General features: G+C 55.3%; 60 protein-coding genes, 2 tRNA genes and 1 other RNA gene (2 of these 63 only partly in view). 24 read left to right on the forward strand and 39 right to left on the reverse strand.

The annotated features are described in order from the left end of the window. The 3 genes from rnpB to garL all read right to left on the reverse strand — a co-directional run. An RNA gene (gene rnpB / locus FHC48_RS06840) (RNase P RNA component class A) lies at window positions 1–10 on the reverse strand; it reaches 367 nt to the left of the window's first position. A gap of 59 nt (window positions 11–69) precedes the next feature. Further along, entirely contained in the window at window positions 70–960 is an 891-nt protein-coding gene (gene garR, locus FHC48_RS06845; protein WP_008501502.1) for a 2-hydroxy-3-oxopropionate reductase, read from the reverse strand. A 21-nt stretch (window positions 961–981) separates the two neighbouring features. Further along, on the reverse strand, window positions 982–1,752 hold the full coding sequence (gene garL / locus FHC48_RS06850; protein WP_059363822.1) for a 2-dehydro-3-deoxyglucarate aldolase: 771 nt from the start codon (window positions 1,750–1,752) through the stop codon (window positions 982–984). A 373-nt stretch (window positions 1,753–2,125) separates the two neighbouring features. Between garL and garD the strand changes: the two genes are divergently transcribed. Further along, window positions 2,126–3,697, forward strand: coding sequence for a galactarate dehydratase (gene garD / locus FHC48_RS06855; RefSeq protein WP_059363821.1), 1,572 nt, complete (start codon window positions 2,126–2,128; stop codon window positions 3,695–3,697). Between the two features lie 155 nt (window positions 3,698–3,852). Here the strand turns inward: garD and rsmI are convergent, their stop codons facing one another. Next, window positions 3,853–4,716: a 16S rRNA (cytidine(1402)-2'-O)-methyltransferase gene (gene rsmI / locus FHC48_RS06860; RefSeq protein WP_023294650.1), complete on the reverse strand. Its 864-nt coding sequence runs from the start codon at window positions 4,714–4,716 to the stop codon at window positions 3,853–3,855. Window positions 4,717–4,777: 61 nt separating this feature from the next. On the opposite strand from rsmI, the gene FHC48_RS06865 reads away from it, so the two are divergent. Genes FHC48_RS06865 through dolP form a run of 4 tightly spaced genes read left to right on the forward strand, consistent with a single transcriptional unit; the run spans window position 4,778 to window position 8,493 of the window. After that, window positions 4,778–6,943 carry a penicillin-binding protein activator gene (locus tag FHC48_RS06865; protein WP_059363820.1) on the forward strand — a complete coding sequence of 722 codons (2,166 nt, stop codon included), beginning with the start codon at window positions 4,778–4,780 and terminating at the stop codon, window positions 6,941–6,943. Then, window positions 6,901–7,296, forward strand: coding sequence for a YraN family protein (locus FHC48_RS06870; RefSeq protein WP_021242244.1), 396 nt, complete (start codon window positions 6,901–6,903; stop codon window positions 7,294–7,296). Before FHC48_RS06865 ends, FHC48_RS06870 begins: the two co-directional genes overlap by 43 nt. A 21-nt stretch (window positions 7,297–7,317) precedes the next feature. After that, on the forward strand, window positions 7,318–7,908 hold the full coding sequence (diaA, locus tag FHC48_RS06875) for a DnaA initiator-associating protein DiaA (RefSeq protein ID WP_003861754.1): 591 nt from the start codon (window positions 7,318–7,320) through the stop codon (window positions 7,906–7,908). Between the two features lie 9 nt (window positions 7,909–7,917). Further along, complete coding sequence (gene dolP, locus FHC48_RS06880) at window positions 7,918–8,493, forward strand: division/outer membrane stress-associated lipid-binding lipoprotein (protein WP_008501489.1); 576 nt, start codon at window positions 7,918–7,920, stop codon at window positions 8,491–8,493. Between the two features lie 65 nt (window positions 8,494–8,558). On the opposite strand, the gene FHC48_RS06885 is transcribed toward dolP, so the two are convergent. Both FHC48_RS06885 and FHC48_RS06890 read right to left on the reverse strand, forming a co-directional pair. After that, window positions 8,559–9,596 carry a permease gene (locus tag FHC48_RS06885; protein ID WP_008501488.1) on the reverse strand — a complete coding sequence of 346 codons (1,038 nt, stop codon included), beginning with the start codon at window positions 9,594–9,596 and terminating at the stop codon, window positions 8,559–8,561. A gap of 39 nt (window positions 9,597–9,635) precedes the next feature. Next, complete coding sequence (locus tag FHC48_RS06890) at window positions 9,636–10,280, reverse strand: NAD(P)H-binding protein (protein WP_021242246.1); 645 nt, start codon at window positions 10,278–10,280, stop codon at window positions 9,636–9,638. A gap of 128 nt (window positions 10,281–10,408) precedes the next feature. On the opposite strand from FHC48_RS06890, the gene FHC48_RS06895 reads away from it, so the two are divergent. Continuing rightward, a complete protein-coding gene (locus FHC48_RS06895; protein WP_008501486.1) occupies window positions 10,409–10,927 on the forward strand; it encodes a type 1 glutamine amidotransferase domain-containing protein in 519 nt (172 codons plus the stop codon). Here FHC48_RS06895 and FHC48_RS06900 read toward each other — a convergent pair. After that, on the reverse strand, window positions 10,907–11,341 hold the full coding sequence (locus tag FHC48_RS06900) for a YhbP family protein (RefSeq protein WP_021242247.1): 435 nt from the start codon (window positions 11,339–11,341) through the stop codon (window positions 10,907–10,909). The genes FHC48_RS06895 and FHC48_RS06900 overlap by 21 nt on opposite strands. Before the next feature lie 14 nt (window positions 11,342–11,355). Here FHC48_RS06900 and FHC48_RS06905 point away from each other — a divergent pair, with 14 nt between their 5' ends. After that, entirely contained in the window at window positions 11,356–11,685 is a 330-nt protein-coding gene (locus FHC48_RS06905; protein WP_008501484.1) for a GIY-YIG nuclease family protein, read from the forward strand. Here the strand turns inward: FHC48_RS06905 and FHC48_RS06910 are convergent. Together FHC48_RS06910 and FHC48_RS06915 are read right to left on the reverse strand one after the other, a co-directional pair. After that, a complete protein-coding gene (locus FHC48_RS06910; protein ID WP_008501483.1) occupies window positions 11,672–12,175 on the reverse strand; it encodes a GNAT family N-acetyltransferase in 504 nt (167 codons plus the stop codon). The two genes, FHC48_RS06905 and FHC48_RS06910, sit on opposite strands and share 14 nt — an antisense overlap. Next, window positions 12,169–12,693 carry an SCP2 domain-containing protein gene (locus tag FHC48_RS06915; protein ID WP_008501482.1) on the reverse strand — a complete coding sequence of 175 codons (525 nt, stop codon included), beginning with the start codon at window positions 12,691–12,693 and terminating at the stop codon, window positions 12,169–12,171. Before FHC48_RS06915 ends, FHC48_RS06910 begins: the two co-directional genes overlap by 7 nt. Before the next feature lie 211 nt (window positions 12,694–12,904). On the opposite strand from FHC48_RS06915, the gene FHC48_RS06920 reads away from it, so the two are divergent. From FHC48_RS06920 to FHC48_RS06930, 3 genes are all read left to right on the forward strand, one after another. Next, window positions 12,905–13,900: a peptidase U32 family protein gene (locus FHC48_RS06920; RefSeq protein WP_045415306.1), complete on the forward strand. Its 996-nt coding sequence runs from the start codon at window positions 12,905–12,907 to the stop codon at window positions 13,898–13,900. 7 nt (window positions 13,901–13,907) lie between these two features. Next, window positions 13,908–14,786 carry a U32 family peptidase gene (locus FHC48_RS06925; protein WP_025912548.1) on the forward strand — a complete coding sequence of 293 codons (879 nt, stop codon included), beginning with the start codon at window positions 13,908–13,910 and terminating at the stop codon, window positions 14,784–14,786. 78 nt (window positions 14,787–14,864) lie between these two features. Further along, window positions 14,865–15,872 (forward strand): LLM class flavin-dependent oxidoreductase, encoded by a 1,008-nt coding sequence (locus FHC48_RS06930; protein ID WP_021242251.1) that lies wholly within the window; start codon window positions 14,865–14,867, stop codon window positions 15,870–15,872. An 86-nt stretch (window positions 15,873–15,958) separates the two neighbouring features. Here FHC48_RS06930 and mtr read toward each other — a convergent pair whose 3' ends face one another. From mtr to FHC48_RS06990, 12 genes are all read right to left on the reverse strand, one after another. Next, complete coding sequence (mtr, locus tag FHC48_RS06935) at window positions 15,959–17,203, reverse strand: tryptophan permease (RefSeq protein WP_008501478.1); 1,245 nt, start codon at window positions 17,201–17,203, stop codon at window positions 15,959–15,961. 142 nt (window positions 17,204–17,345) lie between these two features. After that, window positions 17,346–19,241: a DEAD/DEAH family ATP-dependent RNA helicase gene (locus FHC48_RS06940; protein ID WP_021242253.1), complete on the reverse strand. Its 1,896-nt coding sequence runs from the start codon at window positions 19,239–19,241 to the stop codon at window positions 17,346–17,348. After that, window positions 19,234–19,314, reverse strand: coding sequence for a protein YrbN (gene yrbN / locus FHC48_RS23780; protein ID WP_100122156.1), 81 nt, complete (start codon window positions 19,312–19,314; stop codon window positions 19,234–19,236). The genes FHC48_RS06940 and yrbN overlap by 8 nt, the downstream gene beginning before the upstream one ends. 107 nt (window positions 19,315–19,421) lie before the next feature. Further along, window positions 19,422–20,306, reverse strand: a complete 885-nt coding sequence (gene nlpI, locus FHC48_RS06950; RefSeq protein ID WP_008501476.1) for a lipoprotein NlpI — start codon at window positions 20,304–20,306, stop codon at window positions 19,422–19,424. Window positions 20,307–20,414: 108 nt separating this feature from the next. After that, window positions 20,415–22,553 (reverse strand): polyribonucleotide nucleotidyltransferase, encoded by a 2,139-nt coding sequence (gene pnp / locus FHC48_RS06955; RefSeq protein WP_008501475.1) that lies wholly within the window; start codon window positions 22,551–22,553, stop codon window positions 20,415–20,417. 242 nt (window positions 22,554–22,795) lie between these two features. After that, window positions 22,796–23,065, reverse strand: coding sequence for a 30S ribosomal protein S15 (gene rpsO, locus FHC48_RS06960; RefSeq protein ID WP_003861789.1), 270 nt, complete (start codon window positions 23,063–23,065; stop codon window positions 22,796–22,798). A gap of 154 nt (window positions 23,066–23,219) precedes the next feature. Next, window positions 23,220–24,170 (reverse strand): tRNA pseudouridine(55) synthase TruB, encoded by a 951-nt coding sequence (gene truB / locus FHC48_RS06965; protein ID WP_059363818.1) that lies wholly within the window; start codon window positions 24,168–24,170, stop codon window positions 23,220–23,222. Beyond that, on the reverse strand, window positions 24,170–24,574 hold the full coding sequence (rbfA, locus tag FHC48_RS06970) for a 30S ribosome-binding factor RbfA (RefSeq protein ID WP_003024988.1): 405 nt from the start codon (window positions 24,572–24,574) through the stop codon (window positions 24,170–24,172). Before rbfA ends, truB begins: the two co-directional genes overlap by 1 nt. Before the next feature lie 89 nt (window positions 24,575–24,663). Next, window positions 24,664–27,351, reverse strand: a complete 2,688-nt coding sequence (gene infB / locus FHC48_RS06975; protein ID WP_008501472.1) for a translation initiation factor IF-2 — start codon at window positions 27,349–27,351, stop codon at window positions 24,664–24,666. A 24-nt stretch (window positions 27,352–27,375) separates the two neighbouring features. After that, a complete protein-coding gene (nusA, locus tag FHC48_RS06980) occupies window positions 27,376–28,878 on the reverse strand; it encodes a transcription termination factor NusA (RefSeq protein WP_059363817.1) in 1,503 nt (500 codons plus the stop codon). A gap of 28 nt (window positions 28,879–28,906) precedes the next feature. Beyond that, window positions 28,907–29,359, reverse strand: a complete 453-nt coding sequence (gene rimP / locus FHC48_RS06985; protein ID WP_014833432.1) for a ribosome maturation factor RimP — start codon at window positions 29,357–29,359, stop codon at window positions 28,907–28,909. Window positions 29,360–29,566: 207 nt separating this feature from the next. Then, window positions 29,567–29,643, reverse strand: a tRNA-Met gene (locus FHC48_RS06990). A 287-nt stretch (window positions 29,644–29,930) separates the two neighbouring features. On the opposite strand from FHC48_RS06990, the gene argG reads away from it, so the two are divergent. Further along, the gene (argG, locus tag FHC48_RS06995; RefSeq protein WP_023344982.1) at window positions 29,931–31,277 is read left to right on the forward strand and encodes an argininosuccinate synthase; all 1,347 of its coding nucleotides are present in this window, start codon (window positions 29,931–29,933) and stop codon (window positions 31,275–31,277) included. Window positions 31,278–31,455: 178 nt separating this feature from the next. Here argG and FHC48_RS07000 read toward each other — a convergent pair. The 6 genes from FHC48_RS07000 to rlmE all read right to left on the reverse strand — a co-directional run bounded on the left by FHC48_RS07000 (window position 31,456) and on the right by rlmE (window position 37,048). After that, window positions 31,456–31,542, reverse strand: a tRNA-Leu gene (locus FHC48_RS07000). Window positions 31,543–31,551: 9 nt separating this feature from the next. Continuing rightward, window positions 31,552–31,884: a preprotein translocase subunit SecG gene (secG, locus tag FHC48_RS07005; protein ID WP_021242256.1), complete on the reverse strand. Its 333-nt coding sequence runs from the start codon at window positions 31,882–31,884 to the stop codon at window positions 31,552–31,554. Between the two features lie 223 nt (window positions 31,885–32,107). Further along, entirely contained in the window at window positions 32,108–33,445 is a 1,338-nt protein-coding gene (glmM, locus tag FHC48_RS07010; protein WP_021242257.1) for a phosphoglucosamine mutase, read from the reverse strand. Next, window positions 33,438–34,286, reverse strand: coding sequence for a dihydropteroate synthase (gene folP / locus FHC48_RS07015; RefSeq protein ID WP_008501468.1), 849 nt, complete (start codon window positions 34,284–34,286; stop codon window positions 33,438–33,440). The genes glmM and folP overlap by 8 nt, the downstream gene beginning before the upstream one ends. 98 nt (window positions 34,287–34,384) lie before the next feature. Next, window positions 34,385–36,319 (reverse strand): ATP-dependent zinc metalloprotease FtsH, encoded by a 1,935-nt coding sequence (gene ftsH, locus FHC48_RS07020; RefSeq protein ID WP_013098921.1) that lies wholly within the window; start codon window positions 36,317–36,319, stop codon window positions 34,385–34,387. A gap of 102 nt (window positions 36,320–36,421) precedes the next feature. Next, window positions 36,422–37,048, reverse strand: coding sequence for a 23S rRNA (uridine(2552)-2'-O)-methyltransferase RlmE (rlmE, locus tag FHC48_RS07025; RefSeq protein WP_003861812.1), 627 nt, complete (start codon window positions 37,046–37,048; stop codon window positions 36,422–36,424). 127 nt (window positions 37,049–37,175) lie between these two features. Between rlmE and yhbY the strand changes: the two genes are divergently transcribed. Beyond that, complete coding sequence (yhbY, locus tag FHC48_RS07030) at window positions 37,176–37,469, forward strand: ribosome assembly RNA-binding protein YhbY (protein ID WP_003861814.1); 294 nt, start codon at window positions 37,176–37,178, stop codon at window positions 37,467–37,469. 151 nt (window positions 37,470–37,620) lie between these two features. Here yhbY and greA read toward each other — a convergent pair whose 3' ends face one another. Next, window positions 37,621–38,097, reverse strand: coding sequence for a transcription elongation factor GreA (gene greA / locus FHC48_RS07035; protein WP_003861815.1), 477 nt, complete (start codon window positions 38,095–38,097; stop codon window positions 37,621–37,623). A 228-nt stretch (window positions 38,098–38,325) separates the two neighbouring features. Between greA and dacB the strand changes: the two genes are divergently transcribed. The 3 genes from dacB to pmrB are packed head-to-tail and all read left to right on the forward strand — an operon-like array spanning window position 38,326 to window position 41,464. Further along, on the forward strand, window positions 38,326–39,759 hold the full coding sequence (gene dacB, locus FHC48_RS07040; RefSeq protein WP_023344983.1) for a serine-type D-Ala-D-Ala carboxypeptidase: 1,434 nt from the start codon (window positions 38,326–38,328) through the stop codon (window positions 39,757–39,759). Between the two features lie 2 nt (window positions 39,760–39,761). Further along, window positions 39,762–40,424: a two-component system response regulator PmrA gene (gene pmrA / locus FHC48_RS07045; RefSeq protein ID WP_008501465.1), complete on the forward strand. Its 663-nt coding sequence runs from the start codon at window positions 39,762–39,764 to the stop codon at window positions 40,422–40,424. Beyond that, complete coding sequence (gene pmrB / locus FHC48_RS07050; protein WP_045407062.1) at window positions 40,421–41,464, forward strand: two-component system sensor histidine kinase PmrB; 1,044 nt, start codon at window positions 40,421–40,423, stop codon at window positions 41,462–41,464. Before pmrA ends, pmrB begins: the two co-directional genes overlap by 4 nt. Before the next feature lie 34 nt (window positions 41,465–41,498). Here the strand turns inward: pmrB and cgtA are convergent, their stop codons facing one another. The 4 genes from cgtA to rplU form a co-directional block, all read right to left on the reverse strand. Next, on the reverse strand, window positions 41,499–42,674 hold the full coding sequence (gene cgtA / locus FHC48_RS07055; protein WP_059363816.1) for an Obg family GTPase CgtA: 1,176 nt from the start codon (window positions 42,672–42,674) through the stop codon (window positions 41,499–41,501). A gap of 15 nt (window positions 42,675–42,689) precedes the next feature. Further along, window positions 42,690–43,655 (reverse strand): DMT family transporter, encoded by a 966-nt coding sequence (locus FHC48_RS07060; RefSeq protein ID WP_008501462.1) that lies wholly within the window; start codon window positions 43,653–43,655, stop codon window positions 42,690–42,692. 96 nt (window positions 43,656–43,751) lie between these two features. Then, window positions 43,752–44,009, reverse strand: coding sequence for a 50S ribosomal protein L27 (rpmA, locus tag FHC48_RS07065; RefSeq protein ID WP_004385076.1), 258 nt, complete (start codon window positions 44,007–44,009; stop codon window positions 43,752–43,754). 19 nt (window positions 44,010–44,028) lie between these two features. Then, window positions 44,029–44,340 carry a 50S ribosomal protein L21 gene (rplU, locus tag FHC48_RS07070; RefSeq protein ID WP_003025032.1) on the reverse strand — a complete coding sequence of 104 codons (312 nt, stop codon included), beginning with the start codon at window positions 44,338–44,340 and terminating at the stop codon, window positions 44,029–44,031. 257 nt (window positions 44,341–44,597) lie between these two features. Here rplU and ispB point away from each other — a divergent pair, with 257 nt between their 5' ends. Together ispB and sfsB are read left to right on the forward strand one after the other, a co-directional pair. Next, entirely contained in the window at window positions 44,598–45,569 is a 972-nt protein-coding gene (gene ispB / locus FHC48_RS07075) for an octaprenyl diphosphate synthase (RefSeq protein WP_059363814.1), read from the forward strand. Between the two features lie 229 nt (window positions 45,570–45,798). Further along, window positions 45,799–46,086 carry a DNA-binding transcriptional regulator SfsB gene (sfsB, locus tag FHC48_RS07080; protein ID WP_008501460.1) on the forward strand — a complete coding sequence of 96 codons (288 nt, stop codon included), beginning with the start codon at window positions 45,799–45,801 and terminating at the stop codon, window positions 46,084–46,086. A gap of 60 nt (window positions 46,087–46,146) precedes the next feature. Here the strand turns inward: sfsB and murA are convergent, their stop codons facing one another. From murA to mlaF, 7 genes are all read right to left on the reverse strand, one after another. Further along, window positions 46,147–47,406: a UDP-N-acetylglucosamine 1-carboxyvinyltransferase gene (gene murA / locus FHC48_RS07085; RefSeq protein ID WP_008501459.1), complete on the reverse strand. Its 1,260-nt coding sequence runs from the start codon at window positions 47,404–47,406 to the stop codon at window positions 46,147–46,149. Between the two features lie 50 nt (window positions 47,407–47,456). Continuing rightward, window positions 47,457–47,711, reverse strand: a complete 255-nt coding sequence (gene ibaG / locus FHC48_RS07090) for a BolA family iron metabolism protein IbaG (RefSeq protein ID WP_008501458.1) — start codon at window positions 47,709–47,711, stop codon at window positions 47,457–47,459. A 126-nt stretch (window positions 47,712–47,837) separates the two neighbouring features. After that, window positions 47,838–48,131: a lipid asymmetry maintenance protein MlaB gene (mlaB, locus tag FHC48_RS07095; protein ID WP_021242262.1), complete on the reverse strand. Its 294-nt coding sequence runs from the start codon at window positions 48,129–48,131 to the stop codon at window positions 47,838–47,840. After that, the gene (mlaC, locus tag FHC48_RS07100) at window positions 48,131–48,766 is read right to left on the reverse strand and encodes a phospholipid-binding protein MlaC (protein ID WP_045353038.1); all 636 of its coding nucleotides are present in this window, start codon (window positions 48,764–48,766) and stop codon (window positions 48,131–48,133) included. The genes mlaB and mlaC overlap by 1 nt, the downstream gene beginning before the upstream one ends. Before the next feature lie 18 nt (window positions 48,767–48,784). After that, window positions 48,785–49,333 (reverse strand): outer membrane lipid asymmetry maintenance protein MlaD, encoded by a 549-nt coding sequence (gene mlaD, locus FHC48_RS07105; RefSeq protein WP_008501455.1) that lies wholly within the window; start codon window positions 49,331–49,333, stop codon window positions 48,785–48,787. Between the two features lie 4 nt (window positions 49,334–49,337). Continuing rightward, entirely contained in the window at window positions 49,338–50,120 is a 783-nt protein-coding gene (gene mlaE, locus FHC48_RS07110) for a lipid asymmetry maintenance ABC transporter permease subunit MlaE (RefSeq protein WP_008501454.1), read from the reverse strand. A gap of 7 nt (window positions 50,121–50,127) precedes the next feature. Further along, entirely contained in the window at window positions 50,128–50,940 is an 813-nt protein-coding gene (gene mlaF, locus FHC48_RS07115) for a phospholipid ABC transporter ATP-binding protein MlaF (protein WP_008501452.1), read from the reverse strand. Between the two features lie 227 nt (window positions 50,941–51,167). Between mlaF and FHC48_RS07120 the strand changes: the two genes are divergently transcribed. The 7 genes in view from FHC48_RS07120 to rpoN are tightly spaced (at most 47 nt apart) and all read left to right on the forward strand, a layout consistent with a single transcriptional unit that may run on beyond the window. Then, window positions 51,168–52,145: a calcium/sodium antiporter gene (locus FHC48_RS07120; protein ID WP_023326167.1), complete on the forward strand. Its 978-nt coding sequence runs from the start codon at window positions 51,168–51,170 to the stop codon at window positions 52,143–52,145. 13 nt (window positions 52,146–52,158) lie between these two features. Further along, on the forward strand, window positions 52,159–53,145 hold the full coding sequence (gene kdsD, locus FHC48_RS07125; protein WP_008501450.1) for an arabinose-5-phosphate isomerase KdsD: 987 nt from the start codon (window positions 52,159–52,161) through the stop codon (window positions 53,143–53,145). A gap of 14 nt (window positions 53,146–53,159) precedes the next feature. Beyond that, on the forward strand, window positions 53,160–53,726 hold the full coding sequence (gene kdsC / locus FHC48_RS07130; protein WP_008501449.1) for a 3-deoxy-manno-octulosonate-8-phosphatase KdsC: 567 nt from the start codon (window positions 53,160–53,162) through the stop codon (window positions 53,724–53,726). Then, window positions 53,723–54,298 carry an LPS export ABC transporter periplasmic protein LptC gene (gene lptC, locus FHC48_RS07135; RefSeq protein WP_021242266.1) on the forward strand — a complete coding sequence of 192 codons (576 nt, stop codon included), beginning with the start codon at window positions 53,723–53,725 and terminating at the stop codon, window positions 54,296–54,298. The genes kdsC and lptC overlap by 4 nt, the downstream gene beginning before the upstream one ends. Continuing rightward, a complete protein-coding gene (gene lptA / locus FHC48_RS07140; protein WP_008501447.1) occupies window positions 54,267–54,821 on the forward strand; it encodes a lipopolysaccharide ABC transporter substrate-binding protein LptA in 555 nt (184 codons plus the stop codon). The genes lptC and lptA overlap by 32 nt, the downstream gene beginning before the upstream one ends. Window positions 54,822–54,827: 6 nt before the next feature. After that, window positions 54,828–55,553, forward strand: a complete 726-nt coding sequence (lptB, locus tag FHC48_RS07145; protein ID WP_008501446.1) for an LPS export ABC transporter ATP-binding protein — start codon at window positions 54,828–54,830, stop codon at window positions 55,551–55,553. A gap of 47 nt (window positions 55,554–55,600) precedes the next feature. After that, window positions 55,601–55,624 carry the beginning of an RNA polymerase factor sigma-54 gene (gene rpoN / locus FHC48_RS07150; RefSeq protein WP_008501445.1) on the forward strand. It continues 1,410 nt past the right edge of the window, so 24 of the gene's 1,434 nt are visible here — the first part of the coding sequence; it begins with the start codon at window positions 55,601–55,603; its stop codon lies off the right edge, out of view.

Raw genomic sequence — 55,624 nt, forward strand, 5'->3', positions numbered from 1 at the left:
GGTCAGCTTCGGCGCGCAGTATAGAGGGTTTGCGCGCCGCTGTCACCCTCGGCTGTGGGTAAGCCGTGATTAACGCGCCACTTCCACCTTCGCCAGTTTTTCGTAGTAGCATGCAATTGCGCTGTGATCGGCCGTGCCCAGGCCATCGGCACGCAGCGCCTGCATCATCTCCATGACCGCCGCGGTCAGCGGCAGCTGTGCGCCCACGCCGTGGGAAGTGTCCAGCGCGTTCGCCAGATCTTTAATATGCAGGTCGATGCGGAAACCGGGTTTGAAATTGCGATCCATGACCATGGGCGCTTTGGCATCCAGCACCGTACTACCTGCCAGACCGCCGCGAATAGCCTGGTAGACCAGGTCCGGATTGACGCCCGCTTTGGTTGCCAGCGTCAGCGCTTCAGACATGGCGGCAATGTTGAGTGCCACGATCACCTGGTTTGCCAGCTTGGTCACGTTACCCGCCCCGATCTCCCCGGTGTGTACCACGGAGCCCGCCATCGCTTTCATCAGGTCGTAAAATTTATCGAAAATAGCTTTATCGCCGCCGACCATGACCGACAGCGTGCCGTCGATGGCTTTCGGCTCGCCGCCGCTGACCGGTGCATCCAGCATATCGACGCCCTTCGCTTTCAACGCCTCGCTGATTTCACGGCTCGCGAGCGGTGCGATAGAGCTCATATCGATCAGCACCAGGCCCGGTTTCGCGCCGTCGATAATGCCGTTTTCACCCAGCGCGACTTCTTTGACGTGCGGGGAGTTTGGCAGCATGGTGATGATGACATCGCACTGCTCGGCAATGGCTTTCGCGGTGGTGGCTGCTTCTGCGCCAGCCGCTATCACCTCAGCAACGGCCTGTGGATTATGATCGGAGACCACCAGCGAGTAACCTGCTTTGATGAGGTTCTTACTCATTGGTTTACCCATGATCCCCAGGCCAATAAAACCCACTTTCAGCGTCATAATCTGTTTCCTCAATGATGGTTATTTTTTAAAAGCGTCCGCTAATTTCTGCGTAGCCGAGCGGAAAACGCCGAGGTCGCTGCCGACAGCAACAAACGTGGCACCCCACTCCAGGTAGCGGCGGGCATCAGCCTCAACCGGCGCCAGAATGCCGCACGGCTTGCCGTGTGCTTTGGCGCGGGCAAAGATGTGCTGGATCGCGCGCTGCACGTCAGGGTGGCTGGCGTTACCCAGATGGCCTAAGGCGGCAGCCAGATCGCTTGGACCGACGAAGATCCCGTCCACGCCGGTTGTGGCGGCAATCGCGTCGACGTTATCGACGCCCTGCTGGCTCTCGATCTGAACCAGAATGGTGATGTTGCTGTTGGACTGCGCGAAATAGTCCGGGACGGTGCCAAACATATTGGCGCGGTGCGAAACGGAAACGCCGCGGATCCCTTCGGGAGGATAGCGCGTTGACGCCACGGCCAGCGCCGCTTGCTCTTCCGTCTCCACAAACGGGATCAGGAAGTTGTAGAAGCCGATATCCAGCAGACGCTTAATAATCACCGGTTCGTTGGTGGGGACACGCACCACCGGGGCACTGTTGCTGCCTTTCAGCGCCATCAGCTGCGGAATAAACGTGCTGATATCGTTTGGCGCATGTTCGCCGTCCAGCACCAGCCAGTCGAAACCGGCCAGGCCCAGCACTTCGGTGCTGATAGGGTTTGCCAGCGCGGACCAGCAGCCAATCTGAATCTTGTGCGCTGCGAGAGCCGCTTTAAATTTATTCGGGAAGATAGCGTTATTCATCGTATTTACCTTTTTAATTCCGCAGCCTTTTTCAGTATCGTTTTATTTATTCAGACACCGCGCCATCATGATATTTATTATTCGGACATATTCTGGCGTAATAAAATCGTCATTCAGTATAAGATGCAATCCACGGCCGCACATTGTTTTAATGCTCAGGTATCACGCTATTTTTTGATAAAAATTTTTGCATATGCACAAAGCACTGGGCGCTAATGCACAGAATCAAGGATTACGGGCTCGCGAGCGATCGGGATCACATTTTGATATTGAATCTGCTGACATGCTTTATTTCTGAAAGCCGCGTATTTATTTCTACCATCAGAAAAATGGCTGAACCTATTATCAGAATTTTGCTGGAGAATACTGACCAATGGCCGACATTGAAATTCGACAGGCACCGCCGACGGCGTTTTATATAAAAGTGCACGACGCCGATAACGTGGCGATTATCGTCAACGACAATGGCTTAAAAGCAGGAACCCGCTTCCCGGACGGGCTGGAACTGACTGAGCATGTTCCGCAGGGACACAAAGTCGCCCTGGTGGATATCCCTGCTGAAAGCGAAATTGTGCGTTACGGTGAAGTCATCGGCTATGCCGTTCGTTCGATACCGCAGGGAAGCTGGGTGGAGGAGTCGCTGGTGGCGCTGCCAGAAGCGCCGCCGCTGAACACGCTTCCGCTGGCAACCCGCGTGCCGGAACCGCTTCCCCCGCTGGAAGGCTATACCTTTGAAGGGTATCGCAATGCGGACGGCAGCCTCGGCACTAAAAATCTGCTCGGCATTACCACCAGCGTGCACTGCGTGGCGGGCGTCGTGGATTACGTGGTGAAAATCATCGAACGCGATCTGCTGCCAAAATACCCGAACGTCGACGGCGTGGTGGGACTGAACCACCTCTACGGCTGCGGCGTGGCGATTAACGCGCCCGCTGCGGTGGTGCCTATCCGCACCATCCACAATATCGCCCTGAACCCCAACTTTGGCGGCGAGGTGATGGTCATTGGCCTGGGCTGTGAAAAGCTCCAGCCCGAGCGCCTGCTGCAAGGCACGGAAGATGTCAAAGCCATTCCGACAGACGAGGCCAGTATCGTGCGCCTGCAGGACGAACGCCACGTCGGTTTTCGCTCAATGGTCGACGATATTTTGCAGGTGGCAGAACGCCATCTGAACAAGCTCAACCGCCGCCAGCGCGAAACGTGCCCGGCGTCGGAGCTGGTGGTCGGAACCCAGTGCGGCGGCAGCGATGCCTTCTCCGGCGTGACGGCCAACCCGGCGGTGGGCTTTGCATCCGATCTGCTTGTTCGCTGCGGCGCCACGGTGATGTTCTCCGAGGTGACTGAAGTGCGTGACGCCATCCATCTGCTGACGCCGCGCGCCGTTAATAAAGAGGTCGGCAAGCGACTGCTTGAGGAGATGGCCTGGTACGATAACTATCTCGATATGGGCAAAACCGACCGCAGCGCCAACCCGTCTCCGGGCAACAAGAAAGGCGGCCTGGCAAACGTGGTGGAAAAAGCCCTCGGCTCTATTGCCAAATCCGGGCAGAGCGCCATTGCAGAAGTGCTCTCTCCGGGCCAGCGCCCGACGAAACGCGGCCTTATCTACGCCGCAACGCCAGCCAGCGATTTTGTGTGCGGCACGCAGCAGGTGGCATCCGGCATTACGGTACAGGTCTTTACCACCGGGCGCGGCACGCCGTACGGCCTGATGGCGGTGCCGGTGATCAAGATGGCGACCCGCACCGAACTGGCAAACCGCTGGTATGACTTAATGGATATCAACGCGGGCACCATCGCCACAGGAGAAGAGAGCATTGAGGACGTGGGCTGGAAGCTGTTCCACTTCATTCTGGATGTCGCCAGCGGGCGAAAGAAAACCTTCTCGGACCAATGGGGATTGCATAATCAGCTGGCGGTGTTTAACCCGGCACCGGTGACGTGATTTTCCGTCCCACATCTATCCCGCATTTAGGTAACCCGTCGGACACGCCGCAAACCTTCCAGGTTGAGGCGATACCTGCTAGCTAAAAGACACATAACGATCCGTAGGTCGGATAAGGCGTAGCCGCCACCCGGCAAAAACCGGCAGGGGATGCCTTACTCCCCCTGCTGCTCCAGCGCATACTTATACAACGCATTTTTCTTCACGCCGTGAATTTCTGCCGCCAGCGCAGCGGCTTTCTTCAGCGGCAGTTCCGACTGCAGCAGCGCCAGCGTGCGCAGCGCGTCGGCAGGAAGGGCGTCTTCTTCCGCCTTGTGCCCTTCGACAATCAGCACCATTTCACCCTTGCGGCGGTTTTCGTCTTCCTTCACCCACGCCAGCAGCTCGCCCACCGGTGCGCCGTGGATGGTTTCCCAGGTTTTGGTCAGCTCGCGCGCCAGCACCACGTAGCGGCCTTCCCCCCAGACGGTCACCATATCTTCCAGGCTCTCCAGCAGGCGGTGCGTGGATTCGTAGAAAATCAGGGTGCGCGGTTCCGCTTCCAGCTCTTTTAAGACGTCGCGGCGGCCTTTGGATTTAGCAGGCAGAAAGCCTTCATAGCAGAAACGGTCAGACGGCAGACCTGCGGCGCTTAACGCCGCAATCGCGGCGCACGGTCCCGGCAGGGGCACAACGCGAATACCGGCTTCGCGACAGGTACGCACCAGGTGATAGCCCGGATCGTTGATCAGCGGCGTACCGGCATCGGAGACCAGGGCAATGTTCTGCCCCTCTTTCAGCTTCGCCACCAGCGTTTCGGCTTTTTGTTGCTCATTGTGATCGTGCAGCGCAAACAAACGGGCGTTAATCGCGAAATGTTGCAGCAGCAGGCCGGTGTGGCGGGTATCTTCAGCAGCAATTAAATCAACAGCTTGCAGTACGGTGAGCGCACGTTGGGTAATATCAGACAAATTCCCGATAGGAGTAGGTACAATATAAAGCTGGCCTTGAGAATTATCTGCCGTTTCGTGTTGTTTCATTGTTTCGTCCGTATTGCCGATTTAATATTGAGCATTGCGTAAAAAAATCACTGGATACAGTATGGTACCGTTAACGTTTCTTCGAAAAAAAGCCACGCGCAGCGTGCCGCTTCTGCTGGCAGCCCTGATCTTTGCAGGCTGTGGCACCCAGGCACCTGACCAGAGCACCGCCCATCTCCAGGGTTCTGCTCAGGCTGATTCTGGCTTTTATCTGCAACAAATGTCGCAGAGTTCAAATGATACCAAGACCAACTGGCAATTACTCGCCATTCGTGCACTGCTGAAAGAGGGTAAAACCCAGCGGGCAGCCGAACTGTTTAACCAGTTGCCAAAAGATCTTAACGACGCACAGCGTCGCGAGCAGAGCCTGCTCTCTGCCGAGCTGAAAGTCGCGCTGAAAGATTACGCCGCGGCGAAGAAGATCCTCGGTGATATCGACGTAAGCGCGCTGGATAAAATCCAGCAGGCGCGCTTCTGGCAGGCGGGTATTACCGCTGAGCAGGGACGCCCTTCCCTGACGTTGCTCCGCGCGCTCGTCGCGCAAGAGCCGCTGCTTGGCGGTGCTGATAAGCAGAAAAATATTGATGCCACCTGGCAAGCGCTGGCGTCGATGACGCAGGAACAGGCGCAGGCGCTGGTCATCAACGCCGATGAAAACGTCCTGCAGGGCTGGCTGGATCTGCAGCAGATGTGGTTTAACAACCGCAGCGATCCAAAAATGTTGAAAGCCGGCATTACGGACTGGCAGACGCGCTACCCGCAAAACCCGGGCGCGAAAATGCTGCCAACCCAGCTGGTGAACGTGCAGAACTTTAAGCCAGCTTCCACCAGCAAAATCGCCCTGCTTCTGCCGCTCAACGGCCAGGCGGCGGTGTTTGGACGTACCATTCAGCAGGGTTTTGAAGCGGCGAAAAACGGCACGACGTCGGTAGCCGGCAGCGCCGTTCCCGCTCAGGCAGCCCAGGCGGCTAATGTGAATAATGATGTTGTCAGCCCATCCGCCGCAGAGACCAGCGACCTGACCACGGCGCAAACGCCAGCGCAGGGCACGATGCAAAACCCTGTGACGGCCCCGACGACGCCTCCAGCTGAAGCTGCACCGGCTACAGCAGCACCTGCGGCCCAGGCTCCGGCCGAGACGCAAACGGCGCCAGCTCCTGCCACAACAGCAGAACAGCCTCAACAGCAGCCTGCACAACCCGCGGCTCAACCTGCCGCGCAGCCGCAGGCCGTGGCAACCACCAGCGCCAACCCGGGCGCTGAATTGAAAATCTACGACACCAGCTCTCAGCCGCTTGACCAGGTGCTGGCGCAGGTACAGCAGGACGGGGCGAGCATCGTTGTCGGTCCGCTGCTGAAGAACAACGTGGAAGAGCTTATGAAGAGCAATACCACGCTGAACGTGCTGGCGCTCAACCAGCCAGAGCAGGTTCAGAACCGGGCCAATATCTGCTACTTCGCGCTCTCTCCAGAAGATGAAGCCCGCGATGCGGCGCGTCATATTCATGAGCAGGGTAAGCAGGCTCCGCTGCTGCTCATCCCACGCAGCACGCTGGGCGATCGCGTGGCCAATGCCTTTGCCGATGAGTGGCAGAAGCTGGGCGGCGGCGTGGTGCTGCAGCAGAAATTCGGTTCCGTCTCTGAACTGCGCGCAGGCGTAAACGGCGGGGCGGGTATCGCGCTTAACGGTAGCCCGGTCACCGCGAGCCTGCCACAGCAGCAGGGCGTGACGATTGGCGGCCTGACGATCCCTGCGCCGCCAACCGACGCGCAGATTAGCGGTGGCGGTAAAGTGGATGCGGCCTATATCGTTGCCACACCGCAGGAGATCGCCTTTATCAAACCGATGATTGCAATGCGTAACGGCAGCCAGAGCGGCGCAACGCTCTACGCCAGCTCCCGCAGCGCACAGGGCACCGCAGGCCCGGATTTCCGTCTGGAAATGGACGGTCTGCAGTACAGCGAAATCCCGATGCTGGCCGGCAGCAATCCATCCCTGATGCAGCAGGCGCTGAGCGCGGTGCGTAACGATTACTCTCTGGCGCGTCTGTATGCGATGGGGGTTGATGCGTGGGCGCTGGCGAACCACTTTACCCAGATGCGTCAGGTGCCGGGCTTCGAGCTTAACGGCAACACCGGCGATCTGACCGCGACCCAGGATTGTGTGATTAACAGGAAGTTATCATGGCTCAAATACCAGCAGGGGCAGATCGTCCCGGCCAGTTAAGCCGCAAACAAACCGGCGATGCGTGGGAGTTAAAGGCGCGTCGCTGGCTTGAAGGCAAAGGACTGCGTTTTATCGCCGCCAACGTCCGCGGACGTGGCGGCGAAATCGACCTGATCATGAAAGACGGTCAGGTCATTGTGTTTGTTGAAGTGCGCTTTCGACAGTCCTCCCGTTTTGGCGGTGCTGCCGCCAGCGTGACGCTCGCCAAACAACATAAATTATTACAGACTGCCCACTTGTGGCTCGCCCGCCATAATGGGAGTTTTGATACTGTGGATTGCCGGTTCGATGTGATAGCCTTCACCGGAAATGAGATCGAATGGCTTAAAAACGCTTTTGGCGAAGACGCATAATTAAGATTTAAAAGGGATAACGTGCTCGAAAGAATTAAAGTGTGCTTCACAGAAAGCATCCAGACTCAGATTGCCGCGGCGGAAGCCCTTCCGGATGCTATCTCGCGTGCCGCAATGACGCTGGTGCAATCCCTGCTAAACGGCAACAAAATCCTCTGTTGTGGCAACGGCACGTCAGCCGCCAACGCACAGCATTTTGCTGCCAGCATGATCAATCGTTTTGAAACAGAACGCCCCAGTTTACCTGCCATTGCACTTAATACCGATAATGTGGTCTTAACGGCGATTGCTAACGATCGTCTGCATGACGAAATTTACGCAAAGCAGGTGCGAGCCCTGGGTCATGCCGGAGATGTGCTGCTGGCTATCTCCACGCGCGGCAATAGCCGGGATATAGTCAAAGCTGTTGAAGCCGCCGTCACCCGCGACATGACTATCGTGGCCTTAACCGGCTATGACGGGGGTGAACTGGCGGGTCTGCTTGGGCCGCAGGATGTGGAAATCCGCATTCCCTCTCACCGGAGCGCACGCATACAGGAGATGCATATGCTCACGGTGAACTGCTTATGTGACTTGATCGATAACACGCTTTTCCCTCACCAGGATGATTAAGGAGTTCTTATGAAGGCTTTATCGACCCTCGCAGTCCTTATGTCTGCATTACTGCTTCAGGGATGTATCGCTGCGGCCGTTGTGGGTACCGCCGCAGTAGGCACCAAAGCGGCAACCGATCCGCGCACTGTGGGAACACAGGTGGATGACGGTACGCTGGAGCTGCGCGTCAACAGTGCGCTGTCGAAAGACGAACAGATCAAGAAAGAGGCGCGTATCAACGTGACGGCTTATCAGGGCAAAGTGCTGCTGGCAGGCCAGGCGCCGAATATGGAGCTCGCCTCGCGTGCGAAACAGATTGCGATGGGCGTTGAAGGGACCACAGAGGTGTTTAACGAAGTGCGTCAGGGCAAGCCAATTGGCCTGGGTGATGCCTCTTCCGATACCTGGATCACCACCAAAGTACGTTCCCAGCTGCTGGGCTCGGACCAGGTGAAATCTTCCAACGTGAAGGTGACAACGGAAAACGGTGAAGTGTTCCTGCTGGGTCTGGTGACCGAACGTGAAGGGAAAGCGGCGGCCGATATCGCCAGCCGGGTGAGCGGCGTGAAGCACGTCACCACCGCGTTTACTTACATTAAATAAAAAAATCCCCTCAAGTGAGGGGATTTTTTTGTAGGCCCGGTAAGCGTAGCGCCACCGGGCGTTTTTCACAGAAGCGCAATGCTTCCCACCATCACCCCGCTCAACGCCACCAGCCCCGCGGTGAGCCACAGCGCTTTCGCCGGGAATGACTTACGCAGCATAATCAGCGACGGCAGGCTGATGGCTGGTAACGTGATGAGCAATGCCAGTGCCGGTGCGGTGCCCATGCCGGCCAGCATCATGGTCTGAACAATGGGAATTTCTGCGGCGGTAGGGATCACAAACAGGCAGCCTGCAACGGCCATCGCAATGACCCACAACAGCGTGTTGTCGATAGCGCCATCCGCATGCGGGAAGAGCCAGACGCGCGCCGCCCCGAGAACCAGCACCGCCAGGATATAGACCGGGATGGTGCTCCAGAAAAGCTGCCATAGCGCCCTGCCCCAGCGCGCAAAGAACCCGCCCTGCGGCTCGCTGACGTCCAGCTCAACAGACGCGGACTCTGGCGTCTTATCCTTCACCAGATTTTGCACCAGCGTCGCCACCACCAGCACGGTCAGCAGTCCGGCCACCAGACGAATGAACGCGAAATGCCAGCCCAGGACAAAACCCATAAACACCAGCGTTGCCGGGTTGAGCAGCGGGTTGCCCATCCAGAACGCCAGCGCGCCGCCCATCGACACGCGCTGGCGGCGCATCCCTGCCGCCACGGGCGCAGCGCAGCAGGAGCACATCATGCCCGGCAGGGAGAAGATCGTTCCCAGCAGCGTACCCTGAAAGCGCGGCTGTCCGAGGGTTTTCACCAGCCAGTTGCGCGGGATCAGCACCTGAATCAGTGAGCCCAGGATCACGCCCAGGACGGCAGCCTTCCAGACGGCAAGGAAGTAGACCATGGCATAGTCCCACGCCGCCTGAAGCGGGCTGGCATCCGCCTGAGCGAGAATAGATTTGCCGATGCTGTGCGTTTCGGCGGCGGTGAAGGCTTTGCCGTAGTACGGCTGCCATTTCACGTACCAAAGGCCAACAATGACCACGAGAAAGAAGAGTGCGGGCTTCCACCATTGAACAGGTGTTGCCGCCTGAGATGAAGACTGACCAGTCATAGCATTCCCCGGAGAGGATGAGTAATTAGCCGGGGGAGTTTACGCCTCGCCCTGCGCGATTTCACGCAGTTTTGCCGAAGGAATAATGTTTACGCCCGCTTTCGACGGAGCCAGTCCCTCTTTTAACATCGCACGCGCGACGTCCCGCGCCTCGATAGATTTCCAGTTGCCGGGCAGGATCCGAAACAGCGGGGCAAATATCGACTCGTTAAAGCGGCGCTCGTCCCGGTGGCCGATCAGCATTGAGGGGCGCACAATCGTCAGCTGCTCCCATTTCTGCGCAATCAGCGCATCCTCCATCTTGCCCTTCACCTTGTTGTAGAAGAAAGGCGATCCGGCACTGGCGCCCAGCGCGCTGACCACCAGAAAATGTCTGGCTCCCAGCTTTTTCGCCGTAAGCGCGGTGTCCACCACCAGCGTATAGTCGGCGTGGATAAATGCCTCTTTGCTCCCCGCCTCCCGCCGCGTGGTGCCCAGACAGCAAAAGGCGATATCAATCGGGTCCTGGACCTGCGCCAGCGCATCCGTCAGCTGGGGATCGTGCGGATTAAAGACGCCGGAGATGTCCGCCAGCGGTCGACGCGTCGGGGCGGCGATGTAGTTCACGCGGCGATCCTGAATCAGCAACCGCAGCAGATGATCGCCCACTAATCCGGTAGCACCGGTAATTAATACCTGACTCATCGTATCCCCTTTACAGAATTGTCCGTTTGCGAACTCGGCGTCGTCGACCACACTTAGAAGTCTGTTACAGGTAAGTATTTACCACAAGCGGAGAAAAATCAGTCTGAAGCCAAAACAACGGAGGAAGCATGGGCAAGAAAATCGCAGTCTTGATTACCGACGAGTTTGAAGATTCAGAATTCACCTCTCCTGCAGAGGCGTTCCGCAAGGCGGGACATGAGGTCATCACCATCGAGAAAGAGGCGGGCAAAACGGTGAAAGGCCATAAGGGCGAGGCCAGCGTGACCATCGACGAGACTATCGATAACGTGAGCCCCTCCGATTTTGACGCCCTGCTTTTACCCGGCGGCCATTCACCGGATTCCCTGCGCGGAGACGAGCGCTTCGTGACCTTCACCCGGGACTTTGTCTCTACCGGCAAACCGGTCTTTGCCATCTGTCACGGCCCGCAGCTGCTCATCAGCGCGGAGGTTGTACGCGGGCGTAAGCTCACGGCGGTGAAACCGATCGTTATCGATCTGAAAAATGCGGGCGCCGAGTTTTACGATCAGGAGGTGGTCAACGACAAAGACCAGCTTATCACCAGCCGGACACCGGACGATCTCCCGGCGTTTAACCGCGAAGCGCTACGCCTGCTCGGCGCGTAACCAGTGCAGCTTCTTGCCAAAGCCCAGGGTGTTGTCGGTAAATTTCAGCTCATCGAGGCGGATTTCCCACACCGGGGCTTTTAGCGCAGCGGCGACCGGAAAGCGGCGCGTGTAGTGCTTGCGACGCGCGTCGCTCTCTTCTCCGTCCAGGCGACGGATTTCCCCTTTAAACTGTACCCCACGGATCAGCGCGACTGTTTTCGGCTGGCCATTTACCGTGCCCGCGACTTTTGCCTGCTGGCCGGCCATCTGCGCATGACGCGTTTTGTCTTCGCTCATGACGTAAAATGCGACGCGCTCCGGATCGTAGTAGTAAAACGCGTTTGCGCACCACATCTCACCCTCGCTGTAGACGCACCAGGTGACGACGTGCTGCTTCGCCAGCCAGCGGTTAATGGCGGCCAGTGTTTCCATTTTCGTTCTCTCTCATGCTATGGTGCGTTCACCTTAACATACTGAATCTGTTTACCGTGTGCTGGTTTCTCTATCTTGTCCGAACCGCTGATAACGCACTCTACACCGGGATCACCACCGATGTGGCACGGCGTTTTTTACAACATCAAACGGGGAAAGGGGCAAAAGCGCTGCGGGGGAAAGGAGAATTACAGCTCGCCTTTTCGGCGCCCGTCGGTGACCGATCGCTGGCGCTCAGGCTGGAATACCGCATCAAACAGCTGACGAAGCGCCAGAAAGAGCGCCTCGTGACCGGAGACGGCTCCTTTGAGGCGCTACGCGAGAGCCTGATTAAAAGCGATTGAAATGGTCGTGGTATTCGACCAGACCATTGACGCCGTTGAGCGCGTCGTCCGCCAGACGGTGCACCTGGAACGCGGATTCCGTACCCGGCCAGCGGCAGCGCAGATCGTAATGCGCGGCCTGCTCGAAGCCCAAACGGCCATAGAATGCCGGATCGCCCAGCGTTACAACGGCCGCATAACCGAACTCATTGAGCGAATCCAGCCCTTCATAGACCAGCTGGCGCGCCAGCCCCTGCCCGCGATAGTTTTCATCCACCGCCAGCGGTGCCATACCGACCCACTGCAGCTCTTCGCCCTGAACGATGACCGGACTGAAGGCAACATAGCCCACCACCTGACCTTCATCATCGGTGGCAACCAGCCCCAGCGTGATCAGGCCGTCTTCACGGAGATCGTGGACCAGTTGGGCTTCCGCATCGCTCTCAAAAGCGCGGCGTAATAACGCATCGATACCCGGTGCATCAATCCCAATTTCGACTCGAATCAGCATGGCTCACCTACTGAAGTGTGTTTACTGTCCGGCGGGGTTTTCAGCCCGGCCTCAACGAAATCTGCCATTTGCATTAACATTACGCGCAGCGCTTTCGGCATCTGCTCCAGCTCAATGGCATCCATTAAATTCTTAACGTACAGGCCCAGCTCCGTGTCGCCTTCAATCACCAGACGGCGCTGGAAGAAGAGCGTATCCGGATCCTGCTTGCGCGCGGCGATCATCAGCAGATCGCTGGCGTTGGCGCTAAAGCTCACGTCCGCCTCGGCGGTTTCGCGGACGATCAGCTGGTCATTCTCAACGGAGGTAAACCAGCGCAGCCCGATGTCACGTACCTCAATGCTCAACCAGCGGCCTTCCAGGAATTCCAGCTCGCCATCCTGCAGCGCCTGGCGGAACTGCCAGCTCAGGACCTGCTCCAGCACCTGACGTTTAAGCGCGAACGGCGCCAGCTTTACCGGCACGCTCAGCATTGATGGGCCAAATTGTACGAGACGTGAACGCAGTTTATCCAGCACGAGCTTTACTCCCTGATATCTATAGTCCTGCTATTTTGCCATATCCGACGCATAACATAGCGGCGTAAATCAACAAACCGTCGTCCGGACAACCTCATTATTGGTGCCATCAATACGCCATTAGCTGCCTTAAATCAAAAATTGTCGCGTATGGGTTAATTAAAATCCCAGCTCGTTAACATTTTTGCGATCGACAACATCAGGATAAATTATGGAGCTGCTCTGCCCTGCCGGAAACCTTCCGGCGCTTAAGGCGGCCATCGAAAATGGGGCCGATGCGGTCTATATCGGGCTGAAAGATGACACCAATGCCCGCCATTTTGCTGGCCTCAACTTTACGGAGAAAAAGCTTCAGGAAGCCGTTAACTTCGTTCACCAGCACCGCCGCAAGCTGCATATCGCCATCAATACCTTTGCTCATCCTGACGGCTACGCCCGCTGGCAGCGCGCGGTGGATATGGCGGCACAGCTGGGTGCCGATGCGCTGATTCTGGCCGACCTCGCCATGCTCGAGTATGCGGCAGAACGCTATCCCCATATTGAGCGCCACGTCTCTGTTCAGGCATCTGCCACCAACGAAGAGGCCGTACGTTTTTATCACCGAAACTTTGACGTGGCCCGCGTGGTGCTGCCGCGCGTACTCTCTATTCATCAGGTTAAGCAACTCGCACGCGTCACGCCAGTGCCGCTGGAAGTTTTTGCCTTTGGTAGCCTGTGCATTATGGCCGAAGGCCGTTGCTATCTTTCCTCGTATTTAACCGGCGAGTCGCCAAATACCGTCGGGGCCTGTTCCCCTGCCCGCTTTGTCCGCTGGCAGCAAACGCCGCAGGGGCTGGAATCACGCCTGAACGAAGTGCTGATTGACCGCTATCAGGACGGTGAAAACGCCGGTTATCCCACCCTGTGTAAAGGCCGCTATCTGGTGGACGGCGAGCGTTACCACGCGCTGGAAGAGCCCACCAGCCTTAACACGCTGGAGCTGCTGCCGGAACTGCTGGCGGCCAATATCGCCTCGGTGAAAATTGAAGGTCGCCAGCGCAGCCCGGCGTACGTGAGCCAGGTGGCGAAAGTGTGGCGTCAGGCTATCGACCGCTGCCTGGCGGACCCGCAGAACTACGCGCCGCAGCAGGCCTGGATGGAGACGCTCGGATCGATGTCCGAAGGCACGCAAACCACGCTGGGCGCGTATCACCGTAAATGGCAGTGAGAAAATCATGAAATATTCATTAGGGCCGGTGCTTTACTACTGGCCAAAAGAGACGCTGGAAGATTTTTACCAACAGGCCGCCACCAGCAGCGCCGATGTGATTTACCTCGGCGAAGCGGTGTGCAGCAAACGTCGGGCGACGAAAGTGGGCGACTGGCTGGAGATGGCGAAAAGCCTGGCGGGAAGCGGCAAACAGGTGGTGCTTTCCACGCTCGCGCTGGTGCAGGCCTCTTCGGAACTGGGCGAGCTGAAACGCTACGTTGAGAACGGCGATTTCCTGCTGGAAGCGAGCGATCTCGGCGTGGTGAACATGTGTGCCGAGCGCAAGCTGCCGTTTGTCGCGGGTCATGCCCTGAACTGCTACAACGCGGTGACCCTGCGCCTGCTGCTCAAACAGGGGATGACGCGCTGGTGCATGCCGGTGGAACTCTCCCGCGACTGGCTGGCAAACCTGCTGACGCAGTGTGAAGAGCTGGGCATTCGCAACAAGTTTGAAGTGGAAGTGCTGAGCTACGGACATCTGCCGCTGGCCTATTCCGCCCGCTGCTTTACCGCACGCTCGGAAGACCGTCCGAAAGACGAGTGCGAAACCTGCTGTATTAAGTATCCGAACGGGCGCAGCATGCTGTCCCAGGAGAATCAGCAGGTGTTTGTTCTCAACGGTATTCAGACCATGAGCGGCTATGTCTATAACCTGGGCAACGAGCTGGCGTCGATGGACGGGCTGGTCGATATGGTGCGCCTGTCGCCGCTGGATACCGGCGTGTTCGCGATGCTGGATGCCTTCCGCGCTAACGAAAATGGCGCTGCTCCGCTGCCGCTGACGGCAAACAGCGACTGTAACGGCTACTGGAAGCGTCTGGCCGGGCTGGAACTGCAGGCCTAAAAAAGGCTCACTTTGTTAACAACGGTTATCATTTTTTAATGCAGTATTAAAGATTCACCGTCGACAAAGTGAGCTGTTATGACTGACAAAACCCTTCCGTTTTCGGTGCTGGATCTGGCGCCGATCCCACAAGGCTCCTCGGCAAGAGAAGCCTTTTCGCACTCTCTGGATCTGGCTCAGCTGGCCGAAAAGCGTGGCTATCACCGCTACTGGCTGGCCGAACACCACAACATGGTGGGCATTGCCAGCGCCGCCACCTCGGTACTGATTGGTTATCTGGCGGCAAATACCACCACGCTGCACCTGGGCTCCGGCGGCGTGATGCTGCCGAACCACGCCCCGCTGGTGATCGCCGAGCAGTTCGGCACGCTGAATACCCTCTATCCGGGCCGTATTGATTTAGGGATTGGCCGTGCGCCGGGTAGCGATCAGCCGACCATGCGCGCCCTGCGCCGCCATATGAGCGGCGATATCGACAACTTCCCGCGCGACGTGGCCGAACTGGTGGACTGGTTCGACGCGCGTGACCCGAACCCGCACGTGCGCCCGGTACCGGGTTACGGCGAGAAGATCCCGGTCTGGCTGCTGGGCTCAAGCCTCTACAGCGCGCAGCTCGCCGCCCAGCTGGGGCTGCCGTTTGCGTTTGCCTCGCATTTCGCGCCGGATATGCTGCATCAGGCGCTGCATCTCTACCGCACGCACTTCAAACCGTCCGAGCGTCTGGAGAAACCGTACGCGATGGTCTGTATCAACATTATTGCCGCCGACAGCAATCGCGACGCGGAATTCCTGTTCACCTCCATGCAGCAGGCGTTTGTGAAGCTGCGTCGCGGTGAGACGGGCCAGCTTCCGCCGCCGGTGGAGAATATGCATCAGCTGTGGTCAGCTTCAGAGCAGTATGGCGTACAGCAAGCGCTGAGCATGTCGCTGGTGGGTGATAAAGCGAAAGTGCGTCACGGGCTGGAGGCAGTGCTGCGCGAAACGCAGGCGGATGAAATTATGGTTAACGGCCAGATTTTCGATCACCAGGCACGTTTGCATTCGTTTGATTTGGCCATGCAGGTGAAAGAGGAGTTGGTGGGGTAGCCTTTTTGCCAGGTGGCGCTTCGCTTACCTGGCCTACGGGGACGCGTAGGCCGGATAAGGCGTAGCCGCCATCCGGCACAAAATGTTTACTGGTACACCGGCAACAGATTAAAACTCGACAGCACATGTACCAGGGCATTGCCCGCGCCAAACACCAGGATCAGCGCAATCATCGGCTTGCCGCCCCAGACGCGGAATTTCGGGCTGCCGAAGCGTTTACGTGATTTGCGGGCCAACAGCGCCGGCACAATTGCCGCCCAGATGGTCGCCGCCAGACCGGCATAGCCGATGGCGTACAGGAAACCGTTCGGCCACAGAAGGCCGCCCACAATCGGTGGCAGGAAGGTCAGCAGCGCGGTTTTGAAGCGGCCCATCGCAGAATCATCAAAGCCAAACAGATCCGCCAGGTAGTCAAACAGGCCCAGCGTCACGCCGAGGAATGAACTCGCCACCGCGAAGTTAGAGAAGATCACCAGCAGCAGATCCAGGCTGCGGCTGTTCAGCACGCCGCTCAGGGCCTGCACCAGCACATCAATGTTACCGCCCTTCTGCGCAATACCGATAAACTCCGGGCGCGGGATATTGCCCATCGTCCCGAGCAGCCAGATGACGTACAGCGCCAACGCCAGCAGCGTGCCGTAGACCAGACACTTCACAATCGTGCGCGGATCTTTGCCGTAGTACTTCATCAGGCTCGGCACGTTACCGTGGTAGCCAAACGACGCCAGGCAGAACGGCAGGGTCATCAGCAGGTACGGCGTATAGGAGGTATTTACTTCGGCAACGTTAAACAGCGTGGCAGGCGTCACGTGCCCCAGCAGGCTGCCGAAGGTGAGGAAGAAGGTGATGACCTTCGCGCCCAGCACGATCGCCGTCATCCGGCTCACCGCTTTGGTACTCATCCAGACAATAAACGCCACGCCCAGCGCAAAGCACAGCCCGGCCAGACGCGCCGGTACGTTCAGCGACATCTCCGAGAAGGTGTGATGCAGAATCGAACCGCTTGCCGAGATATACGCGTAGGTCAGGATATAGAGCACAAACGCGATGGACAGCCCGTTCACCAGGTTCCAGCCTTTGCCCAGCAGGTCTTTGGTGATGGTGTCGAAGCTCGCGCCAATGCGGTAGTTCAGGTTGGCTTCGAGGATCATTAGCCCGGAATGGAGCATACAGAACCAGGTAAAGACCAGCGCGGCCAGCGACCAGAAGAACCACGCACCGGACATGACCACGGGCAGGGAGAACATCCCGGCACCTATAATGGTTCCGCCGATGATCACCACGCCGCCAAGCAGCGAAGGTGACGTTTGGGTGGTGGTTAGTGTCGCCATACAGCCTTTTCTCCAGTCAATCATGCGGTTCTGCATTTTAATGTGACGCACTGTACCAGTACAAGAGTACAAAGGGAATAAAAAAAGCCCCGATAGCATGTATCGGGGCTGTATATTTTACTTTACGTCAGAAGCGTAAGGCTTACGCGTCACCGAAACGACGACGGCTGGTGCCTTCTTCACGACGCGGGCCACGGCTTTCACGGCGCTCGCCGGAGAAACGACGACCTTCACCACCGCGACCTTCGCTGCGACCGCCTTCACGACGCTCGCCGCCGAAACCGCGACCACCGCCACGACGTTCGCCGCCACGGTCAGGGCGTGGCTGTGCATCGCCCAGCAGCTGCATGTTCATCGGCTTGTTCAGGATGCGGGTACGCGTAAAGTGCTGCAGTACTTCACCCGGCATGCCTTTCGGCAGCTCGATGGTAGAGTGGGATGCGAACAGCTTGATGTTACCAATGTAACGGCTGCTGATGTCGCCTTCGTTAGCGATAGCGCCAACGATGTGACGAACTTCAACACCATCATCACGGCCCACTTCAATGCGGTACAGTTCCATATCGCCTGCGTCGCGACGTTCACGACGTGGACGGTCTTCACCACCACGCTCTGGACGGTCACCACGTGGGCCACGATCGTTACGGTCGCCACGACGTTCGAAGCGGTCGTCACGGTCACGGAATTCACGCTTAGGACGCATCGGTGCATCTGGTGGCACGATCAGGCTACGTTCGCCCTGAGCCATTTTCAGCAGTGCTGCAGCCAGGGTTTCCATGTCCAGCTCTTCGCCTTCAGCAACAGGCTGAATCTGCGACAGCAGCGCACGGTACTGATCCAGATCGCTGCTTTCCAGCTGCTGCTGTACTTTGGCGGCGAATTTTTCCAGACGGCGTTTGCCCAGCAGCTCTGCGTTTGGCAGGTCCGCTTCTGGAATGGTCAGCTTCATGGTGCGTTCGATGTTACGCAGCAGACGACGCTCGCGGTTCTCAACGAACAGCAGCGCACGGCCAGCACGACCCGCACGACCGGTACGGCCGATACGGTGAACGTAAGACTCGGAATCCATCGGGATGTCGTAGTTAACAACCAGGCTGATACGCTCAACGTCCAGACCACGTGCTGCCACGTCGGTTGCAATCAGGATATCCAGACGACCGTCTTTCAGACGCTCCAGAGTCTGCTCACGCAGGGCCTGGTTCATGTCGCCGTTCAGCGCTGCGCTGTTGTAGCCACTACGCTCCAGGGCTTCAGCCACTTCCAGGGTCGCATTTTTGGTACGAACGAAGATAATCGCCGCATCAAAATCTTCCGCTTCCAGGAAACGTACCAGCGCTTCGTTTTTACGCATGCCGTATACAGACCAGTAGCTCTGGCTGATGTCCGGGCGAGTGGTTACGCTGGACTGAATACGCACTTCCTGAGGTTCTTTCATGAAGCGTTTGGTGATACGACGAATCGCTTCCGGCATGGTGGCAGAGAACAGCGCGGTCTGATGACCGTCCGGGATCTGCGCCATGATGGTTTCAACGTCTTCGATGAAGCCCATACGCAGCATTTCATCTGCTTCATCCAGTACCAGACCGCTCAGTTTAGAGAGATCCAGGGTACCGCGCTTCAGGTGATCCAGCAGACGGCCCGGCGTACCGACAACAATCTGTGGGCCCTGGCGCAGGGCGCGTAACTGCACGTCATAACGCTGGCCGCCGTACAGGGCAACCACGTTTACGCCGCGCATATGTTTAGAGAATTCCGTCATGGCTTCTGCAACCTGAACAGCCAGTTCACGGGTTGGAGCCAGAACGAGGATCTGCGGTGCACGCAGGTCCGGATCAATGTTGTTCAGCAGCGGCAGCGAGAACGCTGCAGTTTTACCGCTACCAGTCTGGGCCATGCCCAGCACGTCACGACCAGAAAGCAGGTGTGGGATACACTCAGCCTGGATCGGAGATGGTTTTTCGTAACCCAGATCGTTAAGGGCTTCAAGGATAGGAGCCTTCAGGCCCAGATCTGCAAAAGTGGTTTCGAATTCAGCCATGTAGTACGAGTGCCTCAATGTCAATGGCGGCCAGTCTACTTAGCTCATCGTGAAAATGATTAGCAATTTTCATTGAAAAGTGTGAACCGGCTCAAAGTAGGTGTATTGACGAACAACAACGCCCTCACCAGTTAAGGTGATGGCAATCAAAAGATTACGGGCTGATGTTTATGTCGTCAGCTATTGCTGGTCCGATTCTGCCAGGTCGTCTTGCTCCTGGCCCAAGAGCGATAATTCCAACAATGCATAACGGTGCTCAACGAAGTTGTGTACGTTGTTAGCAACCGCTAATTTGAACAGTGCCGTAGCGCTGTCCTTATCCCCCAGACTTAGGTAGTACTTACCTAAATAGAAGTTGGTTTCACTGAGATGCTCAGCGAGCGAGGTGTTATCCGTTGCGTCCGCCTTGAGGCGTTCCATCAGCGTTGCTTCGCTAATGTTGCCCAGGTAGAACTCGACAATGTTCCATCCCCACTGTTCCTTGTCCGATTTATCGAAGCGCTGTTTCAGTGCCTCTTTTGCCTGCTTCTCATCGAGCTTCCGCTCAACGATGTAAAGCCACAGGCTACGGAAAGGATCATTAGGATCGTCTTGATAAAACGCCAGCAGATCATCTTGCGCTAACTTGTCACGACCGCCGTAATACAATGCGATACCGCGATTCAAGTGCGCGTAGTTGTAAGTTGGATCAAGCTCAAGTACAGAATCAAACGCTTCATAGGCAGCATCAAAATTGCCTGCCTGCGTTAAATAAATGCCTAAGTAATTGAATACTTCAGGCATATCAGGTCGGATAGCCAGCGCTTGTGAAAAATCATTTCGCGCCAATGCCCTCAGACCGAGACTATCATACAACACTCCGCGCTCATATAAAAGCTGTGCGCGTTCGTCATCGGTTAAAGCCCGACTGGCAAGTATTTGTTCCATGCGTGCCAGGATCACTTCCTGCTGCAAAGTCGGTTGCAATGGCACTGCGAGGACTTCGCTCTTACGCCAGGCAGAGTTGCTGCATCCTGCCAGCGTTAAAGCTGTCGCAACGAAACACCAGCGCAAAAAAGGCTTCATTTCCCACTCCCGAAGACAACTATTGGATGAACGTCCTGTCCCCCGGCGGCTTAACAAGGCGTCCTGCCTGATAATAGGCCCTCCGCAAAGCGGAGGGCAAATGGCAACTTACTCGCCTTGCTGTTCTGCGGCCTGTGCTTCTGGCGCAGCAGCTGGCTGAGACTGCTCGGTTGCTTCTTTAATGCTCAGACGGATACGGCCCTGGCGATCAACTTCCAGAACTTTAACCGGTACTTCCTGACCCATCTGCAGGTAATCGGTCACTTTCTCAACGCGCTTGTCAGCGATCTGAGAGATGTGAACCAGACCTTCTTTACCGCCACCGATGGCAACGAACGCGCCAAAGTCAACGATACGGGTCACTTTACCTGCATAGACGCGGCCCACTTCGATTTCTGCAGTGATTTCTTCGATGCGACGGATCGCGAATTTCGCTTTCTCGCCGTCGGTTGCTGCGATCTTCACGGTACCGTCATCTTCGATTTCGATGGTGGTGCCGGTCTCTTCGGTCAGCGCACGGATTACGGAACCGCCCTTACCGATAACATCTTTGATCTTGTCTGGATTGATCTTGATGGTGTGAATACGCGGTGCGAATTCAGAGATATCACCGCGTGGCGCGTTGATAGCCTGTTCCATCACGCCCAGGATGTGCAGACGTGCACCTTTAGCCTGGTTCAGCGCAACCTGCATGATCTCTTTGGTGATACCTTCAATTTTGATATCCATCTGCAGCGCAGAGATACCGTCGCGGGAACCCGCCACTTTGAAGTCCATATCGCCGAGGTGATCTTCGTCGCCCAGAATGTCAGACAGAACAACATAGTTGTCGCCTTCTTTCACCAGGCCCATTGCGATACCCGCAACGGCGGCTTTGATTGGCACGCCTGCATCCATCAGCGCCAGAGAGGCACCGCACACGGAAGCCATGGAAGAAGAACCGTTGGATTCGGTGATTTCAGACACCACACGTACGGTGTACGGGAATTTGTCTGCTTCTGGCATGACTGCCAGCACGCCGCGCTTCGCCAGACGACCGTGACCAATTTCACGACGCTTCGGCGAGCCAACCATACCAGTTTCGCCTACGGAGTACGGAGGGAAGTTGTAGTGGAACAGGAAGCTGTCAGTGCGCTCGCCCATCAGTTCGTCGATGATCTGCGCGTCACGGGCTGTACCCAGGGTCGCGGTAACCAGCGCCTGCGTTTCGCCACGGGTGAACAGCGCGGAACCGTGAGTACGTGGCAGCACGCCAGTACGCACATCCAGACCACGGATCATGTCTTTTTCACGGCCATCGATACGCGGCTCGCCAGCCAGCACGCGGCTACGAACAACGTTTTTCTCAATGGCGTGCAGGATTTCGCCAATTTCGTTAGCGTCCAGCGTTTCGTCTTCGGCTACCAGGGTCGCGGTTACTTCAGATTTGATCACATCAACCTGAGCGTAACGCTCCTGTTTGTCAGTGATGCGGTATGCATCGCTCAGACGAGATTCTGCCAGAGCTGCAACGCGTGCATTCAGCGCATCGTTAGCTGCTTCAGGCTGCCAGTCCCAACGTGGTTTACCGGCTTCTTTCACCAGGTCGTTGATGTTCTGGATAACAACCTGCTGCTGGTCATGGCCGAAGACCACAGCGCCCAGCATCTGGTCTTCGCTCAGCAGTTCAGCTTCGGATTCAACCATCAGCACAGCGGCTTCGGTACCCGCAACCACCAGGTCCAGCTTACTTTCTTTCAGCTCTTCCTGAGTTGGGTTCAGCACGTACTGGTCGTTGATGTAACCCACGCGCGCGGCACCGATTGGACCATTGAATGGAATACCAGACAGTGACAGGGCTGCGGACGCACCGATCATCGCTACGATGTCCGGGTTAACCTGTGGGTTAACGGAAACAACGGTCGCGATAACCTGCACTTCGTTGACGAAGCCTTCCGGGAACAGCGGGCGAACCGGGCGGTCAATCAGACGCGCGATCAGGGTTTCGCCTTCGCTTGGACGGCCTTCACGACGGAAGAAACCACCCGGGATTTTACCGGCAGCGTAGGTACGCTCCTGGTAGTTAACGGTCAGCGGGAAGAAGTCCTGACCTGGTTTAGCTTTTTTCTGGCCCACAACGGTAACGAATACCGCGGTGTCATCCATGCTTACCATAACGGCAGCAGTCGCCTGACGTGCCATCATGCCGGTTTCCAGCGTGACGGTATGTTGACCATACTGGAATTTACGAACGATCGGATTCAGCAAAGTTCTGTCCTTTCTTAAATGTTTGACAGCACACCACCGGTGTGCTGTCGATTTGACCCGACCTTCTTCGCATCCTCGCGACTAATGACAACCAACACCCCCCTGGGTGAAGCCTCTCATTAGCCGCGCGAACCTCTGCAATGAAGATCATTTATAGCAACAATACAATAGTTTCCAGTGAATTGCTGCCGTCTGCTTGAAAAAAGGGGCCATCAGGCCCCCTTTTCTGAAACTCGCAAGACTTAGCGACGCAGACCCAGACGCTCGATCAGCGCGGTGTAGCGTGCAACATCTTTACGTTTCAGGTAGTCGAGCAGTTTACGACGCTGAGAAACCATACGCAGCAGACCACGACGGCTGTGGTGATCTTTTTTGTGCTCTGCAAAGTGACCCTGCAGGTGGTTAATCTGTGCAGTCAGCAGTGCAACCTGAACTTCGGTAGAACCGCTGTCGTTAGTACCACGACCAAACTCAGAAACGATTTTAGCTTTAGCTTCAACGCTTAGAGACATTTTCAAACTCCAAAGTATAAAGAATGTAAGGATGCCGATCTCTAATTCAGCAATCCCATGTACGCCCCGCAGATTGTTAAACAATTTACCAGGCGTTAAGCGGCGATATTCTACTCGTCTCCCCTGCTTATCGCAAGGTGAGCCGTTATCACCGTCACGCGTCGACCGGATATTCGACGACCAGACGACGCGGCGCAACGCGCCCTTCGCCATCCATTTCGCCCATGCCGATGAATTTCCCTTCGTCACCTTCGGTCACGCGTACCAGGCCTTCCAGCGGTGCATCCGCTGTACGAACCGGATTGCCGTTCTTAAAGTAAACGGACGATGTTAAAGGAAGATTAACAACCGGGAAGTCCGCAGCCGGACTGTCCATCGGCATCAGCAGTGGATCGAGCAGCTCTGCCGGCGCGATCCCCTGAGATTCAGCCTGTTCAACCAGCTCGCGCAACTGTTCCAGAGTCACCATCCGCTCCACCGGATACTTGCTCACCGCAAGGCGACGCAGGTAAATCACATGCGCGCCGCAGCCCAGCTTTTCACCGAGGTCATCAATGATGGTGCGAATATAGGTCCCTTTCGAACAGTGCACTTCCAGCTCCAGCTCATCACCTTCGTGGCGAATAAAGAGCAGCTCATACACGGTAATCGGACGGGCTTCACGCGGGACGTCAATGCCCTGGCGCGCATATTCGTAGAGTTTTTTGCCCTGATACTTTAGCGCCGAATACATCGACGGCACCTGCATCGTCTCCCCACGGAAGCTCTCCAGCGCCGCATCAAGCTGCTCCGCACTGAAGGTCACCGGACGCTCTTCCACGACCTGACCATCCGCGTCGGAAGTATCCGTGCGCTGACCCAGCTTAGCGATAACGCGGTAACGCTTATCGGAGTCGAGCAGATACTGGGAAAACTTTGTCGCCTCTCCCAGGCAGATCGGCAGCATGCCGGTTGCCAGCGGATCGAGCGCGCCGGTGTGGCCCGCTCGGTTGGCGTTAAAAATACGCTTCACTTTTTGCAGCACGTCGTTGCTGGAAGCGCCCTGGGGTTTATCCAGCAGCAGCACACCATGCACGTCGCGACCACGACGACGAGGACGACTCATCAGTCCTCCTTGCTGTCGTCCGCCGGGTTAACACGACGCTCATCGTCATGTTTCACCACGCTGGTCACCAGGTTGGACATACGCATACCTTCGACCAGCGAGTTGTCGTAGAAGAAGGTCAGTTCAGGCACGATACGCAGGCGCATCGCTTTGCCGAGCAGAGAGCGGATGAAACCAGAGGCTTCCTGCAGCGCTTTAATGCCGTTTTTCACTGCGGCTTCGTCCTGATCGTTCAGGAAGGTGACGAACACTTTTGCATAGGCCAGGTCGCGGGACATTTCCACACCGGAAACGGTGGTCATCATGCCGACGCGCGGGTCTTTGATTTCACGTTGCAGAATGAGTGCGATCTCTTTCTGCATTTCCTGCGCTACGCGCTGAGGGCGACCAAATTCTTTCGCCATAATAAATTCTCCAGACAAAAAAGGGGCTAAAGCCCCTTTTTGAAATTATTGCCGGGTGGCGCGAGGCGATCCCGGCTTACAATCGGAAATTAAGCGATGGTACGCTGAATTTCGATGATCTCGAACACTTCGATCATATCGCCAACGCGAACGTCGTTGTAGTTCTTCACGCCGATACCACATTCCATGCCGTTACGGACTTCGTTAACGTCATCTTTGAAGCGGCGCAGGGATTCCAGCTCGCCTTCATAGATAACCACGTTGTCACGCAGTACGCGGATTGGGTTGTGACGCTTGATGTTACCTTCGGTAACCATACAGCCCGCGATCGCACCGAATTTCGGTGATTTGAACACGTCACGTACTTCAGCCAGACCGATGATCTGCTGTTTCAGCTCAGGAGACAGCATACCGCTCATCGCTGCTTTCACTTCGTCGATCAGGTTATAGATGACGGAGTAGTAACGCAGATCCAGGCTTTCGGATTCAATGACTTTACGCGCAGAGGCATCCGCACGAACGTTGAAGCCAACCAGGATAGCGTTGGAGGCAGCAGCCAGGGTCGCGTCGGTTTCGGTGATACCACCTACGCCAGAACCGATGATCTTCACTTTCACTTCGTCGGTAGACAGTTTCAGCAAGGAGTCGGAGATCGCTTCCACAGAACCCTGAACGTCGGCTTTCAGAACGATGTTCACTTCGTGAACTTCGCCATCGGTCATGTTGGCAAACATGTTCTCGAGTTTAGATTTCTGCTGACGAGCCAGTTTAACTTCACGGAATTTGCCCTGACGATACAGTGCCACTTCACGCGCTTTCTTCTCGTCACGCACAACGGTCACTTCGTCACCAGCAGCCGGAACGCCGGACAGACCCAGGATTTCCACTGGAATGGACGGACCTGCTTCCAGCACTTCCTGACCCAGTTCGTTACGCATCGCACGAACGCGACCGTATTCGAAACCGCACAGAACGATATCACCTTTATGCAGCGTACCTTCACGAACCAGAACGGTAGCAACAGGGCCACGTCCTTTATCCAGGAAGGATTCGATAACCGCACCGCTCGCCATACCGTTACGGATGGCTTTCAGCTCCAGAACTTCGGCCTGCAGCAGGATCGCGTCCAGCAGTTCGTCGATACCGGTACCCGCTTTCGCAGACACGTGTACGAACTGGCTTTCGCCGCCCCACTCTTCCGGCAGGATACCGTACTGGGAAAGTTCGTTTTTAACACGATCGGGATCCGCTTCTGGCTTATCGATCTTGTTCACTGCAACCACAACCGGCACACCCGCTGCTTTCGCGTGCTGGATAGCTTCGATGGTCTGCGGCATGACGCCGTCGTCTGCAGCAACAACCAGAACAACGATATCCGTCGCCTGAGCACCACGAGCACGCATGGAGGTAAACGCGGCGTGGCCTGGGGTATCCAGGAAGGTGATCATACCGTTGTCAGTTTCTACGTGGTATGCACCGATGTGCTGGGTAATACCACCCGCTTCGCCAGAGGCAACCTTGGTAGAGCGAATGTAGTCAAGCAGCGAGGTTTTACCGTGGTCAACGTGACCCATGATGGTCACTACCGGTGCGCGCGGTTCTGCCGCAGCACCTGTGTCACGGTCGCTCATTACTGCTTCTTCCAGCTCGTTTTCACGACGCAGGATAACTTTGTGGCCCATCTCTTCCGCAACCAGCTGCGCAGTTTCCTGATCGATCACCTGGTTGATGGTTGCCATAGCGCCCAGCTTCATCATTGCTTTGATGACCTGAGAGCCTTTAACCGCCATCTTGTTCGCCAGTTCGCCAACGGTAATGGTTTCGCCGATCACAACGTCACGGTTAACGGCCTGAGCAGGCTTCTGGAAGCCCTGCTGCAGAGCGGAACCTTTACGCTTGCCGCCTTTACCACCGCGAACAGCCGCACGTGCTTCTTCACGGTCAGCTTTGGATTCCGCGTGCTTGTTACCTTTTTTCGCCGGACGCGCTGCTTTTGCATTACGACCACGGCCACGGCCGCCTTCTACTTCACGGTCGTTATCATCTTCAGCCTGACGTGCGTGCTGAGAAGTGGTCACGTGATAGTCGCTGGTGTCTTCAGACTGCTCAGCGGTATCAACACCGTTCTTCTCATTTTCTTCTGCCATGCGACGCGCTTCTTCGGCGACGCGGCGAGCTTCTTCTTCCAGCTTACGGCGGGCTTCTTCTTCCGCTTTACGCTTCAGCTCGGCAGCTTCATTTTCACGGCGGGCTTTTTCAGCCTGGGCGGTTTTGGTCATTTCGTCTGTCTGTTGATTGCTCACTTTGTCTTTTTCCGCAGCGTCACGCTTCACTTTATCACTTGCGTCGCGTTTCGCTTTTTCTGCGGCCTCACGTTCAGCTTTTAATTCTGCTTCACGTTTGGCGGCTGCTTCCGCCTCACGCTGAGCTTGTTCTTCCGCTTCACGCTGTGCCTGCTCTTCCGCGGCAAGGCGTTCTGCCTCTTGCGGATCACGTTTTACAAAGGTGCGCGTCTTGCGGACTTCAATTTGTACCGATTTGCTTTTGCCACCGGTACCAGGGATGTTTAACGTGCTACGCGTTTTGCGCTGCAGCGTTAACTTGTCAGGCGTAGAGCCGTGTTCACGGTTCAGGTGCGTTAACAAGGTTTGTTTTTCTTGCGCGGTCACCGAGTCATCAGCGGACTTCGGGATCCCTGCATCAGCAAATTGCTGTACCAGGCGGTCCACGGAGGTCTGAATCTCAGCAGCCAGCGATTTTACAGTTACATCAGTCATGCTGTTCCTTCCTGCTACAGTTTATTACGCTTCGTCGCCGAACCAGCAAATATTACGTGCGGCCATGATGAGCTCGCCGGCTTTCTCGTCGGTTAAACCTTCGATATCAGCCAGGTCATCAACGCCTTGTTCAGCGAGATCTTCCAGCGTACAAACACCACGGGCAGCCAGCTTGAACGCAATCGCACGATCAAGACCTTCCAGATTCAGCAGGTCATCAGCCGGCTTCTTACCGCCAAGGCTTTCTTCCTGAGCCAGTGCCAGGGTGGTCAGTGCGTTTTTAGCGCGTTCACGCAGGGCTTCAACGGTTGGTTCATCCAGACCGTCAATTTCCAGCAGCTCTTTCATTGGCACATAGGCCAGTTCTTCCAGCGTAGAGAAACCTTCTTCAACCAGAACAGTGGCGAAATCTTCGTCAATATCCAGGTATTTGGTGAAGGTATCGATCGCCGCATGGGCTTCAGCCTGATGCTTAGCCTGCAGGTCATCAACGGTCATGACGTTGAGTTCCCAGCCGCTCAGCTGTGACGCCAGGCGTACGTTCTGACCGTTACGGCCGATTGCCTGCGCCAGGTTGCCCGCTTCAACAGCGATATCCATGGTGTGTTTGTCTTCGTCAACAACGATAGACGCCACATCAGCCGGAGCCATTGCGTTGATCACGAACTGCGCCGGGTTGTCATCCCACAGAACGATATCAATACGTTCGCCGCCCAGCTCAGTAGAAACTGCCTGGACACGCGCACCGCGCATACCGACGCAAGCACCGACCGGGTCGATACGCTTGTCGTTGGTTTTCACCGCAATTTTCGCACGGGAGCCCGGATCGCGAGCCGCCGCTTTAATTTCGATAACTTCTTCACCGATTTCCGGTACTTCGATACGGAACAGTTCTACCAGCATTTCTGGTTTAGAACGGGTCACGAACAGCTGCGCACCGCGAGCTTCTGGACGCACAGCGTACAGAACACCACGAATACGGTCGCCCGGACGGAAGTTTTCACGCGGCAGCATATCTTCACGCAGGATCACGGCTTCAGCGTTACCCGGCAACCCTTCGGATTTGATCTCCAGAGAGATGTTGTCGCGGTTCACTTTCTTCACCACGCCGGTGATGATTTCGCCTTCCTGATCGCGGAACTGATCGACAACCAGCGCGCGCTCGGCTTCACGCACTTTCTGCACGATAACCTGTTTAGCGGTCTGGGTGGTGATACGGTCGAAGGTCACAGATTCAATCTGATCTTCAACGTAGTCACCCACGTTCAAACTTTCGTCTTCAAAACGGGCGGCTTCCAGCGTGATCTCTTTAGTCGGCTGGGTCACTTCTTCAACGATTACCCAACGACGGAATGTATCGAAGTCACCGCTTTTACGATCGATTTCTACGCGAACATCGATCTCTTGTTCGTATTTTTTCTTGGTTGCTGTAGCCAGTGCACTTTCCAGCGCTTCAAAAATCTTCTCACGCGGCAGTGATTTCTCGTTGGAGACGGCTTCAACAACAGCCAAAATTTCTTTGTTCATCGCGGGCTTTTCACCTCAATCCAGACTGTTAAAAGTGGGGAACCAGGTTCGCCTTCTGGATATTACTCAGCGCGAACACTTCATCTTTGCCTTCGACTGTCACCGTGATCATTTCACCATCAACGGCTTTGATAATTCCCTGCCATTTACGGCGGTTCTGTACGGCCATACGCAGAACGAGAGCCACTTCTTCACCGGTAAAGCGCACATAGTGCTCGGCCGTGAACATCGGGCGATCGAGGCCAGGTGAGGAAACTTCCAGGTTGTACGCAACGGTAATTGGGTCTTCAACATCAAGAACCGCACTCACCTGGTGGCTGACATCAGCACAATCATCAACATTGATGCCATCTTCACTATCAATATAGATGCGCAGCGTCGATGTACGGCCGCGAACGAATTCGATGCCGACCAGTTCGTAGCCCAGTGCTTCGACCGGTGCAGTAATCATCTCTGTTAATTTTTGCTCTAATGTGGACAAGCCCACCCCCAAGACATAAAAAAAGGGCGTAAAGCCCAGTTATTCTGTAGTCAGATAACAAAAAACCCCGATAAATCGGGGCTTTAGATAACTGAACCCTATAGCCACAACTGTGGCCTGGAGCACTCTCCGAAAGAATTTTTTCAAATCCAGCTACGAAGGCTCTAAGTCTTCACAGTATATTTGAAAAAGAACTTTATGGGAAAGTGGTTGCGGGGGCCGGATTTGAACCGACGACCTTCGGGTTATGAGCCCGACGAGCTACCAGGCTGCTCCACCCCGCGCCTGAAACGTGGCAAATTCTACGCGTTTTGGACAGAATTTGCAAATAATGCTGGGATTTGGTACCGAAGACGGGACGTAAAATCGGCGTTTAGTATATTGATAGTTGACCCCACCTGTCAAGGCGACTTCCGCCAGATCGATCAGACCAAATTTTTTACAAAAAACGCATGAGTCTCTTCCGGTCTTCGCCAAAAGATGATTAAATGAATACTCACTTATTTTGCATAAAAATGCACAAGAGAGCGAAAGCGGTCTCTAATCAGTCAATCAAGCAGGGTTTTATTCTATGACGACGATTCTCAAGCATCTTCCGGTAGGACAACGTATTGGCATCGCTTTCTCAGGTGGCCTGGATACCAGCGCTGCACTGCTGTGGATGCGCCAGAAGGGAGCGGTTCCGTATGCTTATACTGCGAACCTGGGTCAGCCGGATGAGGACGACTATGATGCCATTCCTCGTCGCGCGAAAGAGTATGGTGCAGAGAACGCGCGCCTGATTGACTGCCGTAAACAACTGGTCGCGGAAGGTATCGCGGCTATTCAGTGTGGTGCATTCCATAACACTACCGGCGGCCTGACCTATTTCAACACCACTCCGCTGGGCCGTGCGGTCACCGGTACCATGCTGGTTGCCGCCATGAAAGAAGACGGCGTCAACATCTGGGGTGATGGCAGCACCTATAAAGGAAACGATATTGAACGTTTCTATCGTTATGGCCTGCTGACCAACGCCGAATTGCAGATCTACAAACCGTGGCTGGATACCGACTTCATCGACGAGCTGGGTGGTCGTCATGAGATGTCCGAGTTTATGATCGCCTGCGGCTTTGACTATAAGATGTCCGTCGAGAAAGCCTACTCCACCGACTCCAACATGCTGGGTGCGACGCACGAAGCAAAAGACCTGGAATTCCTGAACTCCAGCGTGAAGATCGTTAACCCAATCATGGGCGTGAAGTTCTGGGATGAGAACGTGAAGATCCCGGCAGAAGAAGTGACCGTGCGTTTCGAACGTGGTCATCCGGTTGCGCTGAACGGCAAAACCTTCTCTGATGACGTTGAGCTGATGCTGGAAGCAAACCGTATTGGTGGCCGTCACGGCTTGGGCATGAGCGATCAGATTGAAAACCGTATCATCGAAGCGAAAAGCCGTGGCATCTATGAAGCCCCGGGAATGGCGCTGCTGCATATTGCTTACGAGCGTCTGCTGACTGGTATTCACAACGAAGACACCATTGAGCAGTATCACTCTCATGGCCGTCAGCTGGGCAAACTGCTGTATCAGGGCCGCTGGTTCGATCCGCAGGCGCTGATGCTGCGTGATGCGCTGCAGCGTTGGGTGGCGAGTGCAATTACCGGTGAAGTGACCCTGGAACTACGTCGCGGTAACGACTACTCCATCCTGAACACCGTGTCTGATAACCTGACCTATAAAGCAGAGCGTCTGACCATGGAGAAAGGTGACTCAGTGTTCTCACCGGACGATCGTATTGGCCAGCTGACCATGCGTAACCTGGACATCACCGATACCCGTGAGAAGCTGTTCAACTATGTTGAGAATGGCCTGCTCTCCGCCAGTTCCGGTAACGGTCTGCCGCAGGTTGAGAACCTGGAACACAGCGATAAGAAATAATCGATAATGAAACATGCAAAAGGCGCCCAATGGGCGCCTTTTTGTTCAGCTTTTGTAGGGCGGGTAAGCGCAGCGCCACCCGCCATTTTGCCCGGTGGCGCTGCGCTTACCGGGCCTACGAACGGCAAAAGCTACAGACGAAAAAAAGACGTCTTTCGACGTCTTTCTTCTGGAATATTGGTACCGAGGATGGGACTCGAACCCACAAGCCCGTTAGGGCACTACCACCTCAAGGTAGCGTGTCTACCAATTCCACCACCTCGGTACGGAATACTTACTGCGGGATATCGCTGGTTGGCTTAGCCGGTGCAGCTGGCTGAGTTTGCTCAGTTTTTGCTGGCGCGCTCAGGTTTTCCCACTCGCTTCCTTTGCTGGTCTTGTTGCTGTTGATATTGCCAAGCACCAGACTGATGATGAAGAACAGCGTCGCCAGAATCGCCGTCGTGCGGGTCATGAAGTTCGCAGAACCACTTGAACCGAACAGCGTACCGGAAGCGCCTGCTCCGAAGGAGGCTCCCATATCAGCGCCTTTACCTTGCTGCAGCATAATCAGCGCTACGAGAGCGATGGCTACAATAAGGAAAACAACTAAAAGAGCTTCGTACATAATCAACCTGTTCCTTGCGGATTTGCCGCATACCAATGCTTCGACCAATTAGCAGGATTTCTGTTTCCCACTGAAGCGGGTGTGAATACTAACCAAAGCGAATCACCTTCGCAAGGGCATTTTCGACGCATTGTATCAACTGCGGAAAAAAACAGCAAAAAGCCATTAATTACTTAAAACAAAGGCGGCAAACGCCGCCTTTTTAAACATTTAGCGTGCACGATTATGCAGCTTTAACAGCATCCGCAATACGGTGCGCAAATTCAGTCACCTGCGCTTCGTCTTCGCCTTCCACCATCACGCGGATCAACGGTTCAGTACCAGACTTACGCAGCAGCACGCGTCCACGGCTGCCCAGGGCCGCTTCAACGTCAGCCATCACCGCTTTCACGTTCTCATTTTCCAGCGGATCGCCTTTGCCGGCAGTGAAACGTACGTTTACGAGGATCTGTGGGAACATTTTCATGCCGCTGCACAGATCGTGCAGGCTCATATGGTTGCGCGCCATGGCGGCAACCACCTGCAACGCGGCCACAATACCGTCACCGGTGGTGGTTTTGTCGAGCAGGATCACGTGACCTGAATTCTCAGCGCCGATACGCCAGCCCTTCTCCTGCAATTTTTCCAACACATAGCGGTCACCCACTTTCGCGCGAACGAACGGAATACCGAGCTGTTTCAGCGCCAGTTCCAGGCCCATGTTACTCATCAGCGTCCCGACCGCACCGCCGCGCAGCTGACCCTGACGCAGACCTTCACGCGCAATAATGTAGAGGATCTGGTCGCCGTCGACCTTGTTACCTTCGTGATCAACCATGATCACGCGGTCACCATCGCCGTCCAGCGCAATACCCAGATCGGCTTTTTCTGCCAGCACGCGCGCCTGCAGGGCACGAACGTCCGTCGCACCGACCTGCTCGTTGATGTTCAGACCATCCGGCTCGCAGCCGATGGCGATTACTTTCGCACCCAGTTCGCGGAAGACATTCGGGGCGATGTGATAGGTCGCGCCATTAGCACAGTCCACCACAATTTTGAGGTGGGCCAGGCTCAGCTCATTCGGGAAGGTGCCTTTACAGAATTCGATATAGCGACCCGCCGCATCAACGATACGGTTCGCTTTACCCAGCTCGGCGGAATCAACACAGGTGATCTCTTTTTCCATTTCAGCTTCAATGGCTTCTTCCACCTCATCCGGCAGCTTGGTGCCATCAATAGAGAAGAACTTAATGCCGTTGTCGTAGAACGGGTTGTGAGAGGCCGAGATAACAATCCCCGCTTCCGCACGGAAGGTGCGCGTCAGATACGCGACCGCAGGCGTTGGCATTGGGCCTGTAAAAGAGGCGGACAGTCCAGCCGCCGCCAGTCCCGCTTCCAGCGCGGACTCCAGCATATAGCCGGAAATACGAGTGTCTTTACCGATGATAATTTTACGTGAGCCATGACGCGCCAGAACCTTGCCGGCAGCCCAGCCGAGCTTCAGGACAAAATCAGGGGTGATGGGAGCATCGCCTACGCGCCCACGGATACCGTCGGTACCAAAATATTTACGATTACTCATAGCGTTTGTTTTCCTTCGCTGCCAGTGTGGCTTCCACCACACGCATGGCTTCTACTGTTTCTTTGACGTCATGGACACGAATGATGTGCGCACCCTGCATCGCCGCAATCACCGCGCAGGCCAGGCTGCCGCTCAGGCGTTCGCTCGGGCCTACATTCAGCAACTGGCCAATCATCGACTTTCTCGACATTCCCACCAGCAGCGGCAGGCCAAAGTGATGAAATTCCGATAAGCGCGCAAGCAGCGCATAGTTGTGTGAGAGATTTTTACCGAAACCGAACCCCGGGTCGAGCAGCAATTTCTCTTTTGGGATACCGGCACGTTCACAACGTTCGATATGCTCAATAAAGAAGCGATTTACGTCGGCAAAGACATCGTCATACTTCGGCGCGTCCTGCATGGTTTTCGGTTGCCCCTGCATATGCATCAGGCAAACCGGCAGCCCGGTTTCCGCAGCCGCCTCAATCGCCCCCGGCTCAGTAAGTGAACGAATATCATTGATAATGTGAGCGCCCACTTTCGCCACTTCTCGGATCACTTCCGGTTTGGAGGTATCTACAGAGATCCACACTTCAAACCGCTGCGCGATTGCTTCAACGACCGGCACCACGCGCGCCAGCTCTTCTTCCACAGACACGTCCGCCGCACCGGGACGCGTCGATTCGCCGCCAACGTCAATAATGGTGGCACCTGCATTAATCATTAAATTCGCATGCTTAACCGCCTCGATAAGCGTGTTATGCGTGCCGCCGTCAGAGAAGGAGTCAGGGGTAACATTCAGGATCCCCATCACATGGGGATGTGAAAGATCGAGATGCGAGTCCTGAGCGAATAATTTCATGGCGAAATCCCTGATATCTAAATGGTTAAACAGAAATGAAAAACCCCGGAGCAAGCTCCAGGGTTTGAGGTACAAACAAACGCTTCAACAGCAGTGACTTACTTATCGCCCAACTGTTCTGACATGGTGTTGCCCGGGTTTGGCGTACGCGGTTCATCAACCGGACGCGGCGCACGCGGGGTGCCATTGTTGTCAGAGTTATTGGAAGCGCCTGGGTCTTCCCAGCCTGCTGGCGGACGCACTTCGCGGCGCGCCATCAGGTCGTCAATCTGCGGTGCATCGATGGTCTCATATTTCATGAGCGCATCTTTCATGGAATGCAGAATGTCCATGTTGTCATTCAGGATCTGACGCGCGCGACCGTAGTTACGTTCAATCAGCGCTTTCACTTCCTGGTCGATGATACGAGCCGTTTCATCGGACATATGTTTCGCTTTCGCGACGGAGCGGCCCAGGAACACCTCACCCTCTTCCTCTGCATACAGCAGCGGACCGAGTTTGTCGGAGAAGCCCCACTGAGTCACCATGTTACGCGCCAGGTTTGTCGCCACTTTAATGTCGTTCGACGCACCGGTAGAAACATGTTCCGGACCGTAAATAATCTCTTCCGCCAGACGACCGCCGTACAGGGTTGAGATCTGGCTTTCCAGCTTCTGACGGCTGGCGCTGATCGCGTCGCCTTCAGGCAGGAAAAAGGTCACACCCAGCGCACGACCGCGCGGAATAATCGTCACTTTATGCACCGGATCGTGTTCCGGCACCAGGCGACCGATAATCGCGTGACCCGCTTCGTGGTAAGCCGTGGACTCTTTCTGCGCTTCCGTCATCACCATGGAGCGACGTTCCGCACCCATCATGATCTTGTCTTTCGCTTTCTCGAACTCCACCATCGACACGACGCGCTTGTTACCGCGAGCGGCAAACAGTGCAGCTTCGTTGACCAGGTTAGCGAGATCCGCACCGGAGAAGCCCGGAGTACCGCGCGCAATGATTGCCGCGTCGATATCTGGCGCCAGCGGTACGCGACGCATGTGGACTTTCAGAATCTGTTCACGACCGCGAACATCCGGCAGACCGACAACAACCTGACGGTCGAAACGGCCTGGACGCAGCAGCGCCGGGTCAAGTACGTCCGGACGGTTAGTTGCCGCGATAACGATGATACCTTCGTTACCTTCGAAGCCGTCCATCTCAACCAGCATCTGGTTCAGCGTCTGTTCACGTTCATCGTGACCACCGCCCAGGCCTGCGCCACGCTGGCGGCCTACGGCGTCGATTTCATCGATGAAGATAATGCACGGTGCTGCCTTCTTGGCCTGCTCGAACATGTCACGCACACGAGATGCACCAACACCCACGAACATTTCGACGAAGTCAGAACCTGAAATAGTAAAGAACGGCACCTTCGCTTCACCCGCGATGGCTTTCGCCAGCAGGGTTTTACCGGTACCCGGAGGGCCAACCATCAGCACGCCTTTCGGGATTTTACCGCCCAGCTTCTGGAAACGGCTCGGCTCGCGCAGGTATTCAACCAGTTCACCGACCTCTTCTTTCGCTTCGTCACACCCGGCAACGTCCGCAAAAGTGGTCTTGATCTGATCTTCCGTCAACATACGCGCCTTGCTCTTACCGAACGACATGGCACCTTTGCCACCGCCGCCCTGCATCTGGCGCATAAAGAAGATCCAGACGCCGATAAGCAGCAGCATCGGGAACCAGGAAATGAAGATAGAAGCCAACAGGCTTGGTTCTTCTGGCGGCTCGCCTACCACTTTGACGTTTTTGGTCAGAAGGTTATCAAGCAGCTTAGGATCGTTCACCGGGATGTAAGTCGTGTAACGGTTACTATCTTTCTTGGTAACGTTGATCTCACGTCCGTTGATACGCGCTTCGCGAACCTGGTCCTGATTGACCTCCTGCAGGAAGGTAGAATAATCCACCTTGCGGCCATTCGACTCGCTGGGCCCAAAGCTCTGGAATACTGACATCAGCACAACGGCAATGACCAGCCAGAGTATTAGGTTTTTCGCCATGTCACTCAAGGGATTAACCTCATATTACAACTGTGTTAAAAACAGCGTCAGGATACTCTATATCCAGTTTCATTCAAACTTTCGTCTGAAATCTCCCGGTTATCATTTTCGCCCGGTCGCTACAATATACACTTCACGGGAACGGGCCCGGGAAGAGTCCGGCTTACGAACTTTGACCTTCGCAAACAGGGAGCGAATTTCCTTAAGATACTCCTCGAAACCTTCGCCCTGAAACACCTTCACAACAAAACTACCACCAGGCGCTAGTACATCACGACACATTTCTAACGCTAGCTCCACCAGATACATGGCGCGGGGGATATCCACCGCCGGTGTTCCGCACATATTTGGTGCCATATCTGACATGACAACCTGGACCTTACTGTCACCTACACGATCAAGTAACGCTTTCAGCACTAATTCATCACGAAAGTCGCCCTGAAGGAAGTCGACACCGACGATGGGATCCATTGGTAAAAGATCGCACGCGATGATTCGGCCCGTTCCGCCGATCTGCGTTACCGCATACTGGGACCATCCGCCAGGTGCTGCACCGAGGTCAACAACCGTCATCCCCGGCTTAAAAAGTTTGTCACTTTGCTGTATTTCATCAAGTTTAAACCAGGCACGGGAACGCAACCCCTTTTTCTGTGCCTGTTGAACATATTTATCGCTAAAGTGTTCCTGGAGCCAGCGGCTGGAGCTGGCAGAACGCTTTTTACCTGTCATTTAACATTTCCGTCCTGGTTCATCGTTGCTTGCCTGTGACGTAAATTTCTACGCAGCTATTTGGCGATATAAGGGAGATGGCGGTAGAATGAACCGTTTTCAATCCCAACGTAAGCAAAAATATACGATGAATCTGAGTACTAAACAAAAACAGCACCTTAAAGGTCTGGCACATCCGCTCAAGCCTGTAGTGATGCTTGGCAACAATGGTTTGACCGAAGGGGTGCTTGCCGAGATTGAACAAGCGCTGGAACACCACGAGCTGATCAAGGTGAAAATCGCCTCTGAAGACAGAGACACTAAAAACCTGATCGTGGAAGCCATCGTGCGCGAAACCGGCGCCTGTAATGTACAGGTCATCGGTAAAACGCTGGTGCTCTACCGCCCGTCTAAAGAGCGTAAAATCTCGCTGCCACGTTAAGGATATCCTGAATTAAACACATTTTCTGTGTGAAACGAGGGATTTCTGTCAGCAGGCGAGCAAAATGCCATGCTCCTTGAGTTGATAAAAGGCCGCTACGCGGCCTTTTTCTTTTCTTTACAATGTATCAACATCTTAGTAGAGAAGCGAATTACAGATATTCAACCTTAATAATTTCGTATTCCACTTCACCGCCAGGGGTGCGGATGGTGACAACATCGTCCTGCTCTTTGCCAATCAGGCCACGAGCAATCGGCGAGTTCACCGAAATCAGGTTCTGTTTGAAGTCAGCTTCATCATCACCCACGATGCGATAGGTCTGCTCTTCGTCGTTGTCCAGGTTCAGCACGGTAACGGTTGAACCAAAAATCACACGGCCATTATTCGGCATTTTGGTGATATCGATAACCTGTGCATTGGACAGTTTTGCTTCGATATCTTTAATACGCCCTTCACAGAAGCCCTGCTGCTCACGCGCGGCGTGGTATTCAGCGTTCTCTTTCAGGTCGCCATGCTCACGCGCTTCCGCGATAGCGGCGATGATTTCAGGGCGACGTACGGATTTCAGAAAATCCAGCTCTTCGCGCAGTTTTTCGGCACCACGTAAGGTCATCGGAATAGCTTGCATTTGTTATACCTCTTAAACATTCCTGTTGGGAGCAGTGTTCCCTGCTCCAGCCCACCTGAACAGGCCAGAAGCAAAAAGAAAATCGACCCGGGAGCAACGCCCCAGGTCAGCAGCAATTTTTCAATTTGATACGCATTTTACCGCGAAGTTCACTATGGGTCATCGTTTACTTTGCAGTGCCATGCACCGTAGTATGACGGTTTGTTTTCGGGTTGTTAGCGCGAGATTATGCGATTTTCCAGTTTTATCATCGGATTGACTACCAGTATAACGTTCACCGCCCAGGCCGCGAATGTTGATGAGTACATTAATCAGCTTCCCGCAGGCGCGAACCTCGCCCTGATGGTGCAGAAGGTTGGCGCACAGGCTCCCGAGATTGACTATCACAGTCAACAGATGGCGCTGCCTGCCAGTACCCAAAAGGTGATCACCGCCCTCGCCGCTCTGCTCCAGCTCGGGCCTGACTTCCGTTTTACGACCACCCTTGAAACCAAAGGTAACGTTGAGGGTGGCGAACTGAAAGGCGATCTTATCGCCCGTTTTGGCGGCGATCCAACCTTTAAACGCCAGGATATCCGCAATATGGTTGCGGCGCTGAAAAAAACCGGCGTGCAGAAAATTGATGGCAATGTGCTGATCGACACGTCCATCTTTGCCAGCCACGACAAAGCCCCGGGCTGGCCGTGGAACGACATGACGCAGTGCTTTAGCGCCCCGCCCGCCGCCGCGATTGTTGACCGCAACTGCTTCTCGGTTTCGCTTTACAGTGCGCCAAAGCCGGATGATTTAGCGTTTATCCGCATCGCGTCCTACTACCCGGTCACCATGTTTAGCCAGGTTCGCACGCTGGCCAAGGGTTCCCCCGATGCCCAGTATTGCGAACTGGATGTGGTGCCAGGCGACCTTAACCGCTTCACGCTCACCGGCTGCCTGACGCAGCGCGCCGATCCGCTGCCGCTGGCCTTTGCGATACAGGATGGCGCAAGCTATGCAGGCGCCATTCTGAAAGATGAGCTGAAACAAGCGGGAATAACCTATTCCGGCACCCTGCTTCGTCAGACGCAGGTCAACCAGCCCGGCACGGTCATCGCCAGCAAACAGTCTGCGCCGCTGCACGATTTACTGCGAATTATGCTGAAAAAGTCGGACAATATGATTGCCGATACGGTGTTCCGCATGATTGGCCACGCCCGTTTCGGCGTGCCGGGAACCTGGCGCGCGGGCTCAGACGCGGTGCGTCAGATTCTGCGCCAGCAGGCGGGGATCGATCTGGGTAATACCATCGCCGTCGATGGCTCCGGCCTGTCGCGCCATAATTTGATCTCTCCGGCCACGATGATGCAGGTGCTTCAGTACATTGCACAGCATGACACTGAGCTAAACTTTATTTCAATGCTGCCGCTGGCCGGACATGACGGTTCACTGCAGTACCGCGCAGGGCTTCACGCTGCCGGCGTGGATGGCAAAGTCTCCGCGAAAACAGGCTCACTGCAGGGGGTTTACAACCTTGCAGGCTTCATCACTACCGCCAGCGGACAGCGCATGGCATTCGTGCAGTATCTTTCCGGCTATGCCGTCGAACCGACCGATCAGCGCAATCGTCGTATTCCGCTGGTTCGCTTCGAAAGCAGGCTTTATAAGGACATCTACCAGAATAACTAGCGATGAAACTACTTATAGTTGAAGACGATCTGTTATTGCAGGAAGGGCTGGCGCTGGGGCTGGCCAATGAAGGGTATGCTCTCGACTGTGCAGGCACCGCAGCAGAAGCGGATGCCCTGATCCAGAGCGGCGAATACAGCCTGGTGATCCTCGATTTGGGCTTGCCGGATAAAGACGGCGCCACGCTGCTCAGCCAGTGGCGACGTCGCGGCATCAACAATCCCGTCCTGATCCTGACGGCACGTGATGCCATTGAAGATCGTATCACCGGCCTCGATGCAGGCGCAGATGATTATCTGGTGAAGCCTTTCGCGCTCGCGGAGCTGCAGGCACGGGTGCGAGCGTTGATTCGCCGTTATCAGGGCCATAGTGATAACTTACTGACCGACGGCGACATTACGCTGAATTTGCAAACCCAGCAGGTGCTGCAACAGGATCAGGCCGTAGAGGTCACGCCAAAAGAGTTCGCCTTGCTTACGCGTCTGATCATGCGCAGCGGGCAAACGGTACACAGAGAAACGCTCCAGCAGGATATCTACTCCTGGCAGGACGATCCCGGGTCAAATACCCTTGAGGTCCACATCCATAATCTGAGGCGTAAGCTCGGCAAAGACAGGATCAAAACCGTTCGCGGCGTCGGCTATCGTCTGGAGAGCCAGAAATGAACAGCATGCGTCGGCGTCTGATGGTACTGCTGGCGGTCATTCTCCTGTTTTTCCAGCTGATAAGCGTCATCTGGCTATGGCATGAAAGCCGTGAACAGATTGGTTTTCTGGTCAACGAAACGCTGTCAGCGAAAGCGCGCAATAATCACGTTGAGAAAGAGATACGCGAAGCGATTGCCTCGCTGCTGGTCCCTTCCCTGGTGATGGTTGGCTTTACCCTGCTCTTCTCTTTCTGGGCGGTCACCTGGATAACCCGGCCGCTGAATAAACTCCGCGCCAGCCTCGCTAATCGTTCAGCCGATAACTTAACCCCGCTTCCCATGTATTCCGACATGGAAGAAATTGGCGCGGTGACGACCTCCCTGAACCAGCTGCTGGCCCGGCTGGATAGCACCATTAAGCAGGAACGTCTCTTCACCGCAGACGCCGCTCACGAGCTGAGAACGCCTCTTGCTGGCATCCGGCTCCATCTGGAGCTGATGTCGCAGTCAGGTGCACCACAGGCCGCCACGCTGATTAGCCGTATCGATCAGCTCATGCATACCGTCGAACAGCTGCTGATGCTGGCCCGGGCCGGACAGGCCATGGCGAGCGGACACTACGAAACCGTGAACTGGACGGAAAATATCATTGAACCTCTCGGCCTGGGGCATGAAGCCAAAGAGCATACGGTGATTTGGCCCGCGAAAAGCGCGCTCACGGTTCAGGGAGACGCCGTTCTCCTGCGCCTCATGCTGCGCAACCTGCTGGAGAATGCCGGGCGCTACAGCCCGGCAGGGACAACGATTACAGTGACATTAACCGAGGTCGACGGCGGGACGCAGATTAGCGTTATCGATCAGGGGCCTGGAATTGATGAAGCGCACCGACAGTCAATTACCGAGCCATTCCGCCGTCTTGACCAGCGCTACGGAGGCAGTGGGCTGGGCCTGAGCATCGTGCAGCGCATCCTCCAGCTCCACCACGGCAGGCTAACGCTTGAGAATGGCGCTGAAGGTGGCTTAATCGCCAGCTGCTGGCTGCCCGCAACGCTGGAATAAAAAAAGCCCCCATAACGGGGGCTTTGAACAGCAATTAGTGCTTGTAGATGAACTCGACGCCTTCTTCGTCGTCTTCATCCCAGTCATCATCCCAGTCTTCATCGTCTTCTTCCACTTCCAGCTCTTCGAGCTGCTGGCGGTGGTAGTCATCCCACATGAATTCGACTTTTTCAGGCTGTTTGACTTCTTCCGCCTGAACAATTGGGTTCTCAATGATGAAGGTCATCACATCCCAGCACAGATCTTTCACGCCAACCTGGCTTGCCGCAGAGATCAGGTAGTATTTATCTTCCCAACCCATCGCTTCAGCAATGGCTTTCGCTTTTGCTTCCGCTTCGGCTTTGTCCATCAGGTCGATCTTGTTGAAGACCAGCCAGCGTGGTTTGTTCGCCAGTTTCTCGCTGTATTTCTCCAGCTCGCCAACGATGATGCGGGCGTTTTCAACCGGATCGGAACCGTCGATAGGATCGATATCAATGAGGTGCAGCAGCACGCGGCAGCGCTCAAGGTGTTTCAGGAAGCGAATACCCAGACCCGCCCCTTCCGCGGCGCCTTCAATCAGGCCCGGAATATCGGCGACCACGAAGCTCTTCTCGTTATCCATACGGACAACGCCCAGGCTTGGTACCAGCGTGGTAAACGGATAGTCAGCCACTTTTGGCTTCGCCGCAGAAACCGCGCGAATAAACGTCGATTTACCTGCATTTGGCATACCCAGCATGCCCACGTCAGCCAGAAGCATCAGTTCCAGCTGCAGGTCGCGCTTATCGCCCGGCGTACCCATCGTTTTCTGACGCGGCGTACGGTTAACGGAAGATTTGAAACGGCTGTTACCCAGACCGTGCCAGCCGCCTTTCGCCACCATCAGGCGCTGACCGTGTTTGGTCATGTCGCCCATGGTTTCACCCGTCCCCTGGTCAATCACACGCGTACCGACCGGAACTTTAATGGTGACGTCTTTACCGCGTTTCCCGGTACAGTCACGGCTCTGGCCGTTCTGGCCACGTTCGGCGCGGAAGGATTTTTCGAAACGGTAGTCGATCAGCGTGTTGAGGTTCTCATCCGCCTCCAGCCACACGTCACCACCATCCCCACCGTCGCCGCCATCAGGACCGCCACGAGGGATATACTTTTCACGGCGGAAGCTCACGCAACCGTTGCCGCCATCACCAGCCACGACCAGGATCGTCGCTTCATCAACAAACTTCATTTTACTCTCCGTAACTCATTCGCCTGAGCGGGGGACTACTACAACCGCTTCATTTTTGCGCCAACGTCCCCAAAGACGATGACCAATGGCGGAATACATCGCGCCCGCAACCACGACAAACGCACCGAGATAACCCAACAGGTTGAGCATCGGTCTGACGAAGACATCGGGCCAGGCCATTGATAACAAATCTGAAAATAACAGCGTAAACAGCGGGGTAAGCGTGATCAACGCGCTCACCTGTGCTGCCTGCCAGCGCGCCATCGCTTCGGCCAGCGCGCCATAACCGACCAGCGTGTTCAGCCCACAAAAAATGAGGCACGCCAGTTGCCAGTCGCTAAGCTGGGTAATCACGCCCGGCTTCGCTAATGGCAGCAATGCTATTGTACACAAAGTGTACAGCAAAAAGAGGATCTGCTGTGAGGCAAGCCGACGCAATAACACCTTTTGCGCGACGCCATAGCTCACCCAGACCGTTGCTGCCCCCACACCGAAAATGACACCCCAGGTGTAATCCGTCAGGCGGGTAAAAATCTCGATCAGACTGGTGTTGAAGAACATCACCAGACCGCACAACAGCATGCTCGCCCCGATAATCTGCGTACCGCGCATCTTCTCCTTGAGGATAAAGACGCTGGCGACCATCATGCCCACCGGCGAAAGCTGACCAATCACCTGCGACGCCGTGGGGCTGAGATATTGCAGGGAAGAGCTGAACAGGATGAAGTTACCGAACAGACCGCCCGTCGCGATAGCCAGCAATACCAGCCAGCGCGGTTTACGGAAGAGCCGCAAGGGTGGAAGCTTACCTTTGATGGCCAGAATCGCCCCGAGGCCGATGCTTGCCATCAGAAAGCGATAAAAGACCACCGTAGGCGGCTCCATCACTTCCAGTACCTGCTTCATTGCAATTGGCAGCGCACCCCAGCACATTGCGGTTGTGAGCGCCAAAAGAATTCCTATGCCGGCCTGCTGCTTCATGCCCGCTTTCCCTACAGAAAAAATTACCGGGTTTCCAATGTAAAAAGCCCCGCAACAGGTTGCGGGGCTTTAATCCGTTACCGGACCGAGAAAACCTTACTCAGCAACGATGCTGATGTATTTACGGTTGTTCGGGCCTTTAACTTCAAATTTCACTTTACCGTCTGCTTTAGCAAACAGAGTGTGGTCACGACCGCAACCTACGTTGTTGCCAGCGTGGAATTTGGTACCACGTTGACGAACGATGATGCTACCCGCCAGAACGGATTCGCCACCGAAACGCTTAACGCCCAGGCGTTTAGCTTCTGAATCGCGACCGTTACGTGTGGAGCCGCCAGCCTTTTTATGTGCCATTTAAATCTCTCCTCAGGTCTTAGGCGCTGATGCCAGTAATTTTCACATCAGTGAACCACTGACGGTGGCCCTGCTGCTTACGGTAGTGCTTACGACGACGAAACTTAACGATTTTAACTTTCTCGCCACGACCGTGTGCAACAACTTCAGCTTTGATAACGCCGCCATCAACGAAAGGAACGCCGATTTTGACTTCTTCACCGTTTGCGATCATCAGAACTTCTGCGAACTCAACAGATTCGCCAGTTGCGATGTCCAGCTTTTCCAGGCGAACGGTCTGACCTTCGCTTACTCGGTGTTGTTTACCACCACTTTGGAAAACCGCGTACATATAAACTCCGCTTCCGCGCACGTCCTCGTATGAATCAGAGTGCGCTATAAATATTCACAATAGGGCGCGAATATTACGCAAAACGCGAGCCTTTGACAAGTGCTACCGTCAATACATGAAGAAAAAAAACACAACACGTACGGTAACGTTTATCTGAGCCGTTTTTTCAGTACAATCAGCACTACTATTGATAAACCGAAACCCTTCGTTACCCCATTGAAGATGGGATCAACAGGATAAAAAGCCCGGCTTTTGCGATGAATTTAGAAAAAATCAACGAGTTAACCGCGCAAGATATGGCGGGTGTGAATGCAGCAATCCTGGAGCAACTCAACTCTGACGTTCAGCTGATCAATCAGTTGGGCTATTACATTGTCAGCGGCGGCGGTAAACGCATTCGTCCGATGATTGCTATTCTGGCTGCCAGAGCCGTTGGCTATCAGGGAAATGCCCACATCACTATCGCCGCGCTCATCGAATTTATCCACACGGCGACGCTTCTGCACGACGATGTGGTGGATGAATCGGATATGCGTCGTGGCAAAGCCACGGCTAACGCCGCGTTCGGGAACGCAGCCAGCGTCCTGGTGGGGGATTTTATCTATACGCGCGCCTTCCAGATGATGACCAGCCTGGGTTCCCTGAAAGTGCTGGAAGTGATGTCCGAAGCCGTTAACGTCATCGCTGAAGGCGAAGTGCTGCAGCTGATGAACGTCAACGACCCGGACATCACTGAAGAAAACTACATGCGCGTCATCTACAGCAAAACCGCGCGCCTGTTTGAAGCGGCGGCCCAGTGTTCCGGCATTTTGGCGGGCTGTACCGAAGCGCAGGAAAAAGGCCTGCAGGACTATGGCCGCTATCTGGGCACAGCCTTCCAGCTGATTGACGATCTGCTGGACTACAGTGCGGACGGCGAGACGCTCGGCAAAAACGTTGGCGATGACCTGAACGAAGGCAAACCGACCCTGCCGCTGCTCCACGCCATGCGTAACGGAACGGCCGACCAGGCGAAGATGATCCGTGAAGCGATTGAGCAGGGAAATGGCCGCCATCTTCTGGAAGCTGTACTGGAAACCATGGCAATCTGCGGATCGCTGGAATGGACGCGTCAGCGTGCAGAAGAAGAAGCCGACAAAGCCATCGAAGCCCTTCAGGTTATTCCCGACAGCCCATGGCGCGAGGCACTGATTGGTCTTGCCCACATCGCCGTTCAGCGCGACCGTTAATCTCCCTTTTTCTCCCCGCGATCCTGGCGGGGAGATTCCAGTACACACCAGTAAATTCCGCGTTCATGTAAATTCATCGGTTTAGAGACCGCATGAATAAAGCCATGTCTTATTCTGAATATTCCTTCAAGTAACGCGAACTTTTTAGAACAAGAGTTCGAAATGGGTATAGTAAACCCGTCGTTTCAGAAGAAACGGCGTAGGTGAATCCGAACTTAAGGACGGCGTTATGGATACGAAATTTATCGACTGGCACACGGCTGATATTATTGCCGCACTGCGCAAAAAAGGCACTTCACTGGCAGCAGAGTCCCGCCGCCATGGACTGAGTTCTTCAACTCTGGCAAACGCCCTCACCCGCCCCTGGCCAAAAGGAGAATTAATTATCGCAACGGCGCTGGACACGCATCCGTGGGTGATTTGGCCTTCGCGCTACCACGATCCTGTCACCCATGAATTTATCGACAGATCGCGCATGATTCGCCAGAGAAAAGTAAAAAAAGAATCGCAGGAATAAGGTTTTTTTGACAGGAACAGCAACCCCCCGGTCATTTCTGGCAGGGGGCTGCCGGAACGATTACTCGCCCTTCACACGCTCGATATTGGCACCCAGCGCGCGCAGTTTATCTTCGATACGCTCATAGCCACGATCGATGTGATAAATACGATCCACGATCGTTGTGCCTTCCGCGATACAACCCGCCAATACCAGGCTGGCAGACGCACGCAGATCGGTTGCCATCACCTGAGCACCGGACAGTTTCTCAACGCCGTGGCAAATCACGGTATTACTTTCGATCTCGGCACGTGCCCCCATACGGATCAGCTCCGGTACGTGCATAAAGCGGTTCTCGAAAATGGTTTCCGTGATAAAGCCGGTCCCTTCGGCGACCAGGTTCAACAAGGTGAACTGTGCCTGCATGTCAGTTGGGAACGCCGGATGCGGTGCCGTACGCACATTGACCGCTTTTGGACGCTGTCCATGCATATCAAGGCTGATCCAGTCTTCACCGATTTCGATATCCGCACCCGCATCGCGCAGTTTCGCCAGCACTGCATCCAGGGTATCTGGCTGCGCGTTGCGACAAACAATTTTCCCGCCAGAGATCGCAGCAGCGATCAGGAAGGTACCGGTTTCGATACGGTCCGGCAGTACGCGATAGACACCCCCGCCCAGACGCTCAACGCCTTCGATGGTGATGCGGTCGGTACCCTGACCGGAGATCTTCGCACCCAGCGCCACGAGGAAGTTGGCAGTATCCACAATCTCCGGTTCACGCGCGGCGTTTTCGATGATCGTGGTCCCTTCTGCCAGCGTTGCCGCAGACATAATGGTCACCGTTGCGCCCACGCTCACTTTGTCCATAACAATGTGTGCGCCTTTCAGACGACCATTGACGGACGCTTTAACGTAGCCTTCTTCCAGCTTGATCTCTGCACCCAGTTTTTCCAGGCCAAAGATGTGCAGGTCAACCGGACGCGCACCGATAGCGCAACCGCCCGGCAGCGAAACCTGACCCTGACCGAAACGCGCCACCAGCGGGCCAAGCGCCCAGATGGAAGCACGCATGGTTTTCACCAGATCGTAAGGGGCAGAGAAGTTATTCACCTTGCTGGCGTCGATCCAGACGGAACCGTTACGCTCGACTTTCGTGCCCAACTGGGTGAGCAGCTTCATGGTGGTGTCGATATCTTTCAGCTTCGGTACGTTCTGAATCTCTACTGGCTCTTCCGCGAGCAGTGCAGCAAAGAGGATGGGCAGCGCGGCGTTTTTCGCGCCAGAAATTGTGACTTCGCCCTGGAGACGCGTTGGCCCCTGTACACGAAATTTATCCATGGTGTGCTCTCTTATAAATTCAACCGTGCTGCGGGCCTGTCGCCCTCAGCTCAAAAACCGTTTAGTTTGCGATCGCGTGCCCACTCTTGCGGGGTGAACGCTTTAATCGACAGGGCGTGGATGCGGTTATCCGCAATATATTCCATCAGCGGCGCGTACACAGCCTGCTGTTTCTTCACACGGCTCATACCGTCGAACATCTCACCCACAGCAATAACCTGGAAGTGACTGCCATCGCCTGTGACGTGGGCTTCCTGAAGTGAGAGTGCATTCATCAGCACTGTCTGGATTTCATGATTTTCCATGGGCTCTTAATCATCTGATAGTGAAAACAAGCCCAACATCTTAGAGCAAAGTGGCGTCGTCTTAAACAAGCAAAAAGCCCCGACGATGAAACTGTCAGGGCTTTCGGAAGTAACGCACTGAAAATATTAACGAGGCAGTACGTCCTGAGGGAGATTGTAGAGCTGCGCCAGAGTCACGACATTCTCGCTCGCGCCGCGAAGCGTGACGCTCGCCCCCTGCTTTTTCCCTACCGCAACCAGATGGGCAAGCAGTGCAACGCCTGCCGTATCTACCCGCGTGACGTCGGTTAAGTCAATAACCGTCACGCCCTGCATGGCCTCATGGCGTTTATCCCATAAGGGGTTCAGCAGATCCTGATCCAGCTCACCGGACAGCTTTAATGTCTCGCCTTCACGCGACCAGCTGAGTTGCTGTGACATTACTTCTTCTCGTCCAGACTAATTTTCTGACGAGCGATGGACTGCAGCTGCGCGGTCAGGCCATCAATCCCCTTGGTGCGCAGCAGGTCGCTCCACTCGTTCTGTTTGGTGGTGATCATGCTTACGCCTTCGGCGATCATGTCATACGCCTGCCAGTGGCCGGTCTGGCTGTTTTTACGCCACTGGAAATCCAGACGCACCGGCGGACGGCCGTTAGGATCGTTGATCGTTACGCGAATAGGGACGATGGTCGCATCACCCAGCGGCTGCTCCGGGGCGATCTGATAGGTCTGACCGTGGTACATCGCCAGCGCCTGACCATAAGCCTGCTTCAGGTATTCACGGAAAGCGGCAAAATAGGCCTCACGCTGCGCCGGGGTTGCGTCTTTGTAATAGCGGCCAAGCACCAGTGCTCCCGCATATTTGATCTGCACGTACGGCAGCAGCTCCTGGTCAACCACGTCACGCAGGTAATCAGGATTAGCACGAATCTTAGGCTGCTCGTTTTTAAGACGATCGAAGGTTTTCTTCGCGGCTTCGTCCATCAGTTTGTACGGGTTACTCTGATCCGCCGCGTGTACCGCGGTGAGAGGGGAAATAACCAGCATGGCAACCATTAACAGTCGTTTAAACATGAATGACTTCTCCTGATATTAATTCGCAGCACCTGGGGTCGGCGCAGCATTGGTATGGTCTTCACTCTGCGCAGGGGCATTGTCAGACTTTTTATCATCCCCTTTACTGTTGTAAAGGAACTGACCAATCATATCTTCCAGCACCATGGCGGACTTGGTGTCCTGGATCACGCTCCCGTCCTTAAGGATAGTCGTTCCCAGCTCGGGGTCTTCAAAACCGACGTTAAGCGCCAGATATTGTTCGCCCAGCAGACCGGAAGTCCGGATAGAAAGGGAGCTGGTGTCCGGAATGTGGTTGTAACGCTCTTCGATATCCATCGCGACACGTGGCAGATAGGTCTTCTCATCCAGCGTAATGTCAGATACGCGTCCGATCACCACGCCGCCAATACGGACCGGTGAACGCGCCTTCAGCCCGCCGATGTTATCGAAGGTGGCATAGATGCGATACGTCGGCTCGGTGCGCACAGACGTGATATCCGCCGCTCTCAGGCAGATAAACAGCGCGGCCAGCAGCGCCAGCAGCAGGAATACACCGACCCAAATTTCATTTTTTCTCGTTTGCATGAACTCAATTCCCAAACATCAGTGCGGTGAGCACAAAATCCAGACCCAGTACGGCCAGCGACGAATGAACGACTGTACGTGTAGTTGCGCGGCTAATGCCCGCCGACGTCGGGATGGCATCGTAACCATTGAACAATGCAATCCAGGTGACCGTAATGGCAAATACCACGCTCTTAATCAGGCAGTTAATCAGATCCATTCGCAGATCAATGGCGTCCTGCATGGCAGACCAGAAGAAACCGGCATCAATGCCTTTCCAGTGCACGCCAACCAGCGAACCGCCCCAGATCCCCACGGCGACAAACAGAATCGTCAGCAGCGGTAAAGAGATGACCCCGGCCCAGAAACGCGGCGAGATCACGCGACGCAGCGGATCGACCGCCATCATCTCCATGCTGGAGAGCTGCTCGGTCGCGCGCATCAGGCCAATTTCAGCCGTTAAGGCCGACCCCGCGCGCCCGGCGAACAGCAGCGCCGCCACAACGGGCCCCAGTTCACGCAGCAGCGAGAGCGCCACCAGCATCCCGAGGCTGGTTTCCGCACTGTAGGTTGTCAGCACCAGGTAGCCCTGCAGACCCAGCACCATACCGATAAACAGACCGGAGACAATGATGATGAGCATCGACAGCACGCCGACGTTATAAAGCTGACGCACCAATAGCGGCGCGTGCTTGCGGAATTCCGGCTTGCCGACCAGCGCGTTGAATAACATCAATCCGGCACGCCCGAACGTCCTGATGGTTTTTATGCCACGGTGTCCGAGAGCGGCCAACGCATTTAACAGCATGAGTGGCTTAACTCCCTATTCCCAGTAAATCGTCACGATAGTCGCCCGCCGGGTAGCGGAACGGCACAGGGCCATCGGCAATACCGTCAAGGAACTGCCGCACGCGCGGATCGCAATTTTCCTGCAGCGCCTGGGCGCTACCGTGTGCGACGATCTTTTTGTCCGCTACGATGTAGGCGTAATCGGCAATGCTCAATACTTCAGGTACATCGTGAGACACCACAATGCAGGTGACGCCAAGCGCGCTGTTCAGTTCAGAGATGAGCTTCACCAGCACGCCCATCGTGATGGGATCCTGCCCGACAAACGGTTCGTCGAACATGATTAAATCAGGTTCTAATGCGATGGCTCGCGCCAGCGCGGCACGACGCGCCATCCCGCCGGACAGCTCCGAAGGCATCAGCTTCGCGGCGCCCCGCAGCCCGACGGCTTCTAGCTTCATCATCACCGTGCTTTTCAGCAGCGCAGGCGGCAGGCTGGTATGCTCGCGCAGCGGATAGGCAACGTTATCAAAGACGTTCATGTCGGTGAACAAAGCCCCCGACTGAAAGAGCATGCTCATGCGTTTGCGAACAGTATACAGGCGCGAGCGCGACATCTCCGGGATGTTTTCGCCGTCAAAGAGGATTTCACCGCTATCCGGTGGGATCTGCCCACCGATAAGGCGGAGCAGGGTCGTTTTACCGATCCCGGACGGCCCCATGATGGCAGTAATTTTGCCACGCGGCACGGTCAACGAAATATCATCAAATATCAATCTGTTGGCGCGAGAAAAACTCACCCCGCGGACATCGACTAAATTCGCCATGGTTTGGCTCATTTATGGTTCCTTTCTTATCCTGCTCACGTTAAGGCATGTAGCCTGAATCAGCCCTAAACTCCGCATTTTTACAGAATAATAACCGTAGAGGTTAGCGAAAGCTGGCATTTGTTTTACTTTTCCAGCGCATAAAGTCAAAATTAGGAATTCGTTACGCCTCAGACTGTATGCAGTCCAGCCATTCCCGAGCAATGGACCGACGAGTATACCTGAAGAAAGGACTTTTGATGCTTTTAGCAACAGCACTGTTAATAATTGGTTTACTGTTGGTGGTCTACAGTGCTGACCGTTTAGTGTTTGCTGCATCTATCCTGTGTCGCCTGAGTGGCGTACCGCCTGTTGTCATCGGGATGACCGTGGTCAGCGTAGGAACGTCGCTTCCTGAAATCATCGTCTCTGTCTCTGCCTCGCTGCATGGTCAGGTAGACCTGGCAGTCGGCACCGCCATTGGCTCTAACATCGTCAATATTTTATTGATTTTAGGCCTGGCCGCGCTGCTCCATCCTTTTCGCGTGCATTCTGATGTTCTGCGCCGTGAATTGCCGCTAATGTTACTCGTAAGCCTGCTGGCAGGGTGCGTATTTTACGATGGCGTACTGAGCTACAGCGACGGCATTTTCCTGCTGGCGCTGGCCGTTATTTGGCTGCTGTATAGTGTTAAGATCGCCCGTCTGGCTGAAAAGCAGGGTCAGGATAGCCTCACGCGCGAGCAGGTCGCCGAGCTTCCGCGAGAAGGCACGCTGCCTGTTGCCCTGCTCTGGCTGGGCGTCGCACTGATCATCATGCCGATGGCAACGCGCATGGTCGTGGATAACGCGACGGTGCTGGCGAACTATTTTGCCATCAGCGAGCTGACTATAGGCCTGACGGTGATTGCCATCGGCACCAGCCTGCCGGAGCTGGCCACCGCCATTGCGGGGGGACGTAAAGGTGAGGATGACATTGCCATTGGTAATATCATCGGTTCTAACATTTTTAATATCGCCATTGTGATGGGCCTGCCGGCCCTTATTTCGCCAGGGCCCTTTAATCCTCTGGCGTTCTCACGTGATTACGGCGTGATGTTGCTGGTCAGCGTAATTTTTGCCCTGCTCTGCTGGCGGCGGCAACGACAGATCGGCAAAGGCGCAGGCGCGCTGCTGACGGGTGGATTTATCGTATGGATGGCGATGCTGTACTGGCTCTCGCCTCTTCTCTCTGGGTAAACGGAAACGCATTATGTCGCAAATAGAATTGCAGCCGGGTTTTGACTTTCAGAAAGCAGGCAAAGACGTTCTGGAGATTGAACGTGAAGGTCTGGCGCAGTTAGATCAGTACATTAATCAGGATTTTAGTCTGGCATGTGAGAAGATATTCTACTGCGCCGGCAAAGTCGTGGTGATGGGGATGGGCAAGTCCGGCCACATTGGACGCAAAATGGCGGCAACCTTTGCCAGTACCGGCACCTCTTCCTTCTTTGTCCACCCGGGGGAAGCCGCGCACGGGGACCTGGGTATGGTCACGCCGCAGGATATCGTCATCGCGCTCTCCAACTCCGGTGAGTCCAATGAAATCCTGGCGCTCATCCCGGTTCTGAAGCGACTGCAGGTGCCGCTGATTTGCATGACCAGCCGCCCGGAAAGCAGCATGGCGCGTGCAGCCGATATTCACCTGTGCGTGAAGGTTCCTAAGGAGGCCTGTCCGCTCGGTCTGGCGCCGACCTCCAGCACCACCGCTGCACTGGTCATGGGCGATGCGCTTGCCGTGGCGCTGCTTGAAGCCCGTGGCTTTACGCCGGAAGATTTCGCGCTTTCCCACCCGGGCGGCGCGCTGGGGCGCAAGCTCCTGCTGCGGGTAAACGATATTATGCACACCGGGGATGAGATCCCTCACGTCAGTAAAGAAGCCTCCCTGCGTGATGCGCTGCTGGAAATCACCCGCAAGAATCTGGGGATGACGGTCGTGTGCGACGATCTGATGAAAATTCAGGGGATCTTCACCGATGGCGACCTGCGTCGCGTGTTCGACATGGGTGTCGATGTCCGCACGCTCGGCATTGCCGACGTGATGACGCCGGGCGGTATCCGCGTGCGTCCAGGTACGTTGGCCGTGGATGTGCTGAACCTGATGCAGTCCCGCCATATCACCTCCGTTATGGTTGCCGATGGCGACCAGTTGCTGGGTGTGGTACATATGCATGATCTGCTGCGCGCAGGCGTAGTGTAATGAAGGATAAGACAATGAGTAATGCGGGTGCATCCCTTGCAACCTGTTATGGTCCGGTCAGTACGCAGATGATGGCAAAGGCGGAAAACATTCGTCTGCTCATCCTCGATGTGGATGGGGTTCTCTCCGACGGCCTGATTTACATGGGCAATAATGGTGAAGAGCTGAAGGCGTTTAACGTTCGCGACGGCTACGGTATCCGCTGTGCGCTCACCTCGGGGATTGAGGTGGCGATCATCACCGGACGAAACGCTAAACTGGTAGAAGACCGCTGTGAAACCTTAGGTATTACCCATCTGTATCAGGGTCAATCCGATAAGATGGCGGCGTTCAATGATTTACTGGGTAAACTGGCTATCGCACCGGAAAACGTGGCCTACGTCGGGGACGACCTGATTGACTGGCCGGTGATGGCTGAAGTTGGGCTGAGCATCGCCGTTGCCGATGCGCATCCGCTGCTGATCCCGCGCGCCGACTACGTTACCCACATCAACGGTGGCCGCGGCGCTGTCCGTGAAGTCTGCGATCTGCTTCTGCTGGCGCAGGGCAAGCTTGATGAGGCCAAAGGGCAATCGATATGAGTAAAACCAGACGTTGGATTATCATTTTGCTTTCGCTTGTCGCACTGGTATTGATTGGCGTGAACCTTGCCGATCGCGACGATACGCAAACGGAAGTGATCAACAATACCGATCCAACCTATAAAAGCGATCACAGCGACACCGTGGTCTATAGCCCGGAAGGCGCGCTGAACTATCGCCTGATTGCCCAGCATGTTGAATATTTTTCCGATGATGGCGTTTCATGGTTTACCCAACCTGTGATGACCACATTTGATAAAGACAAAGTGCCGACGTGGTCAATTAAGTCAGATCGGGCCAAACTGACAAATGACCGTATGCTTTATCTGTATGGCCACGTTGAAGTCAACGCCCTGACCGCTGACTCGCAACTGCGAAAAATTACGACGGATAATGCCCAGATCAACCTGGTAACCCAGGACGTGACGTCGCAGGATCTGGTCACACTGTATGGCACAACATTTAATTCCAGCGGTTTAAGAATGCGCGGGAACTTACGCAGCAAGAACGCCGAGCTGATTGAAAAGGTTAGAACCTCCTATGAAATTCAAAACAAACAAACTCAGCCTTAAAGTAATTATCGCCAGCGCGATGCTGGCGGCCAGTCTCCCCGCGCTTGCTGTAACGGGCGATACCGACCAGCCGATCCATATTGAGTCCGACACCCAGTCTCTCGATATGCAGGGTAACGTCGTCACCTTCACGGGTAACGTCGTCATGACCCAGGGCACCATCAAAATCAACGCCGACAAAGTGGTCGTGACCCGTCCGGGTGGCGAGCAGGGCAAAGAGATTATCGATGGCTATGGTAATCCGGCGACCTTCTACCAGATGCAGGACAACGGCAAGCCGGTGAAAGGCCGCGCTACGCACATGCACTATGAGCTGGCGAAGGATCTGGTCATCCTGACCGGGAATGCGTATCTGGAACAGCTGGACAGCAACATTACCGGCGACCAGATTACCTATCTGGTTAAAGAGCAAAAAATGCAGGCCTCCAGCGAGAAAGGCAAACGCGTGACCACCGTACTGGTTCCGTCGCAGCTGCAGGACAAAGGCAAGGGCCAGGCCCCGGCACAGAAGAAGAGTAACTAATTCGTTATGGCAACATTAACTGCAAAAAACCTCGCGAAGGCCTATAAGGGCCGCCGTGTCGTAGAAGATGTCAGTCTGACCGTCAACTCCGGCGAAATCGTGGGGCTGCTTGGCCCGAACGGTGCGGGTAAAACGACCACCTTCTACATGGTCGTGGGTATTGTGCCGCGCGATGCCGGCAACATTATCATTGACGATGAAGACATCAGTCTTCTGCCGCTGCACGCGCGCGCGCGTCGCGGGATCGGCTATCTGCCGCAGGAAGCCTCCATTTTCCGTCGTCTCAGCGTTTACGACAACCTGATGGCGGTCCTGCAAATTCGTAACGACCTGACCAACGAACAGCGTCAGGATCGTGCTAACGAGCTGATGGAAGAGTTCCACATTGAGCATCTGCGCGACAGCCTCGGTCAGGCACTCTCCGGGGGCGAACGCCGTCGCGTTGAGATTGCGCGTGCGCTGGCCGCAAACCCGAAATTTATCCTTCTGGATGAACCGTTTGCGGGCGTTGACCCCATCTCCGTTATCGACATTAAACGTATCATTGAGCACCTGCGCGACAGCGGGCTTGGCGTACTGATCACCGACCACAACGTGCGTGAAACGCTGGCCGTGTGTGAACGCGCCTATATTGTCAGCCAGGGCAATCTGATCGCCCACGGTACGCCACAGCAGATCCTCGAAGACGATCATGTTAAGCGCGTCTATCTTGGGGAAGACTTCAGACTCTGATAGGGTAGAGGTAACGTAACGCCGAACCGGAGAAAAATGCTCTGAACATGAAGCAAGGTTTGCAATTAAGG

The sequence above is a fragment of the Enterobacter sp. EC_50 genome, from assembly GCF_019584525.1.
Taxonomy (GTDB): domain Bacteria; phylum Pseudomonadota; class Gammaproteobacteria; order Enterobacterales; family Enterobacteriaceae; genus Enterobacter; species Enterobacter roggenkampii.

Bases quoted from the DNA above. Each gene is read 5' to 3' on its own strand.
- mlaF (WP_008501452.1), bottom strand. From the start codon at position 50,940: ATGAGCCAAACCATGGCGAATTTAGTCGATGTCCGCGGGGTGAGTTTT.
- glmM (WP_021242257.1), bottom strand. From the start codon at position 33,445: ATGAGTAATCGTAAATATTTTGGTACCGACGGTATCCGTGGGCGCGTA.
- rplU (WP_003025032.1), bottom strand. From the start codon at position 44,340: ATGTACGCGGTTTTCCAAAGTGGTGGTAAACAACACCGAGTAAGCGAA.
- yhbY (WP_003861814.1), top strand. From the start codon at position 37,176: ATGAATCTGAGTACTAAACAAAAACAGCACCTTAAAGGTCTGGCACAT.
- murA (WP_008501459.1), bottom strand. From the start codon at position 47,406: ATGGATAAATTTCGTGTACAGGGGCCAACGCGTCTCCAGGGCGAAGTC.
- truB (WP_059363818.1), bottom strand. From the start codon at position 24,170: ATGAGTCGTCCTCGTCGTCGTGGTCGCGACGTGCATGGTGTGCTGCTG.
- greA (WP_003861815.1), bottom strand. From the start codon at position 38,097: ATGCAAGCTATTCCGATGACCTTACGTGGTGCCGAAAAACTGCGCGAA.
- lptB (WP_008501446.1), top strand. From the start codon at position 54,828: ATGGCAACATTAACTGCAAAAAACCTCGCGAAGGCCTATAAGGGCCGC.
- rlmE (WP_003861812.1), bottom strand. From the start codon at position 37,048: ATGACAGGTAAAAAGCGTTCTGCCAGCTCCAGCCGCTGGCTCCAGGAA.
- FHC48_RS06925 (WP_025912548.1), top strand. From the start codon at position 13,908: ATGAAATATTCATTAGGGCCGGTGCTTTACTACTGGCCAAAAGAGACG.
- FHC48_RS07060 (WP_008501462.1), bottom strand. From the start codon at position 43,655: ATGAAGCAGCAGGCCGGCATAGGAATTCTTTTGGCGCTCACAACCGCA.
- FHC48_RS06865 (WP_059363820.1), top strand. From the start codon at position 4,778: ATGGTACCGTTAACGTTTCTTCGAAAAAAAGCCACGCGCAGCGTGCCG.
- rbfA (WP_003024988.1), bottom strand. From the start codon at position 24,574: ATGGCGAAAGAATTTGGTCGCCCTCAGCGCGTAGCGCAGGAAATGCAG.
- FHC48_RS06910 (WP_008501483.1), bottom strand. From the start codon at position 12,175: ATGCTGATTCGAGTCGAAATTGGGATTGATGCACCGGGTATCGATGCG.
- ispB (WP_059363814.1), top strand. From the start codon at position 44,598: ATGAATTTAGAAAAAATCAACGAGTTAACCGCGCAAGATATGGCGGGT.
- kdsC (WP_008501449.1), top strand. From the start codon at position 53,160: ATGAGTAATGCGGGTGCATCCCTTGCAACCTGTTATGGTCCGGTCAGT.
- garR (WP_008501502.1), bottom strand. From the start codon at position 960: ATGACGCTGAAAGTGGGTTTTATTGGCCTGGGGATCATGGGTAAACCA.
- mlaB (WP_021242262.1), bottom strand. From the start codon at position 48,131: ATGTCACAGCAACTCAGCTGGTCGCGTGAAGGCGAGACATTAAAGCTG.
- lptA (WP_008501447.1), top strand. From the start codon at position 54,267: ATGAAATTCAAAACAAACAAACTCAGCCTTAAAGTAATTATCGCCAGC.
- ibaG (WP_008501458.1), bottom strand. From the start codon at position 47,711: ATGGAAAATCATGAAATCCAGACAGTGCTGATGAATGCACTCTCACTT.
- sfsB (WP_008501460.1), top strand. From the start codon at position 45,799: ATGGATACGAAATTTATCGACTGGCACACGGCTGATATTATTGCCGCA.
- mlaC (WP_045353038.1), bottom strand. From the start codon at position 48,766: ATGTTTAAACGACTGTTAATGGTTGCCATGCTGGTTATTTCCCCTCTC.
- mlaD (WP_008501455.1), bottom strand. From the start codon at position 49,333: ATGCAAACGAGAAAAAATGAAATTTGGGTCGGTGTATTCCTGCTGCTG.
- argG (WP_023344982.1), top strand. From the start codon at position 29,931: ATGACGACGATTCTCAAGCATCTTCCGGTAGGACAACGTATTGGCATC.
- mtr (WP_008501478.1), bottom strand. From the start codon at position 17,203: ATGGCGACACTAACCACCACCCAAACGTCACCTTCGCTGCTTGGCGGC.
- FHC48_RS06920 (WP_045415306.1), top strand. From the start codon at position 12,905: ATGGAGCTGCTCTGCCCTGCCGGAAACCTTCCGGCGCTTAAGGCGGCC.
- cgtA (WP_059363816.1), bottom strand. From the start codon at position 42,674: ATGAAGTTTGTTGATGAAGCGACGATCCTGGTCGTGGCTGGTGATGGC.
- rsmI (WP_023294650.1), bottom strand. From the start codon at position 4,716: ATGAAACAACACGAAACGGCAGATAATTCTCAAGGCCAGCTTTATATT.
- FHC48_RS07120 (WP_023326167.1), top strand. From the start codon at position 51,168: ATGCTTTTAGCAACAGCACTGTTAATAATTGGTTTACTGTTGGTGGTC.
- pmrA (WP_008501465.1), top strand. From the start codon at position 39,762: ATGAAACTACTTATAGTTGAAGACGATCTGTTATTGCAGGAAGGGCTG.
- FHC48_RS06940 (WP_021242253.1), bottom strand. From the start codon at position 19,241: ATGGCTGAATTCGAAACCACTTTTGCAGATCTGGGCCTGAAGGCTCCT.
- FHC48_RS06890 (WP_021242246.1), bottom strand. From the start codon at position 10,280: ATGAGTCAGGTATTAATTACCGGTGCTACCGGATTAGTGGGCGATCAT.
- FHC48_RS06885 (WP_008501488.1), bottom strand. From the start codon at position 9,596: ATGACTGGTCAGTCTTCATCTCAGGCGGCAACACCTGTTCAATGGTGG.
- FHC48_RS06930 (WP_021242251.1), top strand. From the start codon at position 14,865: ATGACTGACAAAACCCTTCCGTTTTCGGTGCTGGATCTGGCGCCGATC.
- garL (WP_059363822.1), bottom strand. From the start codon at position 1,752: ATGAATAACGCTATCTTCCCGAATAAATTTAAAGCGGCTCTCGCAGCG.
- dacB (WP_023344983.1), top strand. From the start codon at position 38,326: ATGCGATTTTCCAGTTTTATCATCGGATTGACTACCAGTATAACGTTC.
- ftsH (WP_013098921.1), bottom strand. From the start codon at position 36,319: ATGGCGAAAAACCTAATACTCTGGCTGGTCATTGCCGTTGTGCTGATG.
- pmrB (WP_045407062.1), top strand. From the start codon at position 40,421: ATGAACAGCATGCGTCGGCGTCTGATGGTACTGCTGGCGGTCATTCTC.
- FHC48_RS06895 (WP_008501486.1), top strand. From the start codon at position 10,409: ATGGGCAAGAAAATCGCAGTCTTGATTACCGACGAGTTTGAAGATTCA.
- FHC48_RS06870 (WP_021242244.1), top strand. From the start codon at position 6,901: ATGGCTCAAATACCAGCAGGGGCAGATCGTCCCGGCCAGTTAAGCCGC.
- infB (WP_008501472.1), bottom strand. From the start codon at position 27,351: ATGACTGATGTAACTGTAAAATCGCTGGCTGCTGAGATTCAGACCTCC.
- mlaE (WP_008501454.1), bottom strand. From the start codon at position 50,120: ATGCTGTTAAATGCGTTGGCCGCTCTCGGACACCGTGGCATAAAAACC.
- nlpI (WP_008501476.1), bottom strand. From the start codon at position 20,306: ATGAAGCCTTTTTTGCGCTGGTGTTTCGTTGCGACAGCTTTAACGCTG.
- rpmA (WP_004385076.1), bottom strand. From the start codon at position 44,009: ATGGCACATAAAAAGGCTGGCGGCTCCACACGTAACGGTCGCGATTCA.
- garD (WP_059363821.1), top strand. From the start codon at position 2,126: ATGGCCGACATTGAAATTCGACAGGCACCGCCGACGGCGTTTTATATA.
- secG (WP_021242256.1), bottom strand. From the start codon at position 31,884: ATGTACGAAGCTCTTTTAGTTGTTTTCCTTATTGTAGCCATCGCTCTC.
- lptC (WP_021242266.1), top strand. From the start codon at position 53,723: ATGAGTAAAACCAGACGTTGGATTATCATTTTGCTTTCGCTTGTCGCA.
- rpsO (WP_003861789.1), bottom strand. From the start codon at position 23,065: ATGTCTCTAAGCGTTGAAGCTAAAGCTAAAATCGTTTCTGAGTTTGGT.
- yrbN (WP_100122156.1), bottom strand. From the start codon at position 19,314: ATGAAAATTGCTAATCATTTTCACGATGAGCTAAGTAGACTGGCCGCC.
- dolP (WP_008501489.1), top strand. From the start codon at position 7,918: ATGAAGGCTTTATCGACCCTCGCAGTCCTTATGTCTGCATTACTGCTT.
- folP (WP_008501468.1), bottom strand. From the start codon at position 34,286: ATGAAATTATTCGCTCAGGACTCGCATCTCGATCTTTCACATCCCCAT.
- FHC48_RS06905 (WP_008501484.1), top strand. From the start codon at position 11,356: ATGCTATGGTGCGTTCACCTTAACATACTGAATCTGTTTACCGTGTGC.
- kdsD (WP_008501450.1), top strand. From the start codon at position 52,159: ATGTCGCAAATAGAATTGCAGCCGGGTTTTGACTTTCAGAAAGCAGGC.
- nusA (WP_059363817.1), bottom strand. From the start codon at position 28,878: ATGAACAAAGAAATTTTGGCTGTTGTTGAAGCCGTCTCCAACGAGAAA.
- FHC48_RS06900 (WP_021242247.1), bottom strand. From the start codon at position 11,341: ATGGAAACACTGGCCGCCATTAACCGCTGGCTGGCGAAGCAGCACGTC.